The organism is Fictibacillus phosphorivorans (genome assembly GCF_001619875.1).
GTDB lineage: Bacteria > Bacillota > Bacilli > Bacillales > Fictibacillaceae > Fictibacillus > Fictibacillus phosphorivorans_B.
In genome coordinates, this window is sequence record NZ_LRFC01000004.1 from 1 (window position 1) to 57,595 (window position 57,595).

The 57,595-nt window shown below is 40.8% G+C and carries 58 protein-coding genes, 1 tRNA gene and 1 pseudogene; 58 read left to right on the plus strand and 2 right to left on the minus strand.

The window, feature by feature from the left end; translation table 11 throughout:
* Window positions 1-759 precede the first annotated feature (759 nt).
* The 11 genes and pseudogenes from AWM68_RS05195 (at window position 760) to rsmI (ending at window position 8,360) form a co-directional block, all read left to right on the plus strand.
* Window positions 760-954 (plus strand): sigma factor G inhibitor Gin, encoded by a 195-nt coding sequence (locus AWM68_RS05195; protein ID WP_066238074.1) that lies wholly within the window; start codon window positions 760-762, stop codon window positions 952-954.
* A 118-nt stretch (window positions 955-1,072) separates the two neighbouring features.
* Entirely contained in the window at window positions 1,073-2,497 is a 1,425-nt protein-coding gene (locus AWM68_RS05200; protein ID WP_066238077.1) for an aminotransferase class I/II-fold pyridoxal phosphate-dependent enzyme, read from the plus strand.
* Window positions 2,498-2,509: 12 nt separating this feature from the next.
* The gene (gene tmk / locus AWM68_RS05205) at window positions 2,510-3,154 is read left to right on the plus strand and encodes a dTMP kinase (protein ID WP_066238080.1); all 645 of its coding nucleotides are present in this window, start codon (window positions 2,510-2,512) and stop codon (window positions 3,152-3,154) included.
* A gap of 15 nt (window positions 3,155-3,169) precedes the next feature.
* Entirely contained in the window at window positions 3,170-3,499 is a 330-nt protein-coding gene (locus AWM68_RS05210; protein WP_066238083.1) for a cyclic-di-AMP receptor, read from the plus strand.
* 21 nt (window positions 3,500-3,520) lie between these two features.
* Window positions 3,521-3,961: a YaaR family protein gene (locus AWM68_RS05215; protein WP_066238086.1), complete on the plus strand. Its 441-nt coding sequence runs from the start codon at window positions 3,521-3,523 to the stop codon at window positions 3,959-3,961.
* Between the two features lie 14 nt (window positions 3,962-3,975).
* Window positions 3,976-4,965 carry a DNA polymerase III subunit delta' gene (gene holB, locus AWM68_RS05220; RefSeq protein WP_066238089.1) on the plus strand — a complete coding sequence of 330 codons (990 nt, stop codon included), beginning with the start codon at window positions 3,976-3,978 and terminating at the stop codon, window positions 4,963-4,965.
* A gap of 4 nt (window positions 4,966-4,969) precedes the next feature.
* Window positions 4,970-5,801: pseudogene (locus tag AWM68_RS05225) on the plus strand (PSP1 domain-containing protein).
* A 14-nt stretch (window positions 5,802-5,815) separates the two neighbouring features.
* Window positions 5,816-6,169, plus strand: coding sequence for a DNA replication initiation control protein YabA (gene yabA, locus AWM68_RS05230; protein ID WP_066238092.1), 354 nt, complete (start codon window positions 5,816-5,818; stop codon window positions 6,167-6,169).
* A gap of 305 nt (window positions 6,170-6,474) precedes the next feature.
* Entirely contained in the window at window positions 6,475-7,227 is a 753-nt protein-coding gene (locus tag AWM68_RS05235; RefSeq protein ID WP_066238095.1) for a tRNA1(Val) (adenine(37)-N6)-methyltransferase, read from the plus strand.
* Complete coding sequence (locus tag AWM68_RS05240; protein ID WP_066238099.1) at window positions 7,208-7,507, plus strand: GIY-YIG nuclease family protein; 300 nt, start codon at window positions 7,208-7,210, stop codon at window positions 7,505-7,507. Before AWM68_RS05235 ends, AWM68_RS05240 begins: the two co-directional genes overlap by 20 nt.
* On the plus strand, window positions 7,476-8,360 hold the full coding sequence (gene rsmI / locus AWM68_RS05245) for a 16S rRNA (cytidine(1402)-2'-O)-methyltransferase (protein WP_066238103.1): 885 nt from the start codon (window positions 7,476-7,478) through the stop codon (window positions 8,358-8,360). The genes AWM68_RS05240 and rsmI overlap by 32 nt, the downstream gene beginning before the upstream one ends.
* A 344-nt stretch (window positions 8,361-8,704) precedes the next feature.
* Here rsmI and AWM68_RS05250 read toward each other — a convergent pair whose 3' ends face one another.
* The gene (locus tag AWM68_RS05250) at window positions 8,705-8,989 is read right to left on the minus strand and encodes an AbrB/MazE/SpoVT family DNA-binding domain-containing protein (protein ID WP_066238107.1); all 285 of its coding nucleotides are present in this window, start codon (window positions 8,987-8,989) and stop codon (window positions 8,705-8,707) included.
* Window positions 8,990-9,650: 661 nt separating this feature from the next.
* On the opposite strand from AWM68_RS05250, the gene metG reads away from it, so the two are divergent.
* From metG to lysS, 47 genes are all read left to right on the plus strand, one after another.
* On the plus strand, window positions 9,651-11,669 hold the full coding sequence (gene metG, locus AWM68_RS05255; protein ID WP_082820585.1) for a methionine--tRNA ligase: 2,019 nt from the start codon (window positions 9,651-9,653) through the stop codon (window positions 11,667-11,669).
* Window positions 11,670-11,853: 184 nt separating this feature from the next.
* Window positions 11,854-12,621, plus strand: coding sequence for a TatD family hydrolase (locus AWM68_RS05260; protein ID WP_066238112.1), 768 nt, complete (start codon window positions 11,854-11,856; stop codon window positions 12,619-12,621).
* A gap of 215 nt (window positions 12,622-12,836) precedes the next feature.
* Window positions 12,837-14,051 (plus strand): G5 and 3D domain-containing protein, encoded by a 1,215-nt coding sequence (locus tag AWM68_RS05265; RefSeq protein WP_066238114.1) that lies wholly within the window; start codon window positions 12,837-12,839, stop codon window positions 14,049-14,051.
* Between the two features lie 198 nt (window positions 14,052-14,249).
* Complete coding sequence (gene rnmV / locus AWM68_RS05270) at window positions 14,250-14,813, plus strand: ribonuclease M5 (RefSeq protein WP_066238117.1); 564 nt, start codon at window positions 14,250-14,252, stop codon at window positions 14,811-14,813.
* A 7-nt stretch (window positions 14,814-14,820) separates the two neighbouring features.
* The gene (gene rsmA / locus AWM68_RS05275) at window positions 14,821-15,696 is read left to right on the plus strand and encodes a 16S rRNA (adenine(1518)-N(6)/adenine(1519)-N(6))-dimethyltransferase RsmA (RefSeq protein ID WP_066238120.1); all 876 of its coding nucleotides are present in this window, start codon (window positions 14,821-14,823) and stop codon (window positions 15,694-15,696) included.
* Window positions 15,697-15,782: 86 nt separating this feature from the next.
* On the plus strand, window positions 15,783-16,649 hold the full coding sequence (gene yabG / locus AWM68_RS05280) for a sporulation peptidase YabG (protein ID WP_066238123.1): 867 nt from the start codon (window positions 15,783-15,785) through the stop codon (window positions 16,647-16,649).
* Window positions 16,650-17,083: 434 nt separating this feature from the next.
* Window positions 17,084-17,344 (plus strand): biofilm formation stimulator Veg, encoded by a 261-nt coding sequence (gene veg, locus AWM68_RS05285; protein WP_066238125.1) that lies wholly within the window; start codon window positions 17,084-17,086, stop codon window positions 17,342-17,344.
* Window positions 17,345-17,479: 135 nt separating this feature from the next.
* Window positions 17,480-17,662 carry a small, acid-soluble spore protein, alpha/beta type gene (locus tag AWM68_RS05290; protein ID WP_066238128.1) on the plus strand — a complete coding sequence of 61 codons (183 nt, stop codon included), beginning with the start codon at window positions 17,480-17,482 and terminating at the stop codon, window positions 17,660-17,662.
* A gap of 147 nt (window positions 17,663-17,809) precedes the next feature.
* Window positions 17,810-18,667, plus strand: a complete 858-nt coding sequence (gene ispE, locus AWM68_RS05295) for a 4-(cytidine 5'-diphospho)-2-C-methyl-D-erythritol kinase (protein WP_066238234.1) — start codon at window positions 17,810-17,812, stop codon at window positions 18,665-18,667.
* Between the two features lie 60 nt (window positions 18,668-18,727).
* On the plus strand, window positions 18,728-19,558 hold the full coding sequence (gene purR / locus AWM68_RS05300) for a pur operon repressor (RefSeq protein ID WP_066238130.1): 831 nt from the start codon (window positions 18,728-18,730) through the stop codon (window positions 19,556-19,558).
* Window positions 19,555-19,932, plus strand: a complete 378-nt coding sequence (locus AWM68_RS05305) for a RidA family protein (protein WP_231868371.1) — start codon at window positions 19,555-19,557, stop codon at window positions 19,930-19,932. The genes purR and AWM68_RS05305 overlap by 4 nt, the downstream gene beginning before the upstream one ends.
* A 585-nt stretch (window positions 19,933-20,517) precedes the next feature.
* A complete protein-coding gene (gene spoVG / locus AWM68_RS05310; protein WP_066238133.1) occupies window positions 20,518-20,808 on the plus strand; it encodes a septation regulator SpoVG in 291 nt (96 codons plus the stop codon).
* 237 nt (window positions 20,809-21,045) lie between these two features.
* Entirely contained in the window at window positions 21,046-22,425 is a 1,380-nt protein-coding gene (gene glmU, locus AWM68_RS05315; protein ID WP_066238135.1) for a bifunctional UDP-N-acetylglucosamine diphosphorylase/glucosamine-1-phosphate N-acetyltransferase GlmU, read from the plus strand.
* Between the two features lie 30 nt (window positions 22,426-22,455).
* A complete protein-coding gene (locus AWM68_RS05320) occupies window positions 22,456-23,406 on the plus strand; it encodes a ribose-phosphate diphosphokinase (protein WP_066238138.1) in 951 nt (316 codons plus the stop codon).
* A gap of 311 nt (window positions 23,407-23,717) precedes the next feature.
* Window positions 23,718-24,380 (plus strand): 50S ribosomal protein L25/general stress protein Ctc, encoded by a 663-nt coding sequence (locus AWM68_RS05325; RefSeq protein ID WP_066238141.1) that lies wholly within the window; start codon window positions 23,718-23,720, stop codon window positions 24,378-24,380.
* Window positions 24,381-24,479: 99 nt separating this feature from the next.
* Window positions 24,480-25,040 carry an aminoacyl-tRNA hydrolase gene (gene pth / locus AWM68_RS05330; RefSeq protein ID WP_066238145.1) on the plus strand — a complete coding sequence of 187 codons (561 nt, stop codon included), beginning with the start codon at window positions 24,480-24,482 and terminating at the stop codon, window positions 25,038-25,040.
* 64 nt (window positions 25,041-25,104) lie between these two features.
* Window positions 25,105-25,335 carry an anti-sigma-F factor Fin family protein gene (locus AWM68_RS05335; RefSeq protein WP_066238149.1) on the plus strand — a complete coding sequence of 77 codons (231 nt, stop codon included), beginning with the start codon at window positions 25,105-25,107 and terminating at the stop codon, window positions 25,333-25,335.
* A gap of 339 nt (window positions 25,336-25,674) precedes the next feature.
* Window positions 25,675-29,214: a transcription-repair coupling factor gene (gene mfd, locus AWM68_RS05345; RefSeq protein ID WP_066238155.1), complete on the plus strand. Its 3,540-nt coding sequence runs from the start codon at window positions 25,675-25,677 to the stop codon at window positions 29,212-29,214.
* A gap of 141 nt (window positions 29,215-29,355) precedes the next feature.
* Complete coding sequence (gene spoVT, locus AWM68_RS05350) at window positions 29,356-29,892, plus strand: stage V sporulation protein T (protein ID WP_066238159.1); 537 nt, start codon at window positions 29,356-29,358, stop codon at window positions 29,890-29,892.
* A 495-nt stretch (window positions 29,893-30,387) separates the two neighbouring features.
* Complete coding sequence (locus AWM68_RS05355) at window positions 30,388-31,974, plus strand: putative polysaccharide biosynthesis protein (RefSeq protein ID WP_197468132.1); 1,587 nt, start codon at window positions 30,388-30,390, stop codon at window positions 31,972-31,974.
* The gene (gene mazG, locus AWM68_RS05360; protein WP_066238164.1) at window positions 31,974-33,416 is read left to right on the plus strand and encodes a nucleoside triphosphate pyrophosphohydrolase; all 1,443 of its coding nucleotides are present in this window, start codon (window positions 31,974-31,976) and stop codon (window positions 33,414-33,416) included. Before AWM68_RS05355 ends, mazG begins: the two co-directional genes overlap by 1 nt.
* A 128-nt stretch (window positions 33,417-33,544) precedes the next feature.
* Window positions 33,545-33,817 (plus strand): HU family DNA-binding protein, encoded by a 273-nt coding sequence (locus AWM68_RS05365; protein WP_066238167.1) that lies wholly within the window; start codon window positions 33,545-33,547, stop codon window positions 33,815-33,817.
* Window positions 33,818-33,819: 2 nt separating this feature from the next.
* Entirely contained in the window at window positions 33,820-34,086 is a 267-nt protein-coding gene (locus AWM68_RS05370; RefSeq protein WP_066238169.1) for an RNA-binding S4 domain-containing protein, read from the plus strand.
* A gap of 126 nt (window positions 34,087-34,212) precedes the next feature.
* Entirely contained in the window at window positions 34,213-34,521 is a 309-nt protein-coding gene (gene yabP, locus AWM68_RS05375; protein WP_066238171.1) for a sporulation protein YabP, read from the plus strand.
* Entirely contained in the window at window positions 34,518-35,117 is a 600-nt protein-coding gene (gene yabQ / locus AWM68_RS05380) for a spore cortex biosynthesis protein YabQ (protein ID WP_066238172.1), read from the plus strand. Before yabP ends, yabQ begins: the two co-directional genes overlap by 4 nt.
* 20 nt (window positions 35,118-35,137) lie before the next feature.
* Window positions 35,138-35,497, plus strand: coding sequence for an FtsB family cell division protein (locus AWM68_RS05385; RefSeq protein WP_066238177.1), 360 nt, complete (start codon window positions 35,138-35,140; stop codon window positions 35,495-35,497).
* Between the two features lie 91 nt (window positions 35,498-35,588).
* The gene (locus AWM68_RS05390) at window positions 35,589-36,032 is read left to right on the plus strand and encodes a S1 domain-containing RNA-binding protein (RefSeq protein ID WP_066238180.1); all 444 of its coding nucleotides are present in this window, start codon (window positions 35,589-35,591) and stop codon (window positions 36,030-36,032) included.
* A 419-nt stretch (window positions 36,033-36,451) separates the two neighbouring features.
* Window positions 36,452-36,528 (plus strand) — tRNA-Met (locus AWM68_RS05395).
* A 650-nt stretch (window positions 36,529-37,178) separates the two neighbouring features.
* A complete protein-coding gene (spoIIE, locus tag AWM68_RS05400) occupies window positions 37,179-39,674 on the plus strand; it encodes a stage II sporulation protein E (RefSeq protein WP_066238183.1) in 2,496 nt (831 codons plus the stop codon).
* A gap of 259 nt (window positions 39,675-39,933) precedes the next feature.
* Window positions 39,934-40,686 carry a VWA domain-containing protein gene (locus AWM68_RS05405; RefSeq protein WP_066238186.1) on the plus strand — a complete coding sequence of 251 codons (753 nt, stop codon included), beginning with the start codon at window positions 39,934-39,936 and terminating at the stop codon, window positions 40,684-40,686.
* A complete protein-coding gene (locus AWM68_RS05410) occupies window positions 40,649-41,623 on the plus strand; it encodes a serine/threonine protein kinase (protein ID WP_066238189.1) in 975 nt (324 codons plus the stop codon). Before AWM68_RS05405 ends, AWM68_RS05410 begins: the two co-directional genes overlap by 38 nt.
* Window positions 41,624-41,754: 131 nt before the next feature.
* Window positions 41,755-43,143, plus strand: a complete 1,389-nt coding sequence (gene tilS, locus AWM68_RS05415; protein ID WP_231868374.1) for a tRNA lysidine(34) synthetase TilS — start codon at window positions 41,755-41,757, stop codon at window positions 43,141-43,143.
* A 14-nt stretch (window positions 43,144-43,157) separates the two neighbouring features.
* The gene (gene hpt, locus AWM68_RS05420; protein WP_066238195.1) at window positions 43,158-43,697 is read left to right on the plus strand and encodes a hypoxanthine phosphoribosyltransferase; all 540 of its coding nucleotides are present in this window, start codon (window positions 43,158-43,160) and stop codon (window positions 43,695-43,697) included.
* A gap of 48 nt (window positions 43,698-43,745) precedes the next feature.
* Window positions 43,746-45,650 (plus strand): ATP-dependent zinc metalloprotease FtsH, encoded by a 1,905-nt coding sequence (ftsH, locus tag AWM68_RS05425; protein ID WP_066238198.1) that lies wholly within the window; start codon window positions 43,746-43,748, stop codon window positions 45,648-45,650.
* A gap of 338 nt (window positions 45,651-45,988) precedes the next feature.
* Complete coding sequence (locus tag AWM68_RS05430; RefSeq protein ID WP_066238201.1) at window positions 45,989-46,759, plus strand: type III pantothenate kinase; 771 nt, start codon at window positions 45,989-45,991, stop codon at window positions 46,757-46,759.
* A 13-nt stretch (window positions 46,760-46,772) separates the two neighbouring features.
* Window positions 46,773-47,657, plus strand: a complete 885-nt coding sequence (gene hslO / locus AWM68_RS05435) for an Hsp33 family molecular chaperone HslO (RefSeq protein WP_066238204.1) — start codon at window positions 46,773-46,775, stop codon at window positions 47,655-47,657.
* A 158-nt stretch (window positions 47,658-47,815) separates the two neighbouring features.
* Window positions 47,816-48,742, plus strand: coding sequence for a cysteine synthase A (gene cysK / locus AWM68_RS05440; protein WP_066238208.1), 927 nt, complete (start codon window positions 47,816-47,818; stop codon window positions 48,740-48,742).
* Window positions 48,743-49,352: 610 nt separating this feature from the next.
* Entirely contained in the window at window positions 49,353-50,777 is a 1,425-nt protein-coding gene (locus AWM68_RS05445; protein WP_419865573.1) for an anthranilate synthase component I family protein, read from the plus strand.
* A gap of 28 nt (window positions 50,778-50,805) precedes the next feature.
* Entirely contained in the window at window positions 50,806-51,402 is a 597-nt protein-coding gene (gene pabA, locus AWM68_RS05450; protein ID WP_066238211.1) for an aminodeoxychorismate/anthranilate synthase component II, read from the plus strand.
* Window positions 51,387-52,235, plus strand: coding sequence for an aminodeoxychorismate lyase (gene pabC / locus AWM68_RS05455; RefSeq protein ID WP_066238214.1), 849 nt, complete (start codon window positions 51,387-51,389; stop codon window positions 52,233-52,235). Before pabA ends, pabC begins: the two co-directional genes overlap by 16 nt.
* Window positions 52,236-52,270: 35 nt before the next feature.
* Window positions 52,271-53,116, plus strand: coding sequence for a dihydropteroate synthase (gene folP, locus AWM68_RS05460; protein ID WP_066238242.1), 846 nt, complete (start codon window positions 52,271-52,273; stop codon window positions 53,114-53,116).
* Window positions 53,109-53,471, plus strand: a complete 363-nt coding sequence (gene folB, locus AWM68_RS05465; RefSeq protein ID WP_066238216.1) for a dihydroneopterin aldolase — start codon at window positions 53,109-53,111, stop codon at window positions 53,469-53,471. Before folP ends, folB begins: the two co-directional genes overlap by 8 nt.
* Complete coding sequence (gene folK, locus AWM68_RS05470; protein ID WP_066238219.1) at window positions 53,472-54,005, plus strand: 2-amino-4-hydroxy-6-hydroxymethyldihydropteridine diphosphokinase; 534 nt, start codon at window positions 53,472-53,474, stop codon at window positions 54,003-54,005. It begins immediately after the preceding gene.
* Window positions 53,957-54,154, plus strand: coding sequence for a helix-turn-helix domain-containing protein (locus tag AWM68_RS05475; protein ID WP_066238222.1), 198 nt, complete (start codon window positions 53,957-53,959; stop codon window positions 54,152-54,154). Before folK ends, AWM68_RS05475 begins: the two co-directional genes overlap by 49 nt.
* A 42-nt stretch (window positions 54,155-54,196) precedes the next feature.
* A complete protein-coding gene (gene dusB / locus AWM68_RS05480; RefSeq protein WP_066238225.1) occupies window positions 54,197-55,189 on the plus strand; it encodes a tRNA dihydrouridine synthase DusB in 993 nt (330 codons plus the stop codon).
* 100 nt (window positions 55,190-55,289) lie between these two features.
* Window positions 55,290-55,703, plus strand: a complete 414-nt coding sequence (locus AWM68_RS05485) for a GreA/GreB family elongation factor (protein WP_066238228.1) — start codon at window positions 55,290-55,292, stop codon at window positions 55,701-55,703.
* Window positions 55,704-55,719: 16 nt separating this feature from the next.
* The gene (lysS, locus tag AWM68_RS05490; protein ID WP_066238231.1) at window positions 55,720-57,213 is read left to right on the plus strand and encodes a lysine--tRNA ligase; all 1,494 of its coding nucleotides are present in this window, start codon (window positions 55,720-55,722) and stop codon (window positions 57,211-57,213) included.
* Window positions 57,214-57,396: 183 nt separating this feature from the next.
* Here lysS and AWM68_RS21850 read toward each other — a convergent pair.
* The coding region (locus AWM68_RS21850) for a hypothetical protein (RefSeq protein WP_231868372.1) at window positions 57,397-57,595 on the minus strand (199 nt) is incomplete at its 5' end.

Below are 57,595 nucleotides of genomic sequence, written 5' to 3' on the forward strand. Positions count from 1 at the left end.
TTAAATATTGATTAGGGTGAATTAAGCTTGAGGGTATAGAGAGGTTTGAAGATGTCGAGATTTAGCGAATCGCCTATATTTTATCCGTTTTGACTTAATTGAGGCTCGTAACGACTTAATTTTTACGTTTTAGACTTAATTCTCCCTCAAAAAGACTCAATTCCTGAACCATAATACCTCACCCCGTATTCTTCGAGTATCTTATTTGCCCCAATCAAGGTCTTAAAACCATAAAAAAGGAAAGAAGATGGCCCCCGCCATCTTCCATACCGCTATATTCTTCAGCAGAAGCCTCCAAAACGATCAGAAAGCTTCACTAGCAGTTCCCTACACCCACATCCAAGCATAAACCAAACCAAAAACTCCTCTAATCTCTGCATCAAAAATGACCAACTCAGCAACAATTACGATGTAATCTTCATTTTATACGAGGTAATGAAGATTATATCCGAAGATAGAGTCCCTAATTACGTGTATAAAAAAATTTATCAGATTTTCGACATGTATAGGTGATCTTCAACCACCAATCATCTAAAAATGCAGTTAATTCCTTTATTCAGCACATCAGTTAGTTTTAAATCCTTGCACATCGGGGATTTAGCAAACATGAAGACGTGAACTCGGTTTATTTTACCGATTCGAATAGAGACAGACACAACAAAGCCCAGAGTTTCATACATTTTAAAGAACCTAAAATAATCTGAAAAAACGTATATGAATAAACAATTCTGGCAACAATGGCATTATGGAGGTGGAAGAATGAAAGCGACACGACAGTACGGAGAAATTTGTATGGTGTGTGAAGAACAGAAGGATCGGGGATTACACATTCTTCAACAATTTATTTGCCAGGAATGTGAACAGAAAATCCTTACCGCTAAAACGAATGATGAATATTATAAACATTACTTATCACAATTGAGAAAATTAAAATTAGTTAACGCGTCTTCATGAAAAACAGGCTAATCGATAGCCTGTTTTTTTGTTGCTGCAAATTCGTAGTACATGAATCTATGATAGAATAAAACTATAGATGGAACGAAAAAATGTGCGAAAACAAAGGATATATATAATGAAGCAAGCACCGCTATACGAAGCGTTACTCAATCATATTGATTCAAATAAATGGTCTTTTCATGTACCCGGTCACAAAAATGGACATCTATTTGAAAAGATGGCAGCCCCTTTTTTTCAGTCTGTTTTACCTATGGATGTAACCGAACTAACAGGACTGGATGATCTGCATCATCCTGAAGGTCCCATATTAGAAGCTCAAAAGTTAGTTGCAAGCTTTTATCAAGTCGAGAAAAGTTATTTTCTTGTTGGTGGAAGCACTGCGGGCAATCTTGCAATGATCCTCTCCGCCTTTTTAGATGGCGATATTGTATTGGTTCAGCGGAACTGTCATAAGTCTGTGCTGAATGGACTGGAACTAGCAGGAATCACACCTGTGTTTCTGCAGCCTGAATTTGATGAAGATGGCGGCTATCCATTAGGCGTATCACTTCAAACGGTTAGACAAGCTGTTGAGTTGTATCCCGATGTAAAAGGAGTCATTTTGACAAACCCTACTTATTACGGCTTGCAGCAAGATATTTCGGATATCGCTGAACTTATTCATGGAGTTGGCGGAATCGTACTAGTAGATGAGGCGCATGGAGCACATTTCGGACTAAAAGATATGCCGAAAAGCGCGATACATAATGGGGCAGACATGGTAGTGCAATCAGCGCACAAAACCCTGCCTGCTCTAACGATGGGTGCCTATTTACATGTGAACAGTAAGCGAGTGGATATCCAGCGTTTATCTCATGCATTACAAATGGTTCAATCAAGTTCTCCGTCCTACCTTATTATGGCTTCACTTGATTTGAGCCGTCTTTTTCTTGAGAATATCAGTGATATCGAATTAGATAACATCATGAATCAAACGGTGAAGATCAGGAAGTTTATTGATTCACTGCCGCACTTTCAAGTTAAAGCTGCACCGAGTGGTTATGTACTTGATCCACTCAAGGTTACCGTTCAGACTGATAGGGAAATATCAGGTTATGAGCTGCAGCGTCTATTTGAAAAAGAGGGATTGTTTACTGAGCTGGCAGATGATCGTAATGTATTGTTTGTCTTGCCGCTAGGTCCGATACCTCATTTGGAAGATCTAAAGAAAGTATTCAAAAAGATATCCAATCAACTTCAGAACTATGAACCAAGTGAGCATAATGGTGAGACGATACATGCTTTATCATCAGTTACCAAATTAACCATTTCATATCAAGAAATGAAACGGATAAAAGTAAAGCCCATTTCGATTGAGGCAGCAGAAGGGTTGATTGCAGCTGATGCCATTATTCCATATCCACCGGGAATTCCATTAATTGCAAAAGGGGAACAAATTACTTCGAAACACATTCATCAGTTTTCTTTATTGAAAAAGAAAGGTGCTCGATTCCAAGGAACGATTGGGCATGAGCAGATGTATGTTTTTGATAGAACATAAGGGGCAGTAACAATGAAAGGTTTATTTATTACATTAGAAGGTCCTGACGGGTCTGGTAAAACCACTCAGATCGCGAAGGTTGCAGAATATTTTAAGGAAAAAAATGTTGATTTCATTCAAACACGTGAGCCAGGGGGCACACGAATCAGTGATAAGATCAGAGCCCTTATTTTGGATTCAGAGCATAATGAAATGCATGATCTTACGGAAGTGCTGCTTTATGCGGCATCCCGTGCACAGCATGTTCATGAAAAAATTCTCCCAGCATTAGAGGCAGGAAAAGTTGTGCTATGCGACCGTTTCGTTGATGCATCTCTTGCTTACCAAGGCTTTGGGCTTGGTGTAGGTGAAGAACCTGTACTTCAAGTAAACAATATTGCAACGAGCGGACTTGTACCGGATCGCAGTTATTTTGTAGATGTATCGCCTGAAGTAGGCAGAGAACGTATGAAGTCTCGTTACGGAAATGAAAGTCTCGACCGCATTGAACAAAAAGATCTTACGTATCATGAACGCGTAAGAGAAGGATTTGAACATATTTTCTCTAAACAGACTGACCGTATTGTTCGAATAAACGGTGAACAGAATCCAGACGAAGTGTTCAAGGAGATCGCGAAGGATTTAGATCAACTTTTATCGAATCATAAGGAAAAGTAAAAGGAGGCATTTGCCATGAAAATGATTATAGCCGTTGTTCAAGATAAAGACAGCAATCGATTGCAGGATGCGCTTGTTGATAAAAATTACCGTGCCACAAAGCTCGCAACAACAGGTGGATTTTTAAAAGCTGGCAATACAACGTTTATGATTGGTGTGGAAGATGCTCATATTGAGGATGTAATGGAGATTATCCGTGAGAACTGTAAAAGCCGCAGTCAGATGGTTGCTCCTGTTTCACCGATGGGTGGCAACGCAGATGCTTATGTGCCATATCCAGTTGAAGTTGAAGTAGGCGGCGCAACCGTGTTTGTTCTGCCGGTAGAAAACTTTCAGCAATTTTAAAACCAAATTGAGGGGTTTATTATGAAAATCGGCCAGGATATCAGACCAGTTCTTGAAACAAAACAGAACGACGGAAAGACAGGGAAAAAGTCATCCCTTTCTTTTGGTGAAGCCGTATCCAAACAAAGTGAAAAGTTACAATCCGAACAGCTGACAAGACTGTTAGGTGATATAGAGAATCAAGGCAAAAGACTGCTGCATTCTCAAACGGTAAGAGATCTGCAGCTTTACAAAAATTTAGTTCAACGCTTCGTAAAAGAAGCAGTAGATTTCGGTATGCAGCTAAAGCAAAACAAAAGCTGGAACGAGCAAGGCAGATCACGAACGTTAAGCCTTGTAAAAGAGGTAGATGAACAGCTGATTCTTTTGACAGAGGCTGTATTGTGCCAAGAAAAAGAGCCGATAACGCTGCTCGACAAAATCGGAGAAATTAAAGGGTTGTTAGTTAATCTATATACGTAGTAGGTGAGTAAGATATGGTGAGCTGGGAAGAGTGCAGCAAAACACAGCATCGTGTTGTGAAGTTATTAAAAAACAGTATAAAAAAACAGCGCCTTGCTCATGCCTATATTTTTGAAGGAGCACATGGAACCGGTAAGATGGCGATTGCAACTGTTCTTGCTAAGTCGTTCCTTTGCAGAAATGCGGAGGAAGGCAATCCATGCGAGAGCTGCCCGAACTGCAAGCGGATTTCGTCAGGAAATCATCCTGATGTTCATATCATCACACCAGACGGGCAAAACATCAAGATTGATCAGATCAGAGGTCTGCAAAAAGAATTTGCGTACAGCGGCATGGAGTCTTCCAAAAAAGTATACATTATTGAGCACGCTGACAAGATGACGGTGCAGGCAGCGAACAGTCTTTTAAAGTTTTTGGAAGAGCCTGGTGCTGATACAATTGCTATTCTTTTAACAGAACAGGTGCATAGTCTGCTTGATACCATTCGGTCTAGAGCACAGACTTTGTCCTTCTCAGCCCTTCCGCCACAAGGGATTTTAGAAAAATTGCTTCAGGAAGATATCCCGAAGCCTATCGCTCTATTGGCGTCATCTTTAACATCAGATTATGCAGAAGCACTCGAAATTTGTAGGGAAGAGTGGTTTGCACAAGCGAGAGCCAAAGTGATACAATTAACGGAGGACTTGCGGCTCCGGCCGGATTACTGTCTTGTTATTTTACAAGATCAGTATTTAAGTTTTTTTAAAGAAAAAGATCAGTTGCGCTTAGCGTTAAATTTACTTTTGATCTGGTATCGAGATCTTTTATCTATACATTTATCAAATTCGGAAAACGTTGTGTTTTTCGATCAGCTTCAAGCATTAGAGCAGCAGGCTCTTCACACTTCTCAAAAAAGGACGGGTGAAGCTCTGCAAGCTATACTGACTGCTCAGGCTAGACTCAGGAGCAACGTCAGCCCCCTGATGGTGATGGAGCAGTTGGTTTTACGATTACGGGAGGGATAAAACCTTGTATGAGGTAGTGGGAATCCGCTTTAAAAAGGCGGGTAAAGTATATTATTTCGACCCCGGCGACCTTGAAGTGAAGAAAGACGCGTTCGTTATTGTGGAAACAGCGCGTGGAATAGAATATGGCAAGGTAGTTATCGATAAGAAACTAGTCGGGGAGAATGATGTTGTTCTTCCTTTAAAGAAAGTCGTTCGGCTCGCGACACAGAAAGACATTTTGTCTGTAGATGAAAATAAAGCAGCTGCTAAGGAAGCGTTTCAAAGTTGTGAGGAAAAAATCATCGAACATAAGCTGGATATGAAGCTTGTCGATGTAGAATATACGTTTGATCGAAACAAAATCATTTTTTTATTTTACAGCTGACGGAAGAATTGATTTCCGTGAACTCGTTAAAGACTTGGCTTCAATCTTCCGAACTAGGATTGAACTCAGGCAGATTGGTGTTAGGGATGAAGCGAAGATGCTAGGCGGAATCGGTCCATGCGGCCGCATGCTCTGCTGCTCTACGTTCCTCGGTGATTTTGAGCCAGTATCGATTAAGATGGCGAAAGATCAGAACCTTTCATTGAATCCTGCTAAAATTTCAGGTCTATGCGGCCGTTTGATGTGCTGTCTAAAGTACGAAAACGACTATTATGAAGAAGCAAAAGAAGAAATGCCTGATGTTGGTGAAGAAATTATGACCCCTCATGGTGTTGGTCGCGTTGTCGGCTTGAACTTGCTTGAGAAGCTCATTCAAGTGAACATTCCTGCAATGGAAAGAACAACCGAGTTCACGTTGGACGAGCTTGCGGGTAAGAGAGAGGAACTATTCAGTCAGGCAACAGAATAAAAGAGGTGGAATTCGTGGAAAAGAAAACAATATTTTCCCGTGTAGTACAGATGGAAGAGCAAATCACGTTGCTGTCACAGCAACTGGAAGATTTCAAGACCCATTTGGCTGCACTTATTGAAGAAAACCACCATCTCGTGATGGAAAATGAAAATCTGCGAAACAAGCTGAATGCCGACCAAAAACGGAATTCTGTTAAAAAGTCTTCAGCCTCTAAAGCTAAAAAAGAGCCTACTGATATCGGTGAGGGCTATGATAACCTGGCGCGTCTCTACCAAGAAGGGTTCCACATTTGCAACCTTCATTATGGCAGTGTACGTTCAGAGGGAGATTGTTTGTTTTGTCTTTCATTTTTAAATAAGAAATAAACGCCTTTCCAAATGGGAAGGCTTCTTTTTATATGTAAGCCGTCTCGCAAGATGAACTTCATGTACGATATGTGAGGGTATAGGAAGAGATATAGCGCGCGGAATATGTCGAGGATTGTAAACTCGCGGATAAACAGCAAAAACTTTTGGATTGAGGGCCAAATCTCGTGGATAAACCGCCGAAATTTCAGGATTGCATGCAAAAACTTCTGGATTGGACGAGCTGAATACCACGGCAGGTTTATGAATGACCAGTTTCCGGACCCGAAACTGCATCTATTATATAGAAGAAAGGGGGAATTACAGTGGAAAAACAACTCCTGCCAGATGAGCGGATTGATTTTTTAGTGCATGAAGATTTAAAGATCATACAAAGTCCCTCTGTTTTTTCGTTTTCGCTCGATGCCGTTCTACTTAGCCGATTTGCTTGGGTGCCTATACAAAAGGGAAAAATCATTGACCTTTGCAGTGGGAACGGTGCCGTTGCTCTTTTACTCAGCAAACGCTCAAAAGCGAACATTACTGGAGTCGAGATTCAAGATAGATTGCACAGTATGGCAACAAGAAGTGTAGAGCTAAATAACTTAGAAGAACAGATTCAAATGGATTTAGGAGACATAAAAGACGCTCCAGCTAAGTATGGCTATGGTACATTCGATGCGCTAACATGCAATCCGCCATATTTTGCGTCTCTACATGAAGAAGATTTTAATCAAAATGAACACCTTGCTATCGCTCGTCACGAAATTCATTGTTCGCTTGAAGATGTCATACGCGTCAGCAGCCAGCTCGTGAAACAAGGCGGAAAAGTGGCGATGGTCCATCGGCCGAACAGACTGATGGAGATCTTAGCTTATATGAGACAGTACAAGCTAGAACCAAAGAAATTACAACTTATTTATCCGAAAGCAGGCAGTGAAGCGAACATGCTTTTAATAGAAGGAATGAAGAACGGCAAACCAAATCTGCATATTTTACCCCCGATAACGGTCTATGGTGAAGACGGCCAATACACGGATCATTTAAAGAGGATGTTCTATGGTGAAGAAGGAAGATAATCACTTTTTGTATATTTTAGAATGCGGAGACGGAACTTATTATACAGGCTATACAAATGACGTAGCTAAACGTTTAGAGAAGCATAGAGATGGAAAAGGTGCTAAGTATACGAGGGGAAGAGGTCCTCTAAAACTGGTTTTCCAAAAATCTTTTTCAACAAAACAAGAAGCGATGCAGATGGAGTTTGCAGTTAAGAAACTCAATCGAGCTGAAAAAGAAAGAATGATAAAAGAGGGAAGTGTTTCATATGTGGCAGCAAAAGAGCTACGAAAAGGATAACGATGGCGGCATGCTGTACTTGGTACCAACTCCGATCGGCAACTTAGAGGATATGACTTACCGGGCGATTCGTATCTTAAAAGAATCCGATCTCATTGCAGCAGAAGATACGAGACAAACAAAAAAGCTATGCAATCACTTTGAGATCAGCACTCCTTTAACCAGTTATCACGATCACAATAAACAGCAAAGCGGCAAGAAGCTTTTAGAAGAGTTAAAAGACGGAAAGCAAATTGCACTCGTGACAGATGCAGGCATGCCAGGTGTCTCTGATCCAGGATATGAACTTGTTGTTCAATGTGTAGAAGAAAAGATTACCGTTATTCCGTTACCAGGTGCAAATGCTGCACTTCCCGCACTTGTTGCATCAGGACTGAATACAGAACTATTTACATTCTACGGTTTCCTGCCAAGAGGGAAAAAGGAAAAGAAGGCAGAGCTAGAAAACTTAAAACGTTATCCATCCACCCTTTTGTTCTATGAAGCTCCACATCGGTTAAAAGAAACACTTCAAGCGATGAACGTGGCATTTGAAGGAAGAAACATTGCCGTCGTGCGGGAACTGACAAAAAAATATGAAGAAATTACACGTGGGACAGTATCTGAAGTATCGAAGTTCTTTAGCGAAGGAGATGCTGAAATACGCGGGGAATTCTGCTTAGTTGTGGAAGGCAGCGGTAATACAAATTTTGAAGCGGCCGATCAAGAACAATGGTGGGAATCGTTATCAGTAACCGATCATGTCGAGCACTATGTCGATAAAGGTGAAAAACCAAAAGAAGCCATTAAATTAGCTGCCGCTGACCGCAACGTACCAAAGCGGGAAGTGTATCAAGAATATCACGGGTTGTAAGATCTTTTCTAAAAAAGTTAGCAAAATAAATGCAACAGGCTTCACGCGAGATGAGCATTCTTTTAATGCTTGTTAAAATAGCATTTCAAAAGCTCTTTTCTAAAAGTTCATTGCATTCAATCTCTTCATTGAAAAGTTGATTGGAGTGTAAGGTGCGAGACTCCTGGGGGACGAGTGGGACAGGTGAGACACTCAAGGGCGCGTAGCGGCGAGGGGCTCACCGCCCGCCCCCCGGAAAGCGAGCACCTGAAACGGAAATCAACTACTTCCATAATTAACACCAGAGTATGATCTAAAGAAAAGGAAAAGAGCCTTCTAAAGCGAAGGCTCTTGTTTTTTTATGCTTATTTTGATGTTTGTAATTGCTTTTGAAGTTCTTCCATTACTTCTTTAGCACCTTCACGGCTAAGGATGATCTTTCCGCCTGCAACCGTGTAGTTGTCATCAGAAACTTCCCCAGTTACTGCACATGTCATGTTTGGCTTATATTTCTTAAGGATGATGCGGTCATCATCAACATAGATCTCTAATGCATCTTTTTCTGCAATTCCTAAAGTACGGCGCAATTCGATCGGAATAACGACACGTCCTAGTTCGTCAACCTTACGTACAATTCCTGTAGATTTCATAATAAAATCTCTCCTCCCAGATATATAAAAAGATTTCCCTATCTATTTAAATCGTCAGAATTCGACAAAATCCTACGAGAACATCTTACCAAGATTTCCAATTGTCGTCAATAGTTTTGGATTAAACATTTTTTCGTTTTTTACCATTGAATTTACTAGACTATACCCATATTATAATACTTCCAAAACCCTAAATTGGAAGATATTTTCATATATTGTCATAGAAAATTCAAGAATGTGTAAAAGATGAAAAAAATTAACTGGAAATCGTGATAAAATAAAACGTCAAATTTCGACAAAACTAACAACGAAAAAATACTATCCAAATTTCCCTTTCCGACCATTGGCTTATATGCCTTGACACACTTTCTATGCATTAGGTATATTTTGAAGGAAGAAAAGAGAATAATGAAAGTATTTACATAGAAATCTTTCGCTTGCTTTTTTACTTTTATGTCCTAATGCAAACAGTTTTTTAAAGTTTTGTAAAAAGATACATTTTCCGTTACAGTTATTTTTTACCTGAACGAAAGAACAAATAGTCCCTAAATCAAGGGGCTTTTTTTCCACTATCAGACAGTATGGCTTGTTAGCACCATATTTTTGGCAAGCACAAGTTGAGGTAGATAGTATAAATGCAACTTAGGCTGACGCCAAAGATTTGGAGTCAGCCAAGTTTTCTTTACTATTAGTTTATTATTTTGAGGAGGCGGCACGAGTGGCGAAACCAACATTCTACATTACAACACCGATTTACTATCCAAGCGGCAAACTTCATATTGGTCATGCATATACGACAACTGCTGGGGATGCAATGGCACGATACAAACGATTAAGAGGTTTTGATGTTATGTATCTGACAGGAACGGATGAGCATGGAGAAAAGATTCAAAAGAAAGCAAACGAACAAGGCCTTCATCCTCAAGAATACGTAGATGGCATCGTTAAAGATATCAAAGCTCTTTGGAAAAAGATGGACATCTCTTATGATGATTACATTCGTACTACTGATGAACGACACAAAAAATCTGTCGAAAAGATTTTTCAGCAGCTTCTTGATCAAGATGATATCTACTTAAGTGAGTACGAAGGCTGGTATTGTACAGATTGTGAGTCCTTCTTTACAGAGCGTCAGCTTGAAGACGGTAAATGTCCAGACTGCGGACGCGAGGTGAAAAAGGTTAAAGAAGAAAGCTACTTTTTCCGTATGAGCAAGTATGCGGATCGGTTGTTGGCTTATTACGAAGAAAACCCTGCGTTTATCTTCCCAGAATCAAGAAAACGCGAAATGATCAACAACTTTATCAAACCGGGATTAGAAGACCTTGCTGTATCACGTACTTCTTTTGACTGGGGAGTAAAAGTACCAGGAAATCCAAAACATGTTATCTACGTGTGGATCGATGCTTTATCAAATTATATTACAGCTCTAGGGTATGGCAGCAAGAACGATGAAAAATATCAAAAATACTGGCCTGCTGATGTCCATTTAATGAGTAAAGAAATCGTGCGCTTCCATACGATTTATTGGCCGATCATGCTGATGGCTTTAGATCTTCCTCTTCCAAAACAAGTTATTGCACATGGCTGGTTATTGATGAAAGACGGTAAGATGTCTAAATCAAAAGGAAACGTAGTGGATCCTAATGTTCTCATCGACCGTTATGGATTAGATCCTCTTCGCTACTACTTGCTTCGTGAAGTACCATTCGGTTCTGATGGTGTGTTTACACCGGAAAGTTTTGTTGACAGAGTAAATGCTGATCTAGCAAATGATCTTGGAAACCTGCTGAACCGAACGATTGCTATGATCGGAAAATACTTTGATGGAAAGATTCCTTCATATGAAGGGAAAGTTACTGAGTTTGATGGAACACTCCAAGAGTTTGCATTAGAAACCGTAAGAAAAACAGAAGAAGCGATGGAAAAACTAGAATTTTCAATCGCGCTTTCAACGATCTGGCAATTAGTAAGCCGTACGAACAAGTACATTGATGAAACACAGCCTTGGGTTTTGGCAAAAGATGAAGCAAAACAAGGTGAGCTTGCAAGTGTTATGTACCATTTAGCAGAATCAATCCGTATCGTTTCTGTTCTCATTCAGCCGTTTATGACTGAAACGCCTGCGAAGATCTGGAGCCAGTTAGGCTTGAAAGATAAGAGCCTTACAGAGTGGGATTCACTGAAGGAATTTGGTGCGATTCCTGCAGAAACTGCGGTGGAAAAAGGAGAGCCAATCTTTCCTCGCTTAGAAACGGAAATTGAAGTAGAATTTATTAAGAATTCAATGGGTGGCACTTCAGCCCCAGCAGTTGAAGAGCCAAAAAAGGAAGAAGCACCTGCAGCAGAAGAAAAGCCTGAAATCACGATAGATGATTTTATGAAGGTTGATCTTCGTGTAGCGACTGTAATTGAAGCAGAACCTGTAAAAAAGGCAGATAAACTATTAAAACTTCAATTGGATCTTGGATATGAAAAGCGACAAGTCGTTTCTGGAATCGCTCAGTACTATAAACCGGATGAGTTGGTAGGTCAGAAAGTGATATGCGTGACGAACTTAAAACCTGTTAAATTACGTGGTGAGCTGTCTCAGGGAATGATTTTAGCTGGATCTTCTGATGGCCAATTAACATTGGCTACTGTAGACCCTTCACTTCCAAACGGTGCAAAAGTAAAATAACAACAAAAAGCGGGGAGTTTATCCCTGCTTTTTGCTTTTTCAGAGCAAAAGACAGTGAATAAACTCGATTTTTACCGTGAAAAATAGGTCTTAATGCCTATAATGTAATTAACTTGTAATGCTGCTGTTACCCGAATGAATGGAAAATGTGATAAGATTTGTAAAGCTGAAGGGATTGTACACTATGTTTGATACACACGCACATTTAAATGCAACACAGTTTGAAGAAGATCGCGAGGCGGTTATTCAGCGAGCGTTAGATGAAGGCGTTACACATATTGTGGTGGTCGGCTTTGACCGTGAAACCATAAAAGGTGCGATGCAGCTTGCTGAGGAATACGACTTTATCTATGCCTGCGTTGGTTGGCATCCAGTAGATGCGATTGATATGACAGATGAAGATTTGGCTTGGATTGAAGAACTTGCAGCGCACCCAAAAGTTGTCGCTCTTGGCGAGATGGGATTAGATTACCATTGGGACAAGTCGCCTGCGGAAGTTCAAAAAGAGGTGTTCAGACGCCAGATCAGACTCGCAAAAAAGGTGAAGCTTCCGATTGTGATTCATAATCGTGAAGCGACGCAAGATGTAGTTGACATATTGAAAGAGGAAGAAGCCCATGAGGTTGGCGGTATTATGCACTGCTACAGCGGAAGCATCGAGGTTGCCCGTCAATGCATGGATATGAATTTCTACATAAGTTTTGGTGGACCAGTAACGTTTAAGAATGCAAGGAAGGTTAAGGAAGTTGCTGCGGAAATTCCGATGGACCGACTTTTGATTGAAACGGATTGTCCTTATTTGAGTCCTCATCCATTAAGAGGAAAAAGAAATGAACCATCTTATGTAAAATATGTCGCTGAAACACTTTCTGAATTAAAAGATCTTCCACTTGAAGACATCATAAAGAAAACTTCCGACAATGCTTTCCAAATTTTCAACATTTCTTCTTAGGAGATGTTGTCGGAAACTAGAAAAGCATGAGAAATATCGCATTAATCTTTCAAGAATTGACAAAAGGGGAAGGAAATTTGTCAAACGGTTTTTCTTTCCTTTTTCCTTCTTTTCCGTTCATAATTGGCTTGGGTCAATTCAGGACGAAAAGGAGGGTGATTTGACAGAGAGAAAAAAGATATTTATAATGCAGTCCTTGTAGGGGAGGAAATTGAATGTATAGGAATATTACAGCTTTGTTCTCAAGTATCACGAATAAGAAAGTTTACCTTTCGATCGTTGCTCTTCTCGTTTTAGCAGTTACTACGGGGTTCGTAGGTTATGAAACTACGAAAGCTGAAGTAACAATTATAAAAGACGGAAAGAAGACTGAAGTGAAAACACATGCCAATACGGTTAGAGAACTTTTAAGCGAACACAACATACAACCTAACCAGCATGATTTAGTAAAACCAGGTCTTAATGCCAAGGTTACAGATAACATGAAGGTTGATTATACAGAAGCGAAGCAAATTAAGCTTACCGTTAATGGCAAGGATAAAACGATTTGGACGACAGCCAAGACTGTTGAACAATTTGTTAAAGAGCAACAGATAACGCTTAATGAGCATGATTCGATTAAGCCAAATCTTACAGCGGATTTACAGGATCAAGGGAAGATCCAAATTGAATCAGCATTCCCGGTTAAGCTTGTTGTGGGCGGAAAAGCTCAGCAAGTTTGGACCACTTCGACTACCGTCGCTGACCTTTTGAAGCAACAAAAGGTATCTTTAGGTGAAATTGATCGAGTAACACCTGCTAAAACAGCTAAAATATCTGGTAAAACGCAGGTTGAAGTCATCCGAGTAGAAAAGGTCACCGATGTAGTGGAAGAAGAAACACCATTTGCAGTTGTTAATCGCAAGGACAGCGGTCTAACTAAGGGTAAAGAGCGTGTTGTGCAAGAAGGTAAAAAAGGTAAACTCGAAAAACGCTTTGAGGTTGTTGTGGAAAACGGAAAAGAGGTTTCCAGAAAACTCATCAGCGAAAAAACACTAACAGATAGTTCTGATAAAATCGTTGCTGTTGGGACAAAAGCACAGCCAAAACCGCAGCCAGTAGTATCTCGTAGTAAATCACCTTCAGCAAGCAGTTCTGGCGGAAGAGAAATAACCGTTACAAGTACTGCTTATACTGCTAACTGTACGGGATGTTCTGGCATTACAGCTACAGGATTTAACTTAAAATCTAACCCGAATGCGAAAGTTATCGCAGTCGATCCTAATGTGATTCCGCTTGGCTCGAAAGTATATGTTGAAGGATATGGTTATGCTATTGCTTCAGATACTGGAGGGGCGATCAAGGGTAACAAGATTGACGTATTCTTTTCTTCACAATCACGTGCAGAGTCATGGGGAAGAAAATCAGTTAAAATTCGTATCATTAATTAATTTTAAAAAGCATGGGGAAAAGTCCCTGTGCTTTTTTTATTTGCACAGGTTAAAAGAAGAATGACCGATATTCAACGGCATTCCCTTGTAAGCCTAGACTTTCTTGACGCCTGGGGTATACTAGTAAAAGATGTTTTTTTCGTTCAGATTATTAGACGTTGCAATGCCTAAAAAGGTTTCACCGTTTTGGAGGAAATCATGAAAAAAATTAAAGAAGTAATCGTTGTTGAAGGAAAGAGCGATACACTTGCCATTAAACGGTCTGTTTTAGCAGATACAATAGAAACAAATGGTTCAGAAATTAGCATAGATACTTTGAATCGCATTAAAAGAGCACATGAGACTCGCGGAATAATCGTTTTTACTGATCCTGATTTTCCTGGAAAAAGAATTCGAGAAATTATTTCAGAGCATGTCCCTGGCTGTAAGCATGCCTATTTGGCGAAGGCCGATGCAATTGCTAAAGGAGATAAAGGTGTAGGTGTTGAGCACGCTACAAGAGAGGCGATTGTAGAAGCGCTTGAGCATGTTCGAGAAGAAATGGCAGAGACTGAAAACGAGAGCATTTTATGGGAAGACCTAATGGCTGCAGGGTTAACGGGCGGCCCGGATTCAAAAAATAGACGTGAAGTGATTGGAAGAGAGCTGCGCATAGGTTATATGAACGCCAAGCAATTACATAAACGTCTAAATATGTTCAGAGTTACACCAGAAGAATTTGAACAGGCCCTAAAGGCGCTTTATAGCAATGAGGAGGAATAGTAACACAATGAGAAAAGATATATCCACTCCCCAATCCACAAAAGCCATACTAGAGAAACATGGTTTTACATTTAAAAAGAGTTTAGGACAAAACTTTCTGATTGACCGAAATATCTTAAACAATATTGTAAACGCAGCTGATCTGACAGAGGAGTCAGGAGTCATTGAAATCGGACCTGGAATCGGAGCGTTAACCGAATTTATTGCGAGGTCTTCTAAAAAAGCGGTTGCGTTTGAGATTGATCAGCGCCTTCTTCCTATATTAGAAGAAACACTTGCTCCGTACCCACATGTAGAGGTTATCCATTCAGATGTATTAAAAGCAGACATACACGCAGTAATCAAAGAACATTTTGAAGAAGGCCAAGATCTGATGGTGGTGGCGAACTTGCCCTATTACGTTACAACACCAATTATTATGAAACTTCTTCAAGATAAGCTGCCTATTCGAGGCATCGTCTGTATGATTCAAAAAGAGGTAGCAGATCGTCTTGCTGCTACACCAGGCACGAAAGACTATAACTCACTTTCTATTGCCATCCAATACTATGCGACGGCTGAGACGATGATTAAAGTGCCTAAGACGGTTTTTGTTCCAGCACCTAACGTTGATTCGTCCGTAATTAAACTGACGCTTCGACAAGAGCCAGCTGTAGCTGTAAAGGATGAAGACTTCTTCTTTCATGTTGTGAGGTCATCCTTTGCTCAAAGACGAAAGACGCTTTGGAACAACCTGACGAGCCAGCTTATCTCTAAAGACAAGAAGGAAGAACTTCAAGCCATTTTAGAATCGATTGACATTGATCCAAAACGCAGAGGTGAGACGTTATCCATCCAGGAATTTGGCAAGCTGGCTGATGCTCTTTTACCTCTTGTAAAATAAACCTCATTTTTCCCCCGGCTTCTACATACTCATATAAAAGGAACATAGGAGCAGAGGAGATTGTTACTCCAAATAGGGGGAGTAAAATGAAACTAGAGATTGGATCAATTGTAAGCAGAAACTCTTACAAGCGGGATCTTCTTTTTCGAGTAATTGGATTTAGTGAAGATCGTACAATCGCTGAGCTTGCAGGGGAAGAGCTCAGGCTATGGGCAGATGCACCAGTTGATGACTTATTCGTTGTTGATGACAAACATATGTCTGAACATAGACAAGTGGAAAAAGAAAAAGAAGAGTCATCCTTAAAATTATTCAGGCAAGATTATTACTTGCTGCGGCAAAAAAGAGAGTATCTATCGACAAATGGCTATCAATACGATCAGTCTTATTTTGAGCTGCCAGGAAGAGTGCTTCATATTGACGGAGATCCTCTATATTTAAATAAATGTCTGGAATTATACAAAAAGCTTGGAGTACCCGTTTACGGCATTCATATGAAGGAAACCGAAATGCCAGAAAAAGTTCCCGCATTAGTTGATGAAATCAGACCAGACATACTCGTCATTACAGGTCATGACGCCTATATGAAATCAAAGGGCGATGTTTCTGATGTGAATGCGTATCGGCACACAAAATACTTCATTAGAACGGTTCGAGAGGTGAGGAGAAAGTATACACATCTTGACCATTTGATGATCTTTGCAGGAGCCTGTCAATCCCATTTTGAATCTTTAATAAAAGTGGGTTCAAATTTTGCGAGTTCACCAGCCCGAATCAATATTCATGCTCTAGACCCCGTATATATTGTTTCAAAGATCAGTCTGACCTCCTTTATGGATCGCGTGAACGTGATGGATGTTTTACGCAATACACTCACTGGTAAAGAGGGGTTAGGAGGAGTAGAGACGAGAGGATTCCTTCGAACAGGAATGCCGATTAAATCAAAGCCATAAAAACGTAAAACTCCGGAAATTCGGAGTTTTTTTGTTGCGCGTAAGTGGGGGGAATATATGCTGCAGACCGAGCGCAAAAATGTCGAGGATTGTAGACTCGGGGATAAAAGTCCAATACTTTTGGATTGAAGGTTAAAACTCGTGGATAAACAGCCAAAACTTCTGGATTGCACCAGCAAAATGCCCTGTCAGGTATCCATATAGAATAGGTAAAAAACACACAAAAACATACCAAAAGGACATAAATTAAAGAATTATTTGTAAAAATTATTCATTTTATACATATTCACCAGGTATATTGACATACTAAAAAAAGCAAAAAAAGGATATTTAGTCATTGACATGAAAATGCTTTGCTTGCTATAATGAAAATTTTAATTTGACAAAAAAACGCGATTTGTGTTATAATTTGTCTAAGTGAGGTGGAGCCTAAAATGGGTAAAACAATAGTGGACATTAGACGCTCTTTAGAGTCCAACGTGGGTAGAAGACTTTCTTTACGTGCAAATGGCGGTCGACGTAAAACGATCGAACGACTTGGTACACTCGAAGAAACGTACCCAGCAGTTTTTATTATCAAATTAGATCAGGACACCAACGCTTTCGAACGTGTTTCTTATAGTTACGCGGATGTACTCACAGAAACAGTAGAACTTACATTCTTAGAAGATACACAAGCAGCAATCGGGCAGTAAGAAATCTTTACTGCTATTTTTTTTTACCTTGCTGGTTGTGATCTAAAACAAAATACATAAATCAGCATATTACAAGAAAGATAAAACCCCTTTTGGAGATACTATGATGTATCGCATATGAAAGGGGTTTTCATCATGGGTCGAAGAAAAAACGGCATGATGTCTGAAGGTTTAAAAACAGAGATCGCAAAAGAGCTGGGATTTTATGATACGGTCCAACGCGAAGGCTGGGGCGGTATCCGTTCTAAAGACGCAGGTAATATGGTGAAACGAGCATTAGAGATCGCTGAACAGCGCCTTAACAATGGGAATAGATAATATGCGGTAATGATAACCGGAGGCCTTTGTGTCTCCGGTTTTCCCCTATAGCTATAGATTGATTTTTTCTATATTTCATTCCTCATACTGTGTTACTATTAAAAATATCAAAATTGTGCAAGATGGTAGGCAGGGATTATGATGACAATGAATAAAGTATCCATTAAAGCTCCAGCAAAAATTAATCTTTCTCTTGATGCTTTACGAAAAAGAGAAGATGGGTTTCATGAAGTGGCTATGGTTATGACAACGGTAGATTTGGCTGACCGGATTGAACTCACCTTACTAGAGGCAGACGAAATCAAAATTGAAAGTTCAGGTGGATTTGTTCCTCTTGATGATCGCAATCTAGCCTTTCAAGCCGCTCTGCTATTAAAGAAAACGTTCAACATAAAAAAGGGTGTTAATATACATATTTCCAAACACATACCTGTTGCGGCAGGTTTAGCTGGCGGGAGCAGTGACGCAGCTGCTACATTAAAAGGGCTTAATGAACTTTGGAAGCTAGGCTTATCACTAGATGAGCTAGCAGAGCTAGGAGCGAAAATAGGCTCAGATGTTTCTTTTTGTGTGTATGGAGGAACAGCTTTGGCGACGGGCAGAGGAGAGAAGATTCACCACATCTCATCTCCCCCTCCTTGCTGGGTCCTTTTAGCAAAACCGCCGATCGGAGTTTCTACCGGAGAGGTATACCGTAATCTAAAACTACATGGACTGGAACATCCTGATGTTGAAGGAATGGTTAAAGCGATTGAAGAGAAGGACTACGATCAAATCTGCAACCTTCTTGGAAATGTTTTAGAATCTGTTACTTTAAAAATGTATCCAGAAGTGAAACACATTAAAGAACAGATGATGAGACTTGGAGCCGACGCCGTTTTAATGAGCGGAAGCGGGCCAACCGTTTTTGGGTTATTTCAGCACGAGTCTCGGCTTCAAAGAGTTTATAACGGATTAAGAGGTTTCTGCCACGAAGTTTATGCCGTTCGTTTATTAGGGGAATGATTGATAAAATCCGTATAAAAATGGTATATTATCTTCAAACATTCGGTTTTGGAGGATAATATGAAATTAAAAAGAAGCGGAAGAATGGTAGATTTAACAGCTTACCTTCTTCATCATCCCCATCAACTCATCCCTTTATCTTATTTTGTAGAAAGGTACGAATCAGCAAAATCTTCTATTAGTGAAGATCTTGCTATCATTAAGGAGCATTTTGAACAGCACGGGCTTGGCAACGTTCAAACGGTTCCTGGCGCAGCGGGCGGCGTTAAATATATTCCAGGCATCGATCAAGCTGAAGCTGAAACAACAGTTGAGGAACTTGTTCAGTTGCTTGAAGACCCGAGTCGTATTTTACCTGGAGGTTATTTGTACGTAACAGATGTTATCGGAAATCCAAGACTCGTCAACCAGATCGGAAGACTATTTGCATCGATCTTCTCTTCTCGAAAAATTGATGTCGTGATGACGATAGCTACGAAAGGAATTCCGCTTGCTTACGCAGTAGCAACGCACTTAAATGTTCCTGTAGTCGTCGTAAGAAGCAATAGCCGAGTAACAGAGGGGTCAACGGTAAGTATTAACTATGTTTCGGGTTCGACAAAACGAATTCAAACGATGGCTCTTGCGCGAAGAAGTATTAAACAAGGTTCTCGTGTACTTATAATTGATGACTTTATGAAAGCGGGCGGAACGATCAAAGGTATGATCAGTCTCATTGAAGAGTTTCAGGCCCATATCGAAGGAATTGGTGTTTTGGTTGAGGCACAAGAAGTTTCAGAACGTCTAGTCGATGACTATGTATCAATCGCGCGTTTAGCGCAAGTGAACGAAAAGGAAAACCGCATTGAAGTGGAAAAAGGCAATTATTTTCTAAATGGAGGTAATGCATGATGAAAAAAGTTCATACAGAAGAAGCACCTGCAGCAATCGGTCCTTATTCTCAAGGAATGGTTATCGATCAACTTTTCTTTAGTTCAGGGCAGATTCCCCTTACAAAAGAAGGCGTTATGGTTGATGGTGATGTGAAAGAACAGACACATCAAGTGTTTCGCAATTTGCAAGCAGTCCTTAAAGAAGCGGGATCATCGCTTGACCAAGTTATTAAAGCTACAGTTTTTATCAGTGACATGAATGAGTTTGCTGAGATTAATGAAGTGTACGGCCATTACTTCGGCGATCATAAGCCAGCAAGATCTTGTGTAGAAGTCGCTCGTCTTCCAAAAGATGCAAAAGTAGAAATAGAAGTGATTGCACTTACAAAATAAGTCCCTTTATGGGGCTTATTTTTTTCGAACTTTTTGAAAGCAGTTGATTTCCTCCCGCAGGAGTCTCGCACCTTCCGCTCCAATAACTTGTCAATGATGTAGGAATTTGAAAGTGACTTCTTTTAAAAGGCAGTTATTAATTTGTTGTATAGGAAAGCCATTGATTTCTCCCGGCTGCTTTACTAAACAAACAACATGCGGTGCATACAATTACATAAATAACGATCTATTAAAAAGGCTTTTTTCTAAATATGTTGCTTCCGACTTCATTTTTTATTATCTTCTATGCCTGTTGATTGGAGTGCAGGGTACGAGACTCCTGTGGGACAGGCGGGCAGGTGAGACACTTAAAAGTGAAACGTTAAGAATGTGGCTCACCGCCTGCCCCACGGAAAGCGAGTACCTGGAACGGAAGTCAACTACCCCAACAACAACAACAAAGCCCTGCTAAATCAAGCTTTCTAATCAATTGGCAAACCACGTCACAAATTTTTTAAAAATTTTTATTATTCAAAGAAGGATTTTGTAAAATGCTGAAGAATTGTAGTATTACGTTCTTATTTTGGAAAAAGGTGGTGTTTGTGAATGGAAGTGACTGACGTAAGATTACGCCGTGTAAATACAGAAGGCCGTATGAAAGCGATTGCCTCCATTACAATCGATCATGAATTTGTTATTCATGATATTAGAGTAATTGATGGCAATAATGGAATGTTCGTAGCTATGCCAAGCAAACGAACACCAGATGGAGAGTTCCGTGATATCGCGCATCCGATCACGTCAAGTACGCGTGAGAAGATTCAAAATGCGGTATTAACAGAGTATCACCGTATGGGAGAAATGGAGTCAGCTTTAGAAGAAGCTGGGGCTTCTTAATATCTCAATAAGAATTTAGAGCCTGGTCAAAACGATTAGGTTCTTTTTATTTGCTCTTTTTTCCTCTTTATATAGAACCTTCCTGTATGAACCCCGTTATTACTCGAATTTCCTTCGTTTTTTGGCCTAAATTTATCAAACCATTGACAATCCCTATCCACTTCTTGAAATGACTACGCGTTTAAGATATATTCGTAATGGTATATTATGATTTAGGAAAATGGATGGAGGTTCACTATGACAAATCGCTATGCGATCATTCTTGCTGCGGGTCAAGGAACAAGGATGAAATCCAAATTATATAAAGTATTACATCCTGTTTGTGGTAAGCCGATGGTTCAACATGTTGTTGATCAGATCAGCTCTCTTCAAATGAAACAAATGGTGGCTGTTGTTGGCCATGGTGCTGAGAAGGTTCAGGAACAATTAGGCCGCGACATTCAATATGTGCTTCAAGAAGAGCAGCTCGGTACAGCACATGCTGTTATGCAGGCTGAAAACGCGCTAGCTAATGAAGAAGGAATCACACTTGTTGTTTGTGGTGATACGCCTCTTATTACTTCAGAAACGATGGAAAAGCTTATTGCTGAACATGAATCCCTAGGTGCCAAAGCTACAATTTTAACAGCTAAGCCTGAGGATCCTACAGGTTACGGCCGAATTATTCGTAACAGTGAAGGAACAGTAGAAAGAAATGTTGAGCACAAAGATGCATCAGAAGAAGAACGCCAAGTGACTGAGATCAATACAGGAACGTACTGCTTTGATAATAAAGCACTATTTGCAGCATTAAAGCAAGTAAACAACGATAATGTACAAGGTGAGTACTACTTGCCAGATGTTATAGAAATTCTTAAAAAAGCAGGCGAAGTTGTAGCTGCTTATCAAACACCAGATTTTAATGAGACGCTTGGGGTAAACGATCGAGTGGCACTTTCGCAAGCAGAACGTTACATGAAAAAGCGCATCAACGAGCGTCACATGAGAAATGGTGTTACCCTGATCGATCCAGATCAAACGTATATTTCAGATGATGCTGAAATTGGAAGTGACACGGTTATCTACCCTGGCACTGTTATTTTAGGTCAAACAAAAATTGGTGAAGAAAACATCATCGGTCCTCAATCCGAAATTAAAGATAGCGTGATCGGAAATGGAAATACGATTCGTCAGTCTGTTGTTCATGACAGTGAGATTGGCGACGCTTCTGCAATTGGTCCGTTTGCACACATCCGTCCAAAGTCCGTTCTAGAGAACCAAGTTAAGATCGGTAACTTTGTTGAAGTGAAGAAGTCAGTGATGAGCACAGGAAGCAAAGCATCTCATCTAAGCTATATTGGCGACGCTGAGATCGGAAAAGATGTAAACTTAGGCTGCGGGTCTATCACCGTGAATTACGATGGTAAGAACAAATTCCTAACAAAAGTAGAAGATGGGGCATTTATCGGTTGCAACTCGAACTTAATTGCTCCTGTTACGGTTGGGAAAAATGCTTATGTTGCCGCAGGTTCCACGATTACGAACGATGTACCTGCTGAATCACTATCCATTGCAAGATCGCGTCAAACGGTAAAAGAAAATTATGTTCAAAAGTTAAACGAAAAGCAAAACCAATAATTTTATGAGTGGGGAAGGATGGAGCCATCAATGAGTACGTATGTAGATCCTACATTGAAAGTTTTCACGTTAAATTCTAATAAAGAATTATCAAAGGAGATTGCTCAGCATATTGGAATTGAACTTGGAGAAAGTTCAGTAACAAAGTTTAGTGACGGGGAAATTCAAATTAATATTGAAGAAAGTATTCGCGGTTGTGAAGTTTACGTTATTCAATCCACGAGCGACCCTGTTAACCAGCACTTGATGGAACTATTAATCATGATTGATGCTCTTAAACGTGCATCTGCAAAAACAATTAACGTTGTAATGCCTTATTATGGCTATGCTCGTCAGGACCGTAAAGCTCGTGCCCGTGAACCGATCACAGCTAAACTTGTAGCTAACTTGCTTGAAACTGCTGGAGCAACACGTGTTATTGCTATCGATCTTCATGCAACTCAAATTCAAGGCTTCTTCGACATCCCGGTTGATCAATTACTTGGTGTGCCGATCTTGGCAAATTATTTTGCAAATAAAGAACTAGATGATATCGTAATTGTCTCCCCAGATCATGGCGGTGTTACAAGAGCACGTAAGATGGCTGATCGCCTAAAAGCACCAATTGCTATTATCGATAAACGCCGACCGCGACCAAACGTTTCTGAAGTTATGAATATCGTTGGTAACATTGAAGGGAAAACCGCAATCCTGATCGATGATATTATCGATACGGCTGGTACGATTACATTAGCGGCTAATGCGCTTATTGAGAACGGCGCTAAAGAAGTGTATGCATGCTGTACACACCCTGTACTTTCAGGACCTGCTATGGATAGAATCCAAAACTCTTCAATAAAAGAGCTTGTTGTTACAAACACAATTGTTCTTCCAGAAGAAAAGAAGATAGATAAAGTGACTCAACTATCTGTAGCTCCTTTATTAGGAGAAGCAATCATTCGTGTACACGAACAGTTATCAGTTTCTAAATTGTTTGATTAAGATTTAAACTGCTTTTGGAAGTGTTGATTTCCGTTCCAGGTGCTTCGCTTTCCGCGGGGCAGGCTGTGAGCCACATTCGAGCGTTTCACTTTTAAGTGTCTCACATGCCTACCTGTCCCGCAGGAGTCTTGCACCTTCCACTCAACTTTTCAAGGATGAGAATGTAGCAATCTTCTAAAGTAACCATATTGAATTACAGAAAAGTACTAAAAAGATTTGCTTGCTAAATCGATTTCTAACTTTGGGTTTTAAAATCTTTCAGTTCGGGTAATGCTTTAAAGAGACTCGAAATAGGAAAGGTGGATCTCATTATGGCAACGAATCTAACAGTCGAAAAAAGAAATACTGACAAACGTTCAACGTTATCGGAATTAAGGAACAAAGGTCATTTTCCAGCGAACCTTTATGGATATGGAACAAATTCTGTAGCTCTTTCTGTTGAGGAGCCAGAATTCATTAAAGTTTACAGAGAAGTAGGAAAGAACGGTGTACTTAAATTAAAAGTTGATGGAAAAGACTATTCTGTTATGGTGCAGGATATGCAAGTTCATCCTTTGAAAAATTCTATTACACACGTAGATTTCCTTGCTATTGACTTAAATAAAGAAACCGAAGCGGAAGTGCCAGTTGTACTGACAGGTGAGTCTGTTGGTGTCAAAGAAGGCGGAGTGCTGCAGCGCGTACTGGCAACAGTCAACGTAAAAGCTCTCCCATCCGATTTCCCAGAACAGCTCGAAGCTTCTGTTGAAGCCTTAAATATAGGTGATTCCTTATCTGTTAAGGATCTACCGACAGGCAATAAATATGAAATTCTTCATGAAGAAGACGAAGTGGTTGCGAGTGTAACTCCTCCAAAACTTCAAGATGAAGAAACAGATCCTGATACAGAAGAAGCAGACCAAGAAGGAGATGCTCCAGAGTCCTCTGAATCTGTTGCTGATGACAGTCAGGAAGAAGAGAAGAAAGACGAATAGAATAATGAATATGAAACGCAGCAGCTGCTGCGTTTTTATTCTGTTATCCTAATTGTTGTATAATGTTCGTAAGACAATTAAAGGTTAGGTGAACGTAAAGTGAAATTGTTTATCGGGCTCGGGAATCCTGGCTCTCGTTTTGATGGAACCCGGCATAATATAGGATTTGAAGTAATCGACAAACTCTCCGATTCCTTAAACATCCCCATGCAGCAAACAAAATTTAAAGGGTTATACGGAACAGGAAATGTTGCCGGAGAAAAAGTATTTCTTTTAAAACCCTTAACGTATATGAATTTATCAGGTGAGTGCGTGGGACCGTTTATGGATTATTTTCAAATTCCATTAGAAGACATGGTAGTAGTTTATGATGATCTTGATACGATTCCAGGGAAACTGAGACTTCGAACGAAAGGAAGTGCTGGCGGACACAATGGGATTCGATCGATGATAGCTCATCTTGGCACACAGGAGTTTAAGAGAATTCGCTTCGGCATCGGCCGCCCTACAAATCAGCAGCCAGTACCTGACTTTGTTTTAAATCGCTTTTCTAAAGAGGAGCAAATTGATGTTGAAAGTGGTATTGACCGATCTGTAAAAGCGTGTGAAGCTTTTATAGAAACGTCGTTTGATAAAGTGATGAATAAGTTTAACGGGTAAAGAATAGATTACACATGTTCCGCTCATAATGGTTAGTATAATGCTAACCGAAAGGGGACCGTACATGGCTATTCATTACCGGTGCAGGCATTGTAAAACACATGTGGGCACGATTGATCACCACACTGTGAATGCGGCACATCTTGGGTTTGAAACATTAAGTAGTGAAGAACGGCAGGAATTGCTCTCCTATAAAGAGAATGGAGATATAGAAGTTACAACAACATGTGAGGATTGTCAGGATACTTTAGAACGTTATCCTGAGTATCATACGCTGAAATCCTTTATTCAATAAAATAAGGTAATGCTTTGGCCATAGCCTACTACGCGGGCCAAAGCCTTTTTCTGTTTAAAATAGGGTGTTAATGTAACCCTTTGTTGTTCTTGAAAGTCGTTGATTTGCGTTTCAGATGCTCGCTTTCCGGGGGGCGTGCGGTGAGCCTCCTCTGCGCTTTGCGCCGTAGGAGTCTCACCTGGCATACTGATCCCCCAGGAGTCTCGCATCTTACGCTTCAATCAACTTGCCAAGAAGAGTTTTCCAAAACATAACCCACAAGCTACAATCTTTTCGGTAACTGACCCGAATGACTATTATAGAAATATTGACTAGTTCTTGTGAGAGGGGGAGTAAGACATGCTTGGATTGAAAAAATATTTTAGCCAGGGAGAAGACTTTAAATCCATTTTGGATGGCATAAATGGAGGACTCAAAGAACAGTTAGTAGCTGGTTTGTCTGGTTCTGCCCGGACCATGCTTATTAGCAGTCTTCACGAGAATACGGGTAAACCGCTGCTGGTTGTAACCCATAATTTATTTCAAGCACAAAAACTATATGAAGATCTAACTTCTCTTTTATCTGAAGATGAAGTTTATTTATATCCTGTTAATGATCTAATATCGTCAGAGATGGCAATCTCGAGTCCTGAGCTGAAAAGCCAAAGGATTGAAGCACTTAACTATTTAAGCCAATCTTCTAATGGTGTCATTATTACACCTGTAGCGGGATTAAGAAGATATCTGCCGCCGGTAGACCTTTGGAAACAATCTGGATTATCTTTTAAAATGGGTGAAGATATTGATCCTGATCAAGTTTTAAACAAGCTCGTTGCAATGGGTTATGAAAGAACATCAATGGTACAAACACCAGGTGAATTCAGTGTTCGCGGAGGAATTATTGATATTTATCCACTGACAGAAAAAAATCCACTTCGCATTGAGCTTTTTGACACAGAAATTGATTCTATACGTTACTTTGAAGCAGAAACACAGCGTTCACAAGATAAAGTAGAGCAAATTTCCATTGCTCCGGCTGAAGAGCTCATCCTGTTTGAAGAGCACTACAACAAAGCCGCAGAGCGTATTGACGCCAAGCTATCATCCACTTTGAAAAATATAAAAGATGATTCACTAAAAGAAACACTCGTTGAAAATATCAGTTATGAAATTGGGCGGCTGCGTGAACAACAGCAATTTCAAAGCATGTATAAATACGCTTCACTCTTTTATGACCAGCCCGCAAGTCTTCTGAACTACATAGCGTCTGACAGCTTGATTATTATGGATGAGATCGGGCGAATTCAGGAAACGAGTCAGCAGCTGGACAAAGAGGAAGCAGAGTGGCAGACTGCACTTCTTGAGCATGGAGAGCTTGTTCAAAATCTGGCTATTTCGCCTGACACCAGCCAGCTTCTTGGTGACAAAAAGGCGTTTCCTGTTATTTATTTATCTTTGTTCTTAAGGCATGTTCCGCACACACAACCTCAAAACATTCTAAATGTTGAATGTAAGAGCATGCAGAACTTTCACGGTCAGATGAACGTTCTAAAAGGTGAGATGGACCGTTGGAAAAAGCTTGGATTTGCGATCGTTTTTGTTGCGATGAACAAAGAGCGGGCACAGCGGTTGGAAAGAGTGCTTGCCGATTATGAGATGGATGCAGGCATTATTGACAAAGACAAGGAGATTCAGCCAAGAACAAGTCAGATCTTGCTCGGGGATCTTGCCAGCGGATTTGAATCTGGCAAGCAAAAGCTTGTAGTCATTACAGAAGAAGAAGTATTTACAAAAAAGGCAAAACGTCCTGCCAGAAAACAGAAAATGACTAACGCTGAACGGATTAAGAGCTATTCCGAACTAAAAGTAGGCGATTATGTCGTTCACGTAAACCATGGTATTGGGAGATACTTAGGAATCGAAACGCTCGAGATCAAAGGTGTCCATAAAGATTACCTCCATATTAAATATTCCGGTAACGATAAGCTATACGTACCCGTAGAACAGATCGACCAAGTCCAAAAGTATGTTGGGTCTGAGGGCAAAGAACCTAAGATCTATACGCTTGGCGGAAGCGACTGGAAAAAAGTGAAAAGCAGAGTTAAATCTTCTGTTCAGGATATAGCGGATGACCTTATTAAGCTTTATGCTGAACGTGAAGCGAGCAGAGGCTATGCTTTCGCTGAAGATGGAGCGGAACAGAGTGAGTTTGAAGGAAGTTTTCCATACCAAGAAACGGATGATCAGCTTAGAGCGATCGACGAAATCAAGAAAGATATGGAAAGCATTCGTCCGATGGACCGCCTTCTTTGTGGTGATGTTGGCTATGGAAAAACAGAAGTAGCGATACGTGCAGCGTTTAAGGCGATTATGGATGGAAAGCAAGTGGCTTTCCTTGTTCCGACTACGATTCTTGCACAGCAGCATTATGAAACGTTTCGTGAACGCTTTTCAGAGTTTCCGATTACCATTGGCAGTTTAAGTCGTTTTCGTTCAAAAAAGGAACAAAATGAAGTGCTTAAGGGGTTAAAAGCAGGTACTGTCGATATTGCGATCGGAACACACCGCTTGTTATCAAAAGATGTTCAGTACAAAGATCTGGGCTTGCTCATTATTGATGAAGAGCAGCGATTTGGTGTTACGCATAAAGAAAAGATCAAAACGCTAAAATCAAATGTAGATGTGCTTACATTAACCGCAACACCAATTCCGCGTACACTTCACATGTCGATGCTTGGTGTTCGGGATCTTTCGGTTATTGAGACACCGCCAGAAAATAGATTCCCTGTCCAGACGTATGTCATGGATTACAACGGTTCTTTCGTACGGGAAGCGATCGAGCGTGAAATGGGCCGCGGCGGACAAGTGTATTTTCTTTATAACCGTGTTGATTCCATTGAACGAATGGCTGAACAGATATCGATGCTCGTACCGGATTGCCGAGTCGCCTATGCACACGGGCAGATGTCTGAGAATGAACTTGAAAGCGTCATGCTCGAATTTCTAGAAGGAAATTTTGATGTATTGGTTTCAACAACCATTATTGAGACAGGCGTAGACATTCCGAATGTTAACACGCTTATCGTATATGACGCGGATAAAATGGGACTCTCACAACTTTATCAGCTTAGAGGTCGGGTTGGTCGTTCTAATCGTGTGGCATATGCCTATTTCACGTATCAGCGTGATAAAGTTTTAACAGAAGTGGCGGAAAAACGACTTCAAGCCATAAAGGAGTTTACTGAATTAGGATCAGGATTTAAAATCGCAATGCGAGATCTATCGATTCGCGGAGCAGGTAATCTCCTTGGAGCTCAGCAGCATGGATTCATCGACTCCGTTGGTTTTGATCTGTATTCACAGATGCTTGAAGAGGCCATTCAAGAACGAAAAGGAACAAAACCAAAAGAAGTGGAAGAAGATGTTGATCTCAATATCGAGGTAGATGCGTATATTCCGTCGCACTATATTGCGGACGAAAAGCAAAAGATCGAGATGTACAAACATGTTCGTGCAGCAAAGGCCTTAAAAGACATTTCAGACCTGCAAGAAGAATTTATTGACCGTTTTGGTGATTATCCAGTAGAAGTGGAATGTCTCTTGCTAGTTGCAGGAATTAAACTTCGTGCGAAGCGTGAGGGCATTAAGTCGATCGAACAGAAGCAAGATACGATTAACATGTTATTAAATGAAAAAACAACAGCATCCGTGGATGGCGCCAAGATGTTTGAGATCGCGAATAAGATCGGCAGACACGTAAACCTTGGTATGCAGAACAACTTAATGAAAGTGGTCATAAACCGTAAACGGGTAAAAGATTTAGATCTGTTGAAGCAGATTGACCTTTTCCTAAAAGAGATCAAGCATGCTAGGAAAGAAAAGACAACAAATACACCATAAAATATAATTACCTCTCAATCGTGAATAGAACAGCAGATGTAACAAATAATAAACCTAGAAAATGGAACATTCTTTCAGAGAAGGAACCATTTTGTTGTTACATCAGAGATATCATCATCCGAAAGAGAGGGCATTATCTATATGAAAGCCACAGGTATCGTTCGACGCATTGATGACCTTGGGCGCGTAGTTATTCCAAAGGAAATCCGCAGAACACTTCGGATTCGTGAGGGAGACCCGCTTGAGATTTTTGTAGACAGAGATGGAGAGGTCATTTTAAAGAAATACTCTCCGATTAATGAGCTAGGCGATTTTGCGAAAGAATACGCAGAAAGCCTTGCAGACAGTACAGGTCATGTTGTGTTAATTGCTGACCGTGATACATATATTGCGGTAGCTGGCGGATCCAAGAAAGATTATCACAATAAAAGCATCGGTAAAGTAGTGGAATCATCCATGAGTGACCGGAAGACGCTGGTTGAAACCAACGGAACCGAAGCCGAGCTAATCGACGGGATCAAAGAAAATACATCTCATGTTATAGCACCAATCATTGCAGGCGGAGATCCAATTGGAGCAGTTGTCATGGTTGGAAAAGAAGGAAAGAAGCTAACAGAACTTGAGCAGAAACTTGCTGAAACTGCTGCTGGATTTTTAGCCAGACAGATGGAGCAATAGAGGAGGAAGGGCTATTATGCTCTTTCTTTTTTTTATTTATTGATTTAGTGATTGTAATTGCTTGGCGATAGGATGCTCACTTCCCTGACTAGTTGATTAGAGTGCAGGGTGTGAGACTCCTCGAAAATTGAACTTCAAATTTTCTTCGTGCGATGTGTCGCTGCTGTAGCCTTCCTTGTCCTGCGGGACAGGTGGGCAGTCAGAAAAGTGGAAGAGAGGCTAGCCACTGCAACTAGACAGGTGAGACACTTAAAAGTGAAACGTAACGAATGTGGCTCACCGCCTGCCCCGCGGAAAGCGAGCACCTGGAACGGAAATCAACCACTTTCAAGAGCAGTCAACATATTCAACCAGACTACTTGAATTAACCGCATATCGCCGGGCGATACATTCCGTTTATGGTATAATACCTTGAATTATGTTGATGAAGTAAAGAACGTGTCGACATGTGTCGTCCCGGGAAATAAATATATGCAGTATCGAGGTATCTATACTATGAACTCTAAGAAGTATTCCGTATGGGAAGGTGCATTGCTGCTGACTGCTGCAGCAATCATTGTAAAATTACTAAGTGTCGTTTATCGCATACCCTATCAGAACATGACGGGTGATTTTGGCTTTTATGTATTTCAGCAGGCCTATCCGTTTTACGCCATTGCAGCAGCTATTGCTTTTACAGGGTTTCCGATGGCATTGTCAAAAATGATCGTTTCAGAGAAAAACAATAATGATCATCTTATTAAAACATCTGTATGGACATCCTTTACGTTAGGTGTGTTTTCATTTGTTCTTCTTTTTTTCACAGCGCCATTTATCGCACGGTGGATGGGAGATGACAATCTTGAATTACCTATAAAGGTAATCTCGGTTCTATTTTTGTTTATCCCGTTTGCTGCTTTCTTGAGAGGTACGTATCAGGGGTACGGTGATATGCAGCTTACGGCTGTTTCGCAATTGATTGAGCAGACAATTCGAGTATCAGGGATTTTGCTATTATCTTATTATTTCGTTTCAAAAGGCTACACCAGTTATGAAACGGGGGCAGCGGCGCTGTCAGGTTCAGTGATTGGAGCCCTTGCGTCAGGATTATTCCTCTTATTTTTTTGGAAGAAGGGATTTGCGAAAACATATAATCCTAAAGCGAAAATCCGGTTTCTATACGCGGCAGAACTGCTGAAAACAAGTGTTTATCTTTCTTTAAGTGCTCTCATACTCGCTTTGATGCAGCTTGTCGATTCTTTTCTTTTTGTTAACGTATGGGTAGGAAGCGGAATGGATTCATATGATGCAAAAATATTAAAAGGGGTTTTCGACCGTGGACAACCTCTTCTCCAATTAGGTACCGTAGCGGCAGCTTCAATCGCACTTGCTGTTGTACCAGAAATGGCAACGTTAGTTAACAAAAAGAAAACAGCGGAAATTCAGTTTCTTGCTAAACTTTCTGTTAAAATCTCTATTGTTTTCGGAGGAGCAGCAGCGGTTGGGCTAATCTGTATCATGAAAGATCTTAATGTTATGCTGTTTAAAAACGAGGATGGTTCGCGTGCTCTTGCCATTCTTTGTGTATCGATTATTTTTGTTTCTATCATTTATACAACAACTGGACTTTTACAAGGACTTGGTCATGGACGATTTGCGGCCTTTACCGTACTTTTAGCTGTAGCTGTTAAAATAGCGGGAAACTTTGTTTTCATTCCGATTATTGGTATGGAAGGTGCTGCATTATCAACCGTATTAGCTACCTTTGCAGCAGCTGCCGCTCAACTCGTCAAGCTTCAGTCAGCAACAAGATTTCTAATGAGAAGTCAAAAAGCAAAACTGTTTTATTACATAGTCTCCCTCATTTTTATGGCCGTTGGAGTTTTGGCATGGCTGTTTATCGCAAAAAACGTTTTATTTCTAGCTGACACGCGATTTCATTCGATGCTGATCAGTATCAGTTCATCCTTAATAGGGGCAGCACTTTATTTTATCTGCATCTTTAAACTCAGAATTTTTTCACAAGCAGAATGGGACTCCGTGTTTCATTCCGTCAGCTTATTTAAAAAACTGTTTAAACGTCTTAAAAAAAGGAGACCATGATGACAAAGAAGATTACAATCATAGGCTTAGGTGCCGGAGATCTTGACCAGATGACGCTTGGCATCTACCGGATGCTTGAGTCAACTGATAAGGTCTATGTCCGTACAATCCACCACCCTGCTGTAGAAGACCTTATGAAACAAGGAAAGACCTTCGTTGCATTTGATGAGATCTATGAAAAGCATGATGAGTTTGAGCCTGTTTATAAGGAGATTGCCGAAATTTTGTTCAAGGCAGCTGAGAGGGAGAATCATGTAATCTATGCTGTCCCGGGCCATCCACTCGTTGCGGAACGAGCTGTTCAAATTCTATTGCATGAGGCACAAAGCAAAGAGATTGAAGTAACAGTTGCAGGCGGGAAAAGTTTCCTCGATGAGATGTACACCGCGCTCAGAATCGACCCAATAGAAGGGTGCCAGATTCTTGATGGTACTTCGTTAAAGAAAGATGAGATTCAGATTCGCCATCATCTTGTAATCGTCCAAGTGTATGATAGCTTCATCGCATCAGAAGTGAAGCTGACACTAATGGAAAAATACCCGGATGATTATGAAGTTGTGGTCGTTACAGCGGCAGGCAGCTCGGATGAATTCATCAAGCGAGTTCCGCTTTATGAACTGGACCATTCTGTGACATTAAACAATTTAACAGCTGTTTACGTTCCCCCTGTAAAAGAAGATGAGCTTATGTACAGAGAGTTTTCGTTCTTAAGAAACGTTATCTCTCGCCTGCGCGGACCTGGCGGCTGTCCGTGGGATCAAAAGCAAACACATGTTACACTAAAAAAGTATTTAATCGAAGAAGCTTATGAAGTGCTGGATGCGATTGATGAAGAAGACGATGAGGCACTTGCAGAAGAACTTGGGGATGTATTGCTTCAAGTACTTCTTCACGCACAAATTGGTGAAGATGAAGGATTTTTTGCCATTGAAGATGTTATTGCTGTTTTAACCGAAAAGATGATCCGCCGTCATCCACATGTGTTTAGTGATGTTTCTGCAGAGAATGCAGACGAAGTAGTGGCTAACTGGGACGCGATAAAAGCGCAAGAGACAGGAAAAGAAGATAGAGAGTCTCTGCTCGATGGTGTGCCAAAAGGAATCCCTGCTATTCAAAAGGCGTTTCTTTTTCAAAAGAAGGCTGCTAAAGTTGGTTTTGACTGGAAAGAAGCAGAGCCCGTCTATGATAAGATTTTAGAAGAATTAAAAGAGTTTCAGGAAGCTGAAGGGGATGAACAACAAAAAGAGCTTGGTGATTTATTGTTTTCAGTAGTAAACTTAGCGCGTTTTTACAAAATAGATCCTGAAGAGGCGCTGAATGAGACCAATCGAAAGTTTAAAAAGCGATTTAACTATATTGAACAGGCGTTGAAGAGACAAAACCTATCGTTCGATGATGTAACGCTTGAGGAAATGGACCGACTTTGGAACGAAGCAAAATAATTTTTTTTTCAACAAAGAAGGATTATAGTGAAAAATAGAGAATATTTTCTCGAGAAATAGTAAGAAACCCTTAATTATAAGGGTTTTCTACCGAATTATGTGATAGATAAACAAGGAGGTAATTAAAAATGAACAAAAATGAATTGGTAACAAATATTTCAGAAAAGTCAGGACTTACAAAGAAAGACGTAGAAACAGTCGTTAATGGCGTAATCGATGAAATTACTTCTGCTCTAAAAGACGGAGACAAAGTACAGTTTGTTGGATTTGGAACTTTTGAAACTCGCGAGCGTTCTAGCCGTACTGGCCGCAACCCTCAAACAGGGAAAGAAATTCAAATCCCAGCTGCTACAGTTCCAGCGTTTAAAGCAGGAAACAAGCTGAAAGAAGCTGTTAAGTAAGCATGCGCTTAGATAAGTTTCTGAAAGTCTCCCGTCTGATCAAACGGAGAACCGTGGCGAAGGAGATTTCAGATCAAGGCCGTATCTCGATTAACGGATTGCAGGCTAAAGCGTCTTCTGATGTAAAAGTTGGGGACGAGCTTACGATTCGTTTTGGCCAAAAGCTCGTAAAGGTGAAAATCAACGAGCTTAAAGATACGACCAAAAAAGAGGACGCAGACAACATGTACACCGTTCTCGAAGAAAACCGCATCGAAACGACTGAGTAGAAGAACCTGAATTTTTCAGGTTCTTTTTCCTTTTTTGAGACAAAAGCTCCTTTCATTTCGGTAGACAGCTTGTTCTATTCGCCCGCTTTGCTTCATACATTTGTATGGAATAGAGGAGGGGATTGTATGGATCAACGATACGATTTAAATGGATATAATCAAAAAGTGAGCACACCAAACCATGATGTGAGAATGGTAGGCAGAAAGAGTTTAGAGATTACGGGCGTTAAACAAGTAGAAAGCTTTGATAATGAAGAGTTTTTGCTTGAGACAACGATGGGCTTTTTAGCGATACGCGGGACAAACTTGAAGATGAAGAATCTTGATGTTGAATCAGGTGTCGTAAATATTGAAGGCAAAGTGTTCGATCTTGTGTACCTTGACCAGCAGACAGGCGAAAAGAATAAAGGCTTTTTCGGCAAACTGTTCAAATGACCTTAACTGTTCAGTTTCAAACCATGCTTTCTATGGTGATCATGGGAATCTGGATCGGAATGGCAGTCGATACGTACGGCCGGTTTATCCATGAAAAGAGAAAGTGGCATTGGCTTCACTTTTTAAATGATCTGCTGTTTTGGCTGGTACAGGCTTTGCTCGTCTTCTATGTCCTTCTGCATGTGAATCATGCTGAGATCCGTTTCTATATTTTTATTGCTCTCATTTGTGGTTATGCGGCGTACCGAGCACTTTTTGAACGAATCTATAAGAAGATACTTGAGTGGATGGTTACAGCTGTTGTATCCCTTTTTCGTTTTTTTTATCGCCTGCTTAACTCTTTAATCGTAATGCCGATAAAATGGTTAATTATGCTCATATCCGCTATTCTATTATATGCATTTAACATCTTGCGGAAGATTGCAATGGTGATTTTCATGATTCTTTTTTCTCCTTTTAAGTGGGTGGGACGACTCATCTGGCGTTTCATTCCAAAGCAAAAATGGTATAATTTAAAGGAGAAATATTTAAAATTAGCAGGGTTTTTGATTTCAGCGAAGAATAAAGTCAGCAATTGGAAGGGAAAAAAGAAGTAAAGGAGGGGAACAGCGAACGAATGCGCCAAAAAAAAATTACAGAGATTCACTCACAATACATCCAGAATAAAGAACGTCATGAGAAGGTGATCGCTAAACGTAAGCGTGGATTGTACCGCCGCTTAACGGGGGCCTTTATCGTATTTTCCTTTTTTGCTTTTTTAATTATAACGGGAATTGCAGAACAGCTTTCCCTTTTAAATGAAAAACAGATGCAACAACAAGAGTTAAGTGACGAATACAAAGCTCTTTTGGAAGAAAAGGCACAACTTAAAGATGAAGTGAATAAACTAAAAGACGAAGAATACATTGGAGAAATCGCTAGACGAGACTTTTTTATGTCAAAGCCTGGTGAAACAATCTTTAAACTTCCAGAATAAAGCAATAAGCGTAGATTGACACGCAGATTTTTTCGATTGTATAATAAGTATTGATATCTTTTGAGATTTTTTAAGGAGGAGCATTTTTTGCATGTCAATTGAAGTAGGCAGCAAGTTGCAAGGGAAAGTTACTGGGATTACTCATTTTGGAGCGTTTGTTGAGCTGCCAGGGGGTACAACAGGACTCGTGCATATTAGCGAAGTTGCGGATAATTACGTGAAGGACATCAACGAATTTCTTAAAGTTGGTGATCAAGTAGAAGTTAAGGTTATGAGCGTCGAAAAGGACGGAAAGATTGGTTTGTCTATAAAGAAAGCAAAAGAAAATCCTGCTGCTTCTAGTAGACCAGCCCCTTCAAGAGGCGGTTTCAACAAATCGCGCAAAGGTCCAAACCGAGGTGGAAACAACCATTCTACAGCATTATCTTTTGAGGATAAGATGAATAAATTCCTTAAAGATAGTGAAGATCGACTCACTACTTTAAAGCGTAGTACTGAATCAAAAAGAGGTGGCCGCGGCGGCCGAAGAGGATAATTGTTGCATTTTTAATGCTCATTCATCTATATATGGCAAGCACCCTATCAGTAGGGTGCTTTTTGTTTTTTTTGAGGTTGTTTACAGGGTTTGTTTTTTATTCGCTCTTTCCTAAATACGCTTTACTAAATGAATGATGGTTTTAAAGTTTTTTTGTTCTTTTTCATCATCGACAAGTTGATTGGAGCGGAAGGCGCGAGACTCTGGGCTAGGACAGGAGGGCAGGTGAGACACTTATACGTGTAACGTACGAATGTGGCTCACCACCTGCCCCGCGGAAAGCGAGCGCCTGGAGCGGAGATCAACCACCTCTTGAACGAAAAAGGAAACATTACAAAAAACTTTTTCGACAAATTTCTAAAGAACCGTTGACAGGATGCCAGGATGGATGTAATATACTACTTGTGTCTTTTACAAATGGCGGTGTAGCTCAGCTGGCTAGAGCGTACGGTTCATACCCGTGAGGTCGTGGGTTCGACTCCCTCCGCCGCTACCATTTTTAATTTTGACATATACATACAAACGTTCAAGAGCATCCGCATAGGGTGCTCTTTTTTATTGTTTAGGAAACGGATTGTTCAACAAATCTAATAAGAGTGATTTCGCCGCATTTAAAAATATTGCAAAACCTTCAAAATTTGGTGTTAACTATTAAGATTTTGATAGTAATAGCTATCACACTCAAACTGTCATGAAAAACAGCCCCTTTTGCTACAGAAAACCTCCTATTTATCTCTGTGTGCGTGAGATTCGCCGAGATGTGCGCTTAAATCGGTCGTTTGTGCGCGGAAAGAAGCTCGACTGCGCGTAAACCTCATTCAAACACGCGTAAATGAAGGGTGACTACGCGAACGTGTAACAGATAAAAGATCGCGTACCGTAACAACCTAAACAGTAGTCTTTCATTTCCTATATTTAAAAAGGTTCAATCCATTTTATTTTTCTTCATAATTCTCCCTAAAACTTTTAAAAATGAAAATTCCTTTTCCCTTTTTGTAAGAATGTTGTCCGCTTTTGCTTTACTTTCGTGAAATAGTGGTGAAGTGCGTCGAGAAGTTTTTCGAACCAACATTGCTCTTTTGACAAAATCTTTGTTCTAAACCTGTTTATAATGGTTACACAAATTGGAAACGGGTGGTGTATGGGATGTGGCAGAAGGTTGAACAAGAAGTGCTCGAACCAATCAGGGGAATGGTGTGGGTAGAAAAAGGCCAGCAAGCGGTTTATAAAACGAGTAAGAGATGGATTCAGCTTTTGAACCAGAGCATTTTTAATTGGAGAATGCTGTTGTTTGGAATAGGCTTTTTGTTAGGACGAGCTATGATTTTGGCTGAGTTATCTCCGTTCGCTTTACCCTTTGTGGCCAGTGTCTTTGTTTTACGAAAAGAGCGGACAGGCATAGCGGTCTTTGCTGTATTGGCAGGAGCGTTATCACTTCAGCCGATGAATGCCTTATTCTTTATAAGTGCCCTGCTCGTTTATGCTAGTCTCCAAAAAGGGGCAGATCTTTTTATTAAGAACCGGATACAAAGTTTGCCTCTTTTAGTTTTTGGTTCTTCTTTAATCACACGAACACTATTTTCGATGTTTGGTGAGGGTGGATTAGAGCGAGTTGATACGATGCTCGCGCTTGTTGAAGGAGGACTCAGTTTAGTTCTTACGTTAATCTTTCTTCAAAGCATCCCGCTATTAACGAATAAAAAGATTCCTCAATCCCTGAAAAATGAAGAAATCGTATGCTTGATGATTCTCCTCGCATCCGTAATGACAGGAACGATCGGCTGGCAGATCAATGATGTCTCGGTAGAACATGTTGTTTCCCGCTATTTAGTATTGTTGTTTGCGTTTGTAGGAGGCGCTGCGATCGGCTCGACTGTAGGTGTCGTAACAGGACTTATCCTTAGTCTTGCGCAAGTGGCGAGTTTGTCTCAGATGAGTCTATTAGCATTCTCAGGTTTGCTTGGGGGGCTCTTAAAAGAAGGCAAGCGGTTTGGTGTGAGCTTAGGACTGATCATCGGTACTGTCCTAATTGGTCTTTATGGCGAGGGGCGTGCTGAGATCACTTCAACACTGATGGAATCTGGCTTTGCTGTTCTGCTCTTTTTATTAACACCAAAGACTGCAATAAGCAACATCTCGAAGTATGTGCCTGGAACAAGAGAGCATTCCATGCAGCAGCAGCAATATTTGAAAAAGATCCGGGATGTAACGGCAAGCCGTGTAGAACGTTTTTCGAGTCTTTTTCAAGCGTTGTCACACTCGTTTCAATCGGTGGGTTCTTCGCTAAATGAAGAGGAAAGCTCACGTGAAGTGGACCTTTTCTTAAGCAATATTACAGAAAAGACGTGCCAGACGTGTTTTAAAAAGGAACAGTGCTGGGCTCAAAATTTTACAACAACGTATGATCTTATGACAAGATTAATGGTAGAGCAAGAGGATTACAGTGATATCAAGGACAGAAAATTAAAACGTGACTGGGAAAGGCACTGCATCAAGCCTGAAAAGATCACAGACTTAATGAAACAAGAACTGACTCAATATCGAGCTTCCCAAAAATTAAAGATTCAAGTGCAAGAAAGCCGCCGATTAGTGGCTGATCAGCTGATGGGTGTTTCACAAGTGATGGGTGACTTTGCAAAAGAGATTCAGCGTGAACAAGAGAACCATCAAATACAAGAGGAGCAGATTAAAGATTCTCTTTCTCAAGCAGGTATTGATGTCGGCCATGTCGATATTTACAGCTTAGAAACGTCAAATGTTGATATTGAAATGACGATTCCATATTGCGGCGGGTCAGGAATCGCTGAAAAACTGATTGCGCCTATCCTTTCTGATATTTTAGAAGAAACGATCCTTGTTACTCATGAAGAATGTGCAAACTATGCAACAGGCTATTGTCATCTATCGTTTCATTCGGCTAGAGAATATGTGGTTGAGACCGGAATTGCATCAGCTGCAAAAGGGGGAGCGTGGCTTTCTGGAGATAGTCATTCGACGATCGAGATCGGTGCTGGCAAATTTGCCGTTGCGATCGCAGATGGTATGGGTAACGGAGAACGGGCTTTCATCGAAAGCAACGAGACGCTTCAGCTGCTTCAAAAGATCCTTCAATCCGGAATTGAAGAGGAAGTAGCCATCAAGTCAGTCAACTCGGTTCTATCATTGCGCACGACAGATGAAATTTTCTCAACGCTGGACCTTGCGATGATCGACCTGCAAGATGCATCAGCTAAGTTTTTAAAAATTGGATCCACGCCGAGTTTTATTAAACGCGGTGATCAGGTCAAGACGGTTGAAGCGAGCAACTTGCCGATGGGGATCATACAGGATTTTGATGTGGACGTTGTTGATGAGCAGTTAAAAGCAGGGGATATCTTAATCATGATGAGTGACGGCATCTATGAAGCCCCTCGTCATATCGAGAACATTGATGCATGGCTGAAGCGCAAGATCAGAGAGATCGATACCGATGATCCTCAGGAAATAGCAGATCTGATTATGGAAGAAGTCATCCGTACTGGAAATAACGGAATTGAGGACGACATGACGGTTGCAGTGACAAAGATTGAAAAGAACATTCCAAAATGGGCAACAGTACCTCAATATCCGAAAGTAAACATTAGCCGAAAAAAAGCTCAATAGTTTCAGATAATAGGAGACCTCTCTTTTTCAACTGTAAAAAGAGGGGTCTTTTTTGTGTGCTCGTTTATATGTTTGATGCAGAAAATATGAAGTGGACAGTATTTTTTCAAAAGTGGACAGTAAATAGCTGAGACTCGACAGTATTTTAAGTTGAGCACTCCCAAACGGGGATTAGCCGATCTCTTTTTTGCGTATAAACCCTAACTTTCTTGACGATGATGGTAATAGTTAAAAATTGTACGCGAGAGGGGTTAGAGTAATGCGGAACAAAGGAACGTTGCGTCAAATATTGCTTATTACAGATGGGTGTTCGAATCAAGGTGAAGATCCAGTAGCGATGGCTGCACTTGCTCACGAACAAGGAATTGCTGTTAACGTTATCGGTGTACTGAACGAGAATGCTCCTGAGTATCATAGACAAGGTTTAAGAGAAGTTGAGGAAATTGCAATGGCTGGCGGTGGAATCAGTCAGGTGGTATACACGAAGCAGCTCGCACAAACGGTTAAGATGGTCACGCAAAAAGCAATGGCCCAAACAATTAAAGGAGTCGTTAACGCGGAATTGCAGCAGATACTAGGAAGTCAGTCGACGATGGAAGATCTTCCTCCTGATAAAAGAGGAGAAGTTATTGAAGTTGTAGATGAGATGGGAGAAACAATGAATCTCGAAATCTTGGTTTTAATTGACGCTTCGGGCTCGATGGAAGACAAGATGCTTACGGTTCAAGAATCCCTTCTTGATCTATCTATCTCTTTAAATTCCAGAATCGGTGATAATGAGTTTTCGATCTATGTCTTCCCAGGGAAAAGATCAGAAGCAGAAGAATTACTAAGCTGGTCATCCAAACTAGACTCGATTGGTAAGATCTTTTCAAAGATTACACTCGGTGGAATCACACCAACGGGACCTGCTATAAAAGAAGGAATTGCCGCTTTCGGCCGCAAACGTTCTTCAAAAAGGAGATTCTTGTCCGATGATGCCCCAGGATATACGAACGAGTCTGGTATGTAACTTAGTTGTTGGTGAGGAAATCCGCGGAAAGTGGAACCATTCTAAGTATCGAATCCGCCGCCGACTAGGGTATGGCGCAACAGGTGCGGTCTATTTGGCTGATTCTGATCGTGGAGTTGTCGCACTTAAAATCGGACATGATCAGATGTCGATCACATCTGAAGTGAATGTGCTGAAGCGTTTTTCTAAGGTCCAGGGGAAAGTCCTTGGACCTTCTTTAATCGACGTGGATGACTGGGTGGCACGTAATAGCACGTATCCTTTTTATGCGATGGAATATTTAAAAGGTGAAACGCTGTTTGATTTTATGAAAACTAAATCTTCAGAGTGGGCGGGAATTTTGCTTGTGCAGCTCCTGACAGATCTGCATACCTTGCATCAGGCTGGCTGGGCGTTTGGAGATTTAAAACCTGATAATCTACTCGTGACGGGGCCTCCCTATCGCATCCGATGGATAGACGTGGGTGGAACTACTGTGATGGACAGATCGATCAAGGAATATACCGAATTCTATGACAGGGGATATTGGGGGAAAGGGTCACGAAAAGCGGAACCCTCTTACGATCTCTTCTCAGCAGGGATGGTTATGGTGAACCTGGCTTACCCTTCACGATTTTCGAAAAATGGCGATCCTAATAAACAGATGCAAGCAAAAATAACAGGAAGTCCAATGCTTAAGCCATACGCTTCTATATTAGAAAAAGCATGGAACGGAAAATACCGGTATGCAGAAGAGATGAGAAACGAACTCGTTCTACTGTTAAATGCCAGGGATAAAGCCAGATCACCTAAAAAGCAGAGCCAGCAAGCTTCTCAGCAGCCTGCGTCGAGGCAAGCTCAAAAGAAAAAGAAAAGCAGCTTTATTACAGAAACTTTCTTAGTATTTACCTTTGTATTTGTCGTGTACCTGTTCTACATGCTCGGTCAGACGATGTAAATGGTGTTAGTTCCCGCATTTCTTTGTTATGATTTTTAAAAAGGCTGTTTTCCTAAGAACATGCAGGATAAAAACGAAAACAGCCTTTTAAAGAGATATCAAAAGTGAAGGAGCGGTTCGCTTTGCAGGAAGTGGAGAACTTTATTCGAAAACACCGGCTTCTTTCATCGGTCAAAAAAGTAGTTATAGGTGTATCAGGTGGACCTGATTCGTTAGCTTTATTGCATTATTTGTGGAAAAGGTCCTCTTTTTATAAAATCAATGTAATTGCAGCATCCTTCGACCACCAGCTGAGAGGAGAAGAATCTGCAAGAGAGCTTGCTTTTGTAAGAAGCTTTTGCGAAAAAAGAAATATTACATTTGAAGGCTGCAAGGCCGATGTTGCAAATTATCAAAAAGAACATGGCTTATCGCTTCAAACAGCCGCAAGAACATGCAGATATACTTTTTTTGAAGAAGTGATGAACAGACATCACGCAGATGCACTTGCATTGGCGCACCACGGTGATGACCAAGTAGAAACGATGCTCATGAGAATGACAAGAGGCAGTGAGGGCTTTAGCTTAGCAGGAATACCAATAAAGCGGCCATTTGCAAATGGAGAAATAATTCGTCCTTTTTTAGGAATAACAAAGGAACAAATCGAGCATTATTGTAAAGTAGAAAACCTATTTCCTGTTCACGACTCAAGCAATGATAGTGAAAAATATGTACGAAACAGATTCAGAAAAAATGTTCTTCCCTTTTTAAAAAAGGAAAACCCTAGCGTTCATGAAAGATTTCAGCATTTAAGTGAAACCATTTCAGAAGATGAAGCGTATATATTGAAACTGGCTGCAATAGAGTTAGAAAAGGTTTTAATCAGTCAAACAGAGGGGAAAATAGAGTTATCTGTATCTGCTTTTAACAAGATGCCTATTCCTTTACAAAAAAGAGGGATTACACTAATATTGAACTATCTGTATAAAATTAATCCTTCATCTCTTTCCTCTGTACATAAGGAAAACTTTCTTAGTTTGCTCGGAAGTGAGCATCCATCTGGATCTTTGCATTTTCCGTCAGGTTTAGTTGTCAGCCGAACTTATGACAGATGTTTATTAAGTTTTGAGCAGGACGTCAATCATGAGGAATGGTCATTTGATTATTCACTAGAGCTGCCTGGAATTGTGGAATTGCCAAATGGAATGGTTACTGCTGAAATAACAGATCGTAAGCCCGCTTTACTAAGAGGAAAAGATGTTTTTGTGTTTTCAAGGAAAGATGTAAGTCTCCCGTTGCGTGTTCGCAGCCGAAAGCCAGGTGACCGGATGGCGATTGCCGGTGTTGGTTCTCGGAAATTAAAAGATATATTTATTGATGCTAAAGTGCCGCAAGAAGAACGGAAAGTTTGGCCGATTGTAGTTGATGCGAAAGGCGAGATCGTTTGGCTTCCCGGACTGAAACACACTCGACACTACTCTTTAAATCAATCTGAACAATGGGTTATTTTACGCTTTCAAAAAAATCGCCATGACGTCTAGGAGGCTTGTTGAACATGCATGATGAAATTTTAGAAACCCTTATATCCGAAGAAGCTATTCAAAACAAGATTAAAGAACTTGGAAAAGAGCTTTCAGAGGAATATAAGGAAAGTTTTCCGTTAGTAATTGGGGTTTTAAAAGGTGCTCTACCTTTTATGGCAGACTTGATTAAACGAATGGATATCCATCTCGAGATCGATTTAATGGCAGTGTCCAGCTATGGAGCTTCTACCGTTTCTTCCGGTCAAGTGAAAATTGTTAAAGATTTAGATACTTCCTTAGAAGGTCGAGACGTTATCATTGTAGAAGATATTATTGACAGTGGATTAACGCTTAGCTATCTCGTTCAACTATTTAAGGCTCGCAAAGCGAAATCGGTTAAGATTGTAACTTTGCTGGATAAGCCAACAGGACGTAAGGTTGATATCGCGCCAGATCTTGCGGGCTTTATCGTTCCTGATGCTTTTGTTGTTGGTTACGGATTAGACTACATCGAGAAGTACCGCAACTTGCCTTACATTGGCGTGTTAAAGCCAGAGATCTACGAAAAGTAAGAATAAAAAACCGCATAAGATTTGATTGTTCGCCTAAGGAGGTAAGGAATGAATCGCATCTTCCGTAATACAATATTTTATTTATTAATCTTTTTAGTTGTAGTTGGAGTTGTCAGCTTTTTCAATGGCAACAACAATGAAGTCAAAGAAATTCGTTATGACCAGCTGACAAAGTACATTGAATCAGGCAAAGTGGAAAGCATCGTTTACCAGCCTGAGGGCGGCGTATATGTTGTCCGCGGCCAGCTACAGGGAGCTAAAGAAGGAGAAGTATTCCAGACAAACGCTCCATTGACAGGTAACACACTTGCTGAAGTTGAAAAGCTTGCTGATTCTGCAAATGTAGAATTTAAGCAGCAGGAACAGACAAGTGGCTGGGTGACATTCTTCACCTCAATTATTCCGTTTGTCATTATCTTTATCTTATTCTTCTTCTTATTAAACCAGGCCCAAGGTGGCGGAAGCCGTGTTATGAACTTTGGGAAAAGCAAAGCGAAACTGTATAATGAAGAAAAGAAAAAAGTTACGTTTAAAGACGTAGCTGGTGCAGATGAAGAGAAACAAGAGCTAGTTGAAGTTGTAGAGTTCTTAAAAGACCCGCGTAAATTCTCTGCTTTAGGTGCTCGTATTCCAAAGGGTGTTCTTCTAGTAGGACCTCCGGGTACTGGTAAAACACTTCTTGCACGTGCAGTAGCGGGAGAAGCTGGCGTTCCATTCTTCTCGATCTCAGGTTCTGATTTCGTTGAGATGTTCGTTGGGGTCGGTGCATCACGTGTTCGTGACTTGTTTGAAAACGCAAAGAAAAATGCGCCTTGTATCATTTTTATCGATGAAATTGACGCAGTTGGTCGTCAGCGTGGAGCTGGTCTTGGCGGAGGCCATGACGAGCGTGAACAAACACTTAACCAATTGCTAGTTGAAATGGACGGTTTCGGTGCAAACGAAGGTATTATCATCATCGCTGCAACTAACCGTGCCGATATTCTAGACCCTGCCCTTCTTCGTCCAGGACGTTTTGACCGTCAGATTCCGGTTAACCGCCCAGATGTTAAAGGACGTGAAGAGGTACTGCAAGTGCATGCACGCAACAAGCCGCTTGCTGAAGACGTTAACTTAAAAACAATCGCGATGCGTACGCCAGGCTTCTCTGGTGCAGATCTTGAAAACTTATTAAACGAAGCGGCGTTAGTAGCTGCCCGTTCTAATAAGAAAAAGATCGATATGGATGACGTTGATGAAGCGATTGACCGCGTAATTGCGGGACCTGCGAAAAAGAGCCGTGTTATTTCGGAAAAAGAAAAGAACATCGTTGCTTACCATGAAGCAGGTCACACTGTAATTGGTCTAGTACTTGAAGGAGCAGACACTGTTCATAAGGTTACCGTTGTCCCTCGTGGCCAAGCAGGTGGCTACACAGTAATGCTACCTAAAGAAGACCGTTACTTCATGACAAAACCTGAATTAGAAGATAAAATCGTTGGATTGCTTGGAGGCCGTGTTGCTGAAGAGATCACGTTCAAAGAAGTAAGTACTGGTGCTCATAATGACTTCCAGCGTGCAACTGGGATTGCTCGCCGCATGGTTACTGAGTTTGGTATGAGTGAACGACTAGGACCGATGCAGTTCGGTACCTCTCAAGGCGGTCAAGTCTTCTTAGGAAGAGACTTCAATAATGAGCAAAATTATAGTGATGCAATCGCACATGAGATCGACTTAGAAGTTCAGCGCATCATCAAAGAATCATACGAGCGTTGCCGTCAGATCCTTACTGAACACAATTCTAAGTTAGAGATCATCGCTCAAACATTGCTTACTGTAGAAACGCTTGATGAAGAGCAAATCAAAGAACTTGTTAAAACAGGCAAGCTTCCTGACAGAAAAACGATTTCAAATCCATCTGATGATGTTAAAGTAACACTTAACAAAAAGGATGAAGAACCAAAGCAAGATTAATTTTTAAAAAGGATGCCTCAAATCTTGAGGTGTCCTTTTTCTTTGTAACTGGCTCTTTTCTAATATTCGTATGATCAATTTGTTCTTTATCTTCATTGACAAGTTGATAGGAGTGAAAGATGCGAGACTCCTGGGGGATTAGCGGGACAGGTGAGACTTCTATAGCGCAAAGCGCCGAGGAGGCTCACCGCACGCCCCCCGGAAAGCGAGTATCTGAAACGTATATCAACCTCTCTCAAGAACATCGGGGAATACTAATAAGCCAGGTTACTTTACTCCTATACGTTTTATGTTATAACTATTATAGAAACTTAAGATAAGAAGCGGGGACAAATTCCATGATTTTTGTGTTTGATGTCGGAAATACGAATATTGTTTTAGGACTCTATGAGAATGATGAATTAAAACATCATTGGAGAATTCATACATCACGTGAAAAAACAGAAGACGAGTACGGAATGCTCATACTCGATTTGTTTCGTCACGTTAATATCCATAAAGAGCAGATTGAAGGAATCATAATTTCTTCTGTCGTACCTCCTATCATGTTCGCTTTAGAGCGCATGTGTGTTAAATATTTCAACCAGCGCCCATTAGTTGTAGGACCTGGTATAAAAACAGGGCTAAATATTAAGTATGAAAACCCAAGAGAAGTTGGGGCAGACCGAATTGTTAACGCGGTTGCTGCAATTCATGAATATGATGCACCGCTCATCATTGTTGATTTTGGAACAGCTACGACGTACTGCTATATCAACGAACATAAACAGTACATGGGTGGAGCGATCGCACCTGGAATAAATATCTCTACTGAAGCGCTCTATACAAAGGCGGCTAAACTGCCTCGTATCGAAATTGCAAAACCTGAAGGCGTAATCGGAAAGAATACAGTTAATGCTATGCAAGCAGGTATTCTTTATGGATATGTAGGCCAAGTAGAGGGTATTGTAAAAAGAATGAAGGAACAATCTTCGATCGAGCCAAAAGTTATTGCAACGGGCGGGCTTGCGAATTTAATTGCAGCGGAAAGCAACGTGATTGATCACGTAGATCCATTTTTGACGTTGAAAGGTCTTTTGCTTATATACGATAAAAATAAGAACGGTTAAAGGATGAGTTTAAATGAATGATTATTTAATAAAAGCTCTTGCTTATGATGGGCAGATTCGCGCTTATGCGATCTCTTCTACTGAGATGGTAAGTGAAGCACAAAGAAGACATGATACATGGCCAACAGCATCAGCTGCTCTAGGGCGAGCGATGACGGCATCCACCATGATGGGTATGATGCTAAAAGGTGAAAACAATAGCATAACAGTGAAGATTGAAGGCGGCGGACCGATTGGAGTTATCATCGTTGATAGCAATACAAAAGGTGAAACGAGAGGCTATGTTACAAATCCGCATACGCATTTTGAACTGAACAGCAAAGGAAAACTGGATGTTGCACGAGCTGTCGGTAAAGATGGATTTTTATCTGTTCTTAAAGATATCGGGATGCGTGAGAAGTTTACTGGCCAAGTGCCAATGGTTTCGGGTGAGTTAGGTGAGGACTTCACGTATTACTTTGCTTCTTCTGAACAGGTGCCATCTGCAGTAGGTGTAGGTGTTTTGGTCAACCCTGATAATTCGATCAAAGCCTCTGGTGGTTTTATTGTTCAAGTCATGCCGAATGCTTCAGATGCAATCGTTGACCTTTTAGAAGAAAGAATCAACGCAATTCCGCCGATCTCACGATTGATCGAAAAAGGAATGACACCAGAGGAGATCTTATTTGAGCTTTTAGGAGAAGATCAAGTTCAAATCTTAGAGAAGTCCCCAGTACGCTTTCAATGTACGTGTTCACATGAGCGTTTTGGACAGGCGATCGTCAGTCTTGGCGAACAAGAAATCACGGATATTATAGAAGAAGACGGACAAGCTGAAACAAATTGTCAGTTCTGTAATGCAACATATATCTTCACAAAAGAAGAACTTCAAACATTGCTTGATCAAGCAAGAGCGTAAACCCGGAATTTTTTCCGGGTTTTGTTTTATACATGAAAAGAAGAATTCTGCGTACGCTTGTAGTAGATAAATTTTGCTGTGCAATTAAATTGACAGAGTATTTCCAGAGTTGCTACAATTAATCCAATAAAAATACTCGGTTTTAGGAGTGATGGCAGATGGCAAGAGTGGCACAATCCGTAACAGAATTGATTGGTCAGACACCTGTTGTGAAATTAAATCGTATTACAACAGAAGATATGGCAGATGTTTATCTAAAGTTAGAGTTCATGAATCCAGGAAGCAGTGTGAAAGACCGTATCGCATTAGCAATGATTGAGGATGCGGAGAAAAGCGGAAAATTAAAGGCAGAAGATACGATTGTAGAACCAACAAGCGGAAATACAGGGATTGGTTTGGCGATGGTTGCTGCCGCAAAAGGGTATAAAACAGTCCTTGTTATGCCTGAAACAATGAGTTTAGAAAGAAGAAACCTGCTTAGAGCGTATGGAGCAGATTTGGTATTAACTCCTGGTCCTGAAGGGATGGGCGGAGCGATTAGAAAAGCAGAAGAGTTAGCGAAAGAAAAAGGTTATTTCATGCCACAGCAGTTTAAAAATGAAGCGAACCCTGCTATTCATAGAGATACAACAGGACAAGAAATCGTATCTCAATTTCCGGATGGACTAGACGCATTTGTTTCTGGTATCGGAACAGGTGGTACGATCACAGGTGCAGGCCAGGTTCTAAAAGAGAAATATCCAGACATTAAAATCTTTGCTGTAGAACCAACAGATTCTCCTGTATTATCTGGAGGTAAGCCAGGACCACATAAAATCCAAGGTATCGGCGCAGGTTTTGTTCCAGATATTTTAAAAACAGACATTTATGACGAAGTGTTAACCATCTCAAATGAGGAAGCCTTTGAATGGGCGAGAAAAGCTGCCCGTGAAGAAGGTCTGCTAGGCGGAATCTCATCAGGTGCAGCCATCTCAGCTGCTCTAAAAGTTGCTAAGAAGCTAGGAAAAGGTAAAAAGGTATTAGCGATTATCCCAAGTAACGGCGAGCGTTACTTAAGTACACCATTGTACCAATTCGAAGATTAATCTTTTTAAAGAGAGCTCCCTCTTTTGCGGGAGAAAACAAGAATATACAAGCTAAATCGAAAAACGCAACGAAAATTCGTTGCGTTTTTACTTGCTTTGTAAGGATTTTAATAAAAAACACAACTTTTTTTACCTTAATGACCCTAATTAGCACATATTTTCGCAAATCGCCAATAACTATTGCCACACCGCAAATAGATATGCGAATTCACTAGTCAATTAACCTGTCATTCTTAGTTAAAAAGAACAATTTTACGCTATTGAGCGAAAACAGCTGTGTTGTGAGCGAAACCGACCCCTGACTGAGCGAAAACCCCATTCGATTGAGCGAAAGTGTAATAAATAAAAGAACACGTACCGTAAAACAGGGTGCTGCAGTAATTTCCTGTAATCAGGCAACATTAATCAGTTAATAGAAACGACAGGTGCGAGAATCACCGCACACCCCTCGGAAAGCAAAGCAACCTGTATTGGAAATCAACCCACTTCCATAAGCAACAAAGTTTTTACCAATTGGAGCCATGTAAATGCAGGAAATTGGGAGAAAGGTGTGCCAAAGTGAAACACCTCATGTACAATGTAAGCAGAAGATTTTTGGGAGAGTGACCATATGGGGATGAATAATAAATGGCATGTCATGCATTCATGTATACACCTTTCTAAAGAAGAGTGGTTTTATAAATATAAATTCTTAGCAGCGACAGAACCTCGCCACGTTATGTTGGAGAGCGGAAGAACAGGAAAGTATAGCATTATCGGCCTTTCTCCTTTCGCTGAAGTCACAGGTAAACACAATGAACTAACCATTAAAACAGATGAAGGTTCAACGGTTTTAACTGGTCCGGTGTATGAGCAGTTCCAAAACTGGTTTAAAGATTTTGAAGTAGAACCAGTAGAAGGCTTGCCGGATTTTACAGGCGGGGCAATCGGATATTTAAGCTATGACCTTACTCGCGAATTTGAAAAGCTGCCAGTTACGTCAGAGGACGATCTCGGCTTGCCGGATTTATATTTCTTATTATTTAAAGATGTTTTTGTTTACGAACATGAAACAAGCACCCTGTGGATCCTTGTTACAGGAGAAGAGAAGAACGACCCTTATCTTATGGACAAGCTTCGTGCGTTTAAAGAAATGTGGGAAGCGCCTCTATCCGATCAAGAGTCACATCAAGATCAGGGTTATCCAATAGAAGACTTTAAACATGTATCAATGACTGAAGATGTTTTTGTAGAAGCGGTTAAAAAGATTCAACATTATATCTCTGAAGGAGACGTGTTCCAAGTAAACTTATCCGTTCGCCAGTCAAAAGCATTAAGAACACCTCCTTTTCACGTATACGAAGAATTAAGAAGAATCAATCCTTCGCCATATATGGGCTATCTGCAGACTCCTGATTTTCAGCTCGTTAGCGCTTCGCCTGAACTCTTAGTAAAGAAAAAAGGTGACCGAATAAGCACCAGACCGATTGCTGGCACACGTCCGCGCGGTAGAACAGAAGAAGAAGATCTGGAGCTTGCAAACACGCTTATTGAAAATGAGAAAGAACGGGCTGAACATGTGATGCTTGTCGATCTCGAGCGAAATGATCTTGGTAAGGTCTCTGTCTATGGCAGCGTAAATGTGGACGAGTTCATGGTGATTGAAAGGTATTCGCACGTCATGCACATCGTCTCTAACGTGGTAGGAAAATTGCGGCCAGAATGTGATGCGTTTGATTGTATAAAAGCGACATTCCCTGGTGGTACAATCACTGGCGCGCCAAAGGTAAGAACGATGGAGATCATTGAGGAGTTAGAACCTGTACGAAGAGGCGTTTACACAGGAAGCATAGGGTGGATCGGTTTTAACGGCGATACCGAAATGAATATCGCAATTCGTACGATGGTATGTCAAAATGAAACTGCACACGTTCAAGCGGGTGCCGGTATTGTAATTGACTCCATACCTGAAAGTGAATACAAAGAGAGTTTAAAAAAAGCAGAGGCGCTGTGGCGTGCCAAAGAGCAGAGTGAGCTCGGGTCAATTTTGGTCTAACACAGCACATGAGAGGAGAAGAGACGAGATGATTTTAATGATTGATAACTACGATTCTTTTACGTACAACCTCGTTCAGTATTTAGGAGAGATGGGTGAGGAGCTTGTCGTAAAACGAAACGATGAGATAACGATAGCAGAAATTGAGCAGCTGAATCCGGAATTTTTAATGATCTCACCTGGTCCATGTTCACCAAATGAAGCGGGAATCAGTTTAGAGGCAATTTCATACTTTGCCGGAAAAATCCCGATTTTTGGTGTTTGTTTAGGTCACCAGTCAATCGCGCAAGTTTTTGGAGGAGACGTGGTACGTGCTGAGCGGTTGATGCACGGGAAAGTTTCCCCAGTTCTTCATGACGGCAAAACGGTTTATGAAGGATTAGCACAAGAATTTCCTGCGACACGCTATCACTCCCTAATCGTAAAAAGAGAGACACTGCCTGATTGCTTTGAGATTTCTTCTTGGACGGAAGAAGGAGAAATTATGGGCATCCGTCATAAAGAGCTTCCGATAGAAGGCGTACAATATCATCCAGAATCCATTTTAACGGAAGACGGCAAGAAGCTGTTACGAAACTTTATCAATACGTATAAAGGCAAAAATGTATCATGTACATCTATTTAAACGGAAAAGTAGTGCCTAAAGAAGAAGCAGTCATCTCGCCGTACGATCACGGGTTCATGTACGGCGTGGGTGCGTTCGAAACGTTCAGAACGTATGACGGCTTCCCTTTTTTGATTGATGAACATTTGACTCGGCTGCATGAAGCGCTAAAAGAGTTGAATATTCATTTGGAGCTTGATTCAGAAATAGTGATTGAAATGGTAAATACTTTGCTGCGCAAAAATGAGTTGGATGATGCTTATTTCAGGTTGAATGTTTCAGCAGGTGTGGGAGATATCGGACTGCAGACTCTTCCTTACGAAGTCCCTGCCGTCATCCTATATACAAAACCTCTTATAGAGAGCAGTACCCTTTTAGAAAAAGAACTGATTCCGTTAAAAACGGTGCGCAATACACCAGAGGGTGAAAAGAGGTTAAAATCACATCATTATTTAAACAGCATTCTTGGCAAGAGAGAGCTATCAGCTGTTAATCAAGAGGGTGTCTTTTTAACACAAGACGGATACATCAGCGAAGGAACGGTTTCAAACATCTTTTGGTACAGTGATAACAAGCTGTTTACTCCGGGCACTTCTACAGGCATTTTAGAAGGCATCACACGAAAATGGGTAATGAATGCATCACAAATTCTGAACATTCCTGTTGAAACGGGGAATTATAAATTAGAGAAGTTAGTTGAAGCGGATGAAATTTTCCTGACGAACTCGATTCAAGAACTCGTACCCGTAAACAAGTTTCAAGATAAAAAGTTTCCGGCAACTGAAGGTGAAATTTACAATCTTTACAAAGTACTTTATAAGGAACATACAAATAAACAACACCGAAGTATTTGATGTATTTTTGAAAGGATAGATTCTCCATGCATGAAATGTTAGTAAAACAGACTAGGCTTAATTGTGGCGAATACGTACTGGATTTTTCAAAAAAGACATATGTGATGGGAATTCTGAATGTCACACCGGATTCGTTTTCAGATGGCGGTCATCACAACAGGATCGAACAAGCCATTACCCATGCGAAACAGATGGTAAGGGATGGCGCTGATATTATTGATATTGGCGGTGAATCCACAAGACCTGGAGCTGAGAAGGTACCACTCAATCAAGAGCTTGATCGTGTCATTCCAGTAATTGAAGCATTAAAAAATGAAGTAGATGTGCCTTTATCCATCGACACATATAAAGCAGAGACTGCCTATCAGGCCGTAAAAGCTGGTGCTCATATCATCAATGACGTCTGGGGAGCGAAGTTTGACCCGGATATGCCAAAAGTAATGGCTGAAACGAATGTCCCGGTAATTTTGATGCATAACCGTTTTGATACGAACTATCAAGAATTCATGTCGGATGTAATCGCAGACTTAGAGCATAGCATTGCAATTGCCGTTAAGGCGGGGGTCAATCCTGAGAATATCATCTTAGATCCGGGTGTTGGTTTTGTTAAAACGTTTAAACAAAACCTTGAAACGATAAGAAGGCTGAATGAAATCGCAGAGTTAGGCTATCCTGTTTTATTAGGAACTTCACGAAAATCAATGATCGGTAAGGCGCTCGATCTTCCGGTAGAAGAGCGAGTGGAAGGTACAGGTGCGACGGTTTGCCTTGGAATAGAAAGAGGCTGTTCTATTGTACGTGTTCATGACGTGAAGGAAATAAACAGAATGGCTAAAATGATGGATATCATGCTCGGTAAAGGAGCGTTATCTCATGGATAAGATGTATGTGAACGGGATGAAGTTCTACGGTTATCACGGAGTATTTGCAGAAGAGCAAAAACTTGGACAGCGTTTTAACGTGGACGTCGTTTTGTCTATGGACCTATCAAAAGCGGGACTTTCTGATGAACTGGATGCTACGGTTAACTACGGCGAGGTATACGGAGCTGTTAAAGAAATCGTAGAAGGTGAGCCGGTAAAGCTTTTAGAGACATTGGCTGAAACGATCTCTGCAGCGTTGCTTGCTAAATTCACACAGATAGATGAGACAACAATAAAAGTTATTAAGCCAGACCCGCCTATTCCGGGGCACTATGAATCGGTAGCCGTCGAAATCACGAGAGGGCGCGCTTAGATGGTGAACAACAATATCGCTTATTTGTCAGTTGGTTCTAACATGGGGGATCGAGAACAATTGCTGCTAAAAGCAATCGCATTTTTAGAAGAGGATTCTGAGATATCGATTGAACGCCTTTCATCGATCTACGAAACGGACCCTGTTGGTGTTACAGATCAGCCACTGTTTCTAAATTTAGCACTAAAACTCAAAACGGACCTTTCTCCACAGGAGCTTTTGAGTAAACTGCAAGAGGTGGAGATGAAACTGGACCGTAAACGAGTTCAAAAGTGGGGGCCGCGAACAATAGACCTTGACATTTTATTGTATAATAGTGTAAGTATACAGACGGAAGTATTAACGATCCCGCATCCACGTATGCTTGAAAGGGCATTTGTTCTCATACCTCTAAGTGAAATTGCTCCTGATGATGTTTATCCGGACAAAACAATTTCGATACATCAAGTCCTTTGCGAACAAAGAGAAAAAGAAGGTGTACGCATATGGAAGAAGACAGACTTGGAAGACGCATCCGTGCGTTCAGAAAATTAAAAGGCTATACCCAAGAACAGCTCGCTAAAGACATAGGGATCTCAGTATCCGTTTTAGGTGAAGTGGAAAGGGGCAGCCGAAAGCCCAAAGTGGATTTGCTTCATAAAATAGCGAATCAGTTCAGCATTAACGTTGAAGAATTACAGTAAGAAGATAGATTGCCAATTCAATAGCGAAACGAGGTGATATGGATGTTGAAAATAGGTGATATTACGCTTAAAAACCAAGTGGTTCTAGCACCGATGGCTGGTGTATGCAATCCTGCGTTCCGATTGATCGCAAAAGAGTTCGGAGCCGGGCTCGTATGTGCAGAGATGGTAAGTGACAAAGGGATTTTGCATGAGAATGAACGGTCTCTAAAGATGCTTTATGTCGATGAACGTGAAAAACCGCTCAGTCTCCAGATCTTCGGTGGAGAACGAGAATCTTTAGTTGCTGCTGCTAAATACGTTGATAAACATACAAACGCAGACATTATTGATATAAACATGGGATGCCCTGTTCCGAAGATCACAAAATGTGATGCAGGAGCCAAATGGCTGCTAGACCCAGATAAGATCTATGAAATGGTAGCAGCGACTGTTGATGCTGTTCAAAAACCGGTGACGGTAAAAATGCGGATCGGCTGGGATGAAGACCACATTTTTGCTGTGAAAAATGCTCAAGCCGTTGAACGTGCGGGTGGTGCAGCGGTTGCTGTACACGGGCGTACACGTGTTCAAATGTACGAAGGAACAGCAGACTGGGACATCATCGGTGAAGTGAAGAAGAACGTATCGATTCCGGTAATCGGTAACGGTGATATTTCCACACCTCAAGAAGCGAAAGAGCGTCTAGAGAAATACGGTGTCGATGGTGTAATGATCGGGAGAGCGGCTCTAGGAAACCCTTGGATGCTGTATCGTACCATTCAATATCTTGAAAACGGAGAAATTGCTCCTGAACCAACTGCTCGCGAAAAGATGAACATCTGCATGCTTCATATGGACCGTTTAATCGAACTAAAAGGTGAAGATGTTGCTACAAGAGAGATGAGGAAACACGCAGCTTGGTACCTAAAAGGTTTGCCGAAAACAGGTACTGTCCGAAACGAAATCAACCAGATGACTACTCGTGATGGAATGAGTAAGCTATTGTTTGGTTATGTGGAGCAAATAGAAGAAGAAATACAAAAAATAAGCTAAAAGCTAGCAAAATACAGCCAGATCATCAGATGACTGGCTGTTGTTTGCTTAAACAAGCTTCTGGTGTTTTTCTTTTATAATGATTGAGGAGGAATAGCATATGGCTATGCTTAAACTCACCCAAGAAGGCACCAGGAATCTAGAACAAGAATTACAGTACCTATCAAAACGCAAAAAGGAATGCAGGAAATCTCCAGAGAGAGAATTCATACAGTCACGAATGGCGGAAATAACGGATATTTTAGCTCGATCTGTCACAGGTCCGGTTGTAAGAGAAGCGGGAGGGTTTGTAGAACCAGGCTCTGTTGTTACAATAGAAGACACAGTCTTTAAAGAAAGATATACGTATACGATCGTACATCCTTTTGAAGCAGATCCTCGTGAAAATCTCATATCTGTTCAGTCTCCGATTGCAAAAGCTGCAATTGGGAAAGCCGTTTATTCAACATTTACTGTAGTCGTTCCCTTAGGCGAGAACTTAACTTATACCATAATTGATATTCAAAACTGCTAAAGCTAGGAGTGTTCCCATGAGTCAAGAATTAGAATTAAATGATTTGCTGCGCGTACGAAGAGAAAAGTTAGCTGCTCTAACCGAAAAAGGAGTAGACCCATTCGGTACAAAGTATAACCGTACACATACAGCAAGTGATCTTGTAAGTGAGTATGGAGAAAAAGAAAAAGAAGAACTTGATAACGAAGAAATCTCAGTAACCCTTGCTGGCCGTATCATGACAAAGCGCGGAAAAGGGAAAGCAGGATTCGCTCATATTCAAGACCTTACGGGTAAGATCCAGATTTATGTAAGATTAGATGCGGTCGGTGAAGAACAATACGAACTATTCAATACGATTGATATCGGTGACTGGGTAGGTGTAACAGGATTAGTTTTTAAAACAAAAGTAGGAGAACTTTCGATTAAAGCGAAAGATTTTCAGCTTCTCACAAAGTCCTTGCGCCCGCTACCAGATAAGTTCCACGGACTAAAAGACGTTGAACAGCGTTACCGTCAGCGTTATGTGGATTTAATCATGAATCCAGAAGTTAAGGAAACATTTATTTCCCGTTCTAAAATCATTCGTTCTATGCGCCGCTATTTAGATGACAATGGTTATTTAGAAGTTGAAACACCTACAATGCACTCTATCCCAGGCGGAGCATCTGCGCGTCCGTTTATTACACATCATAATGCGCTTGATATGGAGCTTTACATGCGTATTGCGATCGAGCTTCACTTAAAGCGTCTTATCGTAGGCGGACTTGAAAAGGTATATGAAATCGGCCGTGTATTCCGTAACGAAGGAGTATCCACTCGCCACAATCCTGAATTTACGATGATTGAGCTGTATGAAGCATATGCAGATTACCTAGATATCATGGAGTTAACCGAGAACTTAATCGCTCATATCGCACAAGATGTACTTGGTACAACTACTGTAACGTACGGTGACTATGAAGTAGATCTTAAGCCGCGCTGGAAAAGAGTACACATGGTTGATGCGATTAAAGAAGCTGCTGGGGTAGACTTCTGGCCAGAAATGACTGATGAAGAAGCACGTGCTTTAGCTAAAGAGCACAACGTACCTGTAAAAGACAACATGTCTTATGGTCATGTTGTTAATGAGTTCTTCGAGCACTTTGTTGAGGAAAAACTGATTCAACCTACATTCATTTACGGTCACCCAGTTGCAATCTCACCTCTAGCGAAGAAGAATCCGGAAGATCCACGCTTCACAGATCGTTTTGAGTTGTTTATTGTCGGACGTGAGCATGCAAATGCATTCTCAGAGCTTAATGACCCGATCGACCAGCGTGAACGTTTTGAAGAGCAGTTAAAAGAACGTGCTGAAGGTAACGACGAAGCACACATGATGGATGAAGACTTTGTAGAGGCTCTTGAGTATGGAATGCCTCCTACAGGTGGACTAGGGATCGGAATTGATCGCCTTGTTATGCTGTTAACAAATTCACCTTCTATCCGTGATGTTCTTTTATTCCCGCAAATGCGCCATTCAGAGAAGTAATTTATAGTCAAAAAGCCAGCCCTGTGCTGGCTTTTTGTTTATTAAGCGTTCCGAGTATAAGATATAAAAAATTGAGAAATATAATGAAGGTGTATTTAATGAAATATCATTTCACTATATCTTGTATGATAGCAGTGTATTTATAAGCCTATCTAGTGGAAGGCTGAATAGCTGTATAATGACTTAATTAAAAGTTAACTTTTTTTCGTTAAAACTATTGTACAAGAGCGAAAAAGGTGGTATATTATTCTTCGTCGCAAGGAATACTGACATGTTGACTGCTTCACTTAAACGATTAAAAGTTTTTGAAAAAAGCTGTTGACAACGAGGGTTGCGACATGGTAATCTAATAAAGTCGCCAAAACGAGCGGCTAACAAAAAG

Coding starts and splice junctions, on each gene's coding strand:
- folB (WP_066238216.1), top strand. CDS start 53,109: ATGGATAAGATGTATGTGAACGGGATGAAGTTCTACGGTTATCACGGA.
- AWM68_RS05370 (WP_066238169.1), top strand. CDS start 33,820: ATGCGCTTAGATAAGTTTCTGAAAGTCTCCCGTCTGATCAAACGGAGA.
- AWM68_RS05215 (WP_066238086.1), top strand. CDS start 3,521: ATGAAAATCGGCCAGGATATCAGACCAGTTCTTGAAACAAAACAGAAC.
- cysK (WP_066238208.1), top strand. CDS start 47,816: ATGGCAAGAGTGGCACAATCCGTAACAGAATTGATTGGTCAGACACCT.
- AWM68_RS05210 (WP_066238083.1), top strand. CDS start 3,170: ATGAAAATGATTATAGCCGTTGTTCAAGATAAAGACAGCAATCGATTG.
- AWM68_RS05445 (WP_419865573.1), top strand. CDS start 49,353: ATGGGGATGAATAATAAATGGCATGTCATGCATTCATGTATACACCTT.
- AWM68_RS05335 (WP_066238149.1), top strand. CDS start 25,105: ATGGCTATTCATTACCGGTGCAGGCATTGTAAAACACATGTGGGCACG.
- hpt (WP_066238195.1), top strand. CDS start 43,158: ATGCATGATGAAATTTTAGAAACCCTTATATCCGAAGAAGCTATTCAA.
- veg (WP_066238125.1), top strand. CDS start 17,084: ATGGGTAAAACAATAGTGGACATTAGACGCTCTTTAGAGTCCAACGTG.
- folK (WP_066238219.1), top strand. CDS start 53,472: ATGGTGAACAACAATATCGCTTATTTGTCAGTTGGTTCTAACATGGGG.
- AWM68_RS05405 (WP_066238186.1), top strand. CDS start 39,934: ATGCGGAACAAAGGAACGTTGCGTCAAATATTGCTTATTACAGATGGG.
- AWM68_RS05390 (WP_066238180.1), top strand. CDS start 35,589: ATGTCAATTGAAGTAGGCAGCAAGTTGCAAGGGAAAGTTACTGGGATT.
- lysS (WP_066238231.1), top strand. CDS start 55,720: ATGAGTCAAGAATTAGAATTAAATGATTTGCTGCGCGTACGAAGAGAA.
- mfd (WP_066238155.1), top strand. CDS start 25,675: ATGCTTGGATTGAAAAAATATTTTAGCCAGGGAGAAGACTTTAAATCC.
- spoIIE (WP_066238183.1), top strand. CDS start 37,179: ATGTGGCAGAAGGTTGAACAAGAAGTGCTCGAACCAATCAGGGGAATG.
- AWM68_RS05365 (WP_066238167.1), top strand. CDS start 33,545: ATGAACAAAAATGAATTGGTAACAAATATTTCAGAAAAGTCAGGACTT.
- rsmA (WP_066238120.1), top strand. CDS start 14,821: ATGAGAAAAGATATATCCACTCCCCAATCCACAAAAGCCATACTAGAG.
- rnmV (WP_066238117.1), top strand. CDS start 14,250: ATGAAAAAAATTAAAGAAGTAATCGTTGTTGAAGGAAAGAGCGATACA.
- AWM68_RS05250 (WP_066238107.1), bottom strand. CDS start 8,989: ATGAAATCTACAGGAATTGTACGTAAGGTTGACGAACTAGGACGTGTC.
- AWM68_RS05200 (WP_066238077.1), top strand. CDS start 1,073: ATGAAGCAAGCACCGCTATACGAAGCGTTACTCAATCATATTGATTCA.
- AWM68_RS05265 (WP_066238114.1), top strand. CDS start 12,837: ATGTATAGGAATATTACAGCTTTGTTCTCAAGTATCACGAATAAGAAA.
- ftsH (WP_066238198.1), top strand. CDS start 43,746: ATGAATCGCATCTTCCGTAATACAATATTTTATTTATTAATCTTTTTA.
- spoVT (WP_066238159.1), top strand. CDS start 29,356: ATGAAAGCCACAGGTATCGTTCGACGCATTGATGACCTTGGGCGCGTA.
- AWM68_RS05260 (WP_066238112.1), top strand. CDS start 11,854: ATGTTTGATACACACGCACATTTAAATGCAACACAGTTTGAAGAAGAT.
- tmk (WP_066238080.1), top strand. CDS start 2,510: ATGAAAGGTTTATTTATTACATTAGAAGGTCCTGACGGGTCTGGTAAA.
- yabP (WP_066238171.1), top strand. CDS start 34,213: ATGGATCAACGATACGATTTAAATGGATATAATCAAAAAGTGAGCACA.
- AWM68_RS05240 (WP_066238099.1), top strand. CDS start 7,208: ATGGTGAAGAAGGAAGATAATCACTTTTTGTATATTTTAGAATGCGGA.
- pabC (WP_066238214.1), top strand. CDS start 51,387: ATGTACATCTATTTAAACGGAAAAGTAGTGCCTAAAGAAGAAGCAGTC.
- rsmI (WP_066238103.1), top strand. CDS start 7,476: ATGTGGCAGCAAAAGAGCTACGAAAAGGATAACGATGGCGGCATGCTG.
- AWM68_RS05385 (WP_066238177.1), top strand. CDS start 35,138: ATGCGCCAAAAAAAAATTACAGAGATTCACTCACAATACATCCAGAAT.
- glmU (WP_066238135.1), top strand. CDS start 21,046: ATGACAAATCGCTATGCGATCATTCTTGCTGCGGGTCAAGGAACAAGG.
- mazG (WP_066238164.1), top strand. CDS start 31,974: ATGACAAAGAAGATTACAATCATAGGCTTAGGTGCCGGAGATCTTGAC.
- AWM68_RS05475 (WP_066238222.1), top strand. CDS start 53,957: ATGGAAGAAGACAGACTTGGAAGACGCATCCGTGCGTTCAGAAAATTA.
- pabA (WP_066238211.1), top strand. CDS start 50,806: ATGATTTTAATGATTGATAACTACGATTCTTTTACGTACAACCTCGTT.
- dusB (WP_066238225.1), top strand. CDS start 54,197: ATGTTGAAAATAGGTGATATTACGCTTAAAAACCAAGTGGTTCTAGCA.
- AWM68_RS05430 (WP_066238201.1), top strand. CDS start 45,989: ATGATTTTTGTGTTTGATGTCGGAAATACGAATATTGTTTTAGGACTC.
- folP (WP_066238242.1), top strand. CDS start 52,271: ATGTTAGTAAAACAGACTAGGCTTAATTGTGGCGAATACGTACTGGAT.
- ispE (WP_066238234.1), top strand. CDS start 17,810: ATGAATAAAGTATCCATTAAAGCTCCAGCAAAAATTAATCTTTCTCTT.
- AWM68_RS05355 (WP_197468132.1), top strand. CDS start 30,388: ATGAACTCTAAGAAGTATTCCGTATGGGAAGGTGCATTGCTGCTGACT.
- purR (WP_066238130.1), top strand. CDS start 18,728: ATGAAATTAAAAAGAAGCGGAAGAATGGTAGATTTAACAGCTTACCTT.
- AWM68_RS05325 (WP_066238141.1), top strand. CDS start 23,718: ATGGCAACGAATCTAACAGTCGAAAAAAGAAATACTGACAAACGTTCA.
- yabQ (WP_066238172.1), top strand. CDS start 34,518: ATGACCTTAACTGTTCAGTTTCAAACCATGCTTTCTATGGTGATCATG.
- hslO (WP_066238204.1), top strand. CDS start 46,773: ATGAATGATTATTTAATAAAAGCTCTTGCTTATGATGGGCAGATTCGC.
- AWM68_RS05305 (WP_231868371.1), top strand. CDS start 19,555: ATGATGAAAAAAGTTCATACAGAAGAAGCACCTGCAGCAATCGGTCCT.
- yabG (WP_066238123.1), top strand. CDS start 15,783: ATGAAACTAGAGATTGGATCAATTGTAAGCAGAAACTCTTACAAGCGG.
- AWM68_RS05410 (WP_066238189.1), top strand. CDS start 40,649: ATGATGCCCCAGGATATACGAACGAGTCTGGTATGTAACTTAGTTGTT.
- holB (WP_066238089.1), top strand. CDS start 3,976: ATGGTGAGCTGGGAAGAGTGCAGCAAAACACAGCATCGTGTTGTGAAG.
- spoVG (WP_066238133.1), top strand. CDS start 20,518: ATGGAAGTGACTGACGTAAGATTACGCCGTGTAAATACAGAAGGCCGT.
- AWM68_RS05320 (WP_066238138.1), top strand. CDS start 22,456: ATGAGTACGTATGTAGATCCTACATTGAAAGTTTTCACGTTAAATTCT.
- AWM68_RS05290 (WP_066238128.1), top strand. CDS start 17,480: ATGGGTCGAAGAAAAAACGGCATGATGTCTGAAGGTTTAAAAACAGAG.
- AWM68_RS05485 (WP_066238228.1), top strand. CDS start 55,290: ATGGCTATGCTTAAACTCACCCAAGAAGGCACCAGGAATCTAGAACAA.
- AWM68_RS05195 (WP_066238074.1), top strand. CDS start 760: ATGAAAGCGACACGACAGTACGGAGAAATTTGTATGGTGTGTGAAGAA.